The organism is Lunatimonas sp., assembly GCF_020832325.1.
GTDB lineage: Bacteria > Bacteroidota > Bacteroidia > Cytophagales > Cyclobacteriaceae > Lunatimonas.
Map to the genome: position 1 here is coordinate 1 of NZ_JAFIEU010000019.1, position 57,671 is coordinate 57,671.

Consider the following 57,671-nt stretch of genomic DNA (forward strand, 5'->3'; position numbering starts at 1 on the left):
GGCACTGTTCGAACCGATATCACTGGCACAAAACGAACCGTTAAAGGCTCAAGACGCCCAAGCAAACTGGCACAGTTTGAACCGGAATCACTGGCACGGAAAAACCGGAATCGGTGGCACAAAACGATCCATTATATCCAGTATTCAGCCATTGATGATATAGAAGATGTGAGGGTGTTTATGCAATACCATGTTTATGCCGTTTGGGATTTTATGTCCTTGCTGAAAAGTTTGCAAACCAGCCTCACTTGTACCGAAGTACCTTGGTACCCAAAGGGGTCTGCCGATACCAGGTATTTGATCAATGAAATTGTGGTTGGGGAAGAAAGTGATTTGGACGAGGACGGAAAGCGAATGAGCCACTTTGAATTGTACCTCGAGGCAATGGAGCAATGTGGAGCGGAAACGGGAGGAATTAGGGTTTTTATTCAAAAGCTTCAAGAGTCAAGCAGCATCGAGGAAGCCTTTCAAGCTGCAGGCACTCCGGAGGCGGCCAGAAATTTTGTTCGTTTTACCTTTGAAATCATACAAGGACGCCGCGATCATCAGCAATCAGCGATTTTTACGTTTGGTCGCGAAGACCTTATTCCAGGTATGTTTTTTTCCATCATCAGTGACCTTAACTTGAAGTATCCGGAAAAGATCGCCAAATTTAACTACTACCTGAAAAGACACATAGAGGTTGACGGCGATCAACATAGCCATCTGGCCCTAGCCATGACTTCAAACTTATGTTCGCAAAACGATAGGTTTTGGGATGAAGCAGAGCAAGCTTCTATCACCTGCTTGCAGAAGCGTATTGAATTGTGGGACGGTGTTTACGAAGAGATCATCAAACACCCAAGGCAGGTTCGTTCGGCTTCCATTTTATCCTAGTGTCGATTACCCATTCCGTCTAGTTGGCAGCTATTGCTGTAGCTCCGTACAGCTAACAGTGTTTTTGGCTGTCGGTTTATTCAGCGGAACGGGTCTTGCGAGCAGGGCTGCCCTTGTACTACCTCCTGCTTTCCAAAAACCCATTCATATACCAAATGTGGGGTGCGGATATCAGTGAGACCAACACAAAAAACAGCAGGGTCAGCTCCTGTGTAGTATTGGTTGGATATAAGATAACAAGAATAATCCCCATCCCAATAATGCTAGCCGCCGTGAACGGCAACATTCGCAGGATAAATTGAGTCAATGGAACTCCGCGATAGGATTTACGCAGTGATTGGTATTCCTCTGCCATGCTAGGCAGTGCATGCCAAAATCCAAAGTAGAGGATGAAGCCTACCAACAAGGGTAAATGGAACAAAATGATGCCTACTGCAGTCATTTCTGCCAAATAGAGAAAAGATTTGGTAGGCAGATTTCTAACTAGGAGAACGGCGACTAGCGAAAAGCTAAGGACGGTCAGGGAAGGACCGAAATTAGCAATCCCCGATATATCCACTATAGAAGCCAGGATTTCAGCGGTTTTCGAAAAGTTCCCAAACAGGATAACAGCCAAATAGAAGGTTCCGGTGCCTAGGTAGGTGAGTTTTCTCCCAATCCGTAGGTTTTCGCGGATATAGTGGCTTTGACCAAAATGATAAGCAGACATGAGCAGAAAGGAAATCAAAGCGACGAGGGGTAAAGTCACCCAAACCAGCAGATAGAGTACGATGATTGCCAGGTATTTAAGGATGAAAACAGCCAAGTCCTTGCGCTGTATATGGGGGTTTACTAAGAGGTGATCTACCGCGCCATGCGGAATACCTACCGTGAGTAGCACCACAATAAATAATAACCATTCAAACATCTCATGGCTTTGAAAGAACAGGAAGTAGATGATAGCAATGGCGAAGCCCAGCGTTTTTCCCCAAATATCAATGTTTTTCATATCGGAGGAGAGACTGAATGAAAACAGGAAATTTAAGTCGTGACAGGATCTTGATGTCTTCGAAAAAACTACTTTCTTCATTCAGGAATTTAAGAACTTCCGGACCCGAGTTGGTCTGAAATAAGTTCATGAAGATAGCGGGTAATTTTTTCGGCCATTTTCTGGCGATGTTGAGTAAGATATTGTCGTAGAAAAGGTATTTTGCCTTTCGCTTCCACGTCATTTGACGAGGGAAGTTTTTTTGCTCAAGGCAGGTAACGATCCATTGGCAATGTTTTTGGATTGTGTAAAAGGTAAAGCCGGTGCTCGGTTTGCTGCACCCAGCCAAGGTCCCTAGGGGAATGATGTGTGTATACCGGTCAGGTGATAGTTCTCGGGTACTCATGGGGATACTACCCTGCTCCCGAAAGGTTATTTCATAAGCCTCTTGCCCAAGGTTATTTTTAATGAATTGATCGATATTCCTTTCCATCCCTATCAGGTCTGGTTTTTGGTCACTGAACAGGGTGTACTCTACCAAGGCCTCACAGTCCGAGTAGGGTAGAATGTAAAAGAAGTCAGTTTGCTCCTGTGTGCCTTGCAAAAAATCCATAAGGACCACGGTATTTGCGTCAAAACAGGGCGCTTGGGTTTTGATTTTCCATCCCACAAATACCTGCTTTAACATTGAATCTGTAAACCGATTCGTTGACAAATTCGGGATGGAATTAAAGACTTTTTCCGCATGAAAGATGCCGTTTTTTTCTGTTTTCACATAGGCTCCTACTTCAGTTTCCGCACATTCCAATATGCTGTCCTGCAGGAGGTGGATATTGGGGAAGTTTTTGAGCAAAGCTAGGATCTCCCGGTAAAAATCGGATGATTTGATGTGGAAGTAGCGAAGGTTTTCCAGAGATTTGACGACTCGGGAGTGTCCGTTAGAAAGGGAGATGTTTTGCCAGCTTATGATGGCATGGCCGGTAGGGTGGATGCTCAACGGCTTTTCAGCCCAGTAACACCACGTGCGGTCGTTAGCCTTTTTGGCTGCACTGTCAACGATGAGGATTTTATGGTTTTTAAATTTGCCTTGAACCAAGTAATACACCAAACTCATACCAGCACAGCCAAAGCCGCTGATAATAAAGTCATAGGTAGTTTGTCGAGGGTTCATGGGTTATTTTGGTTTGTACGGTAATGGCGGCAATATGGGGTAAAAAAGGCTACCCCTTTCGGTAGGAAAAGGATAGCCTGTTAGGATTAGGCAGCTACAGCCAGTCTGGACTTTGCAGTCTCTGCAATGGCAACGGAATAGATTACCAAGCCAAACCCAATTTTGTTAATGGCGTCAGCAAGGTTGTAAAAGAGATCGATGCTGCTTACCTCAAATGCACCGGAGAGCAAGTTGCCGGGAAGCACCATGTATCCGATTGGATAGATGGACCATCCTAGTGTGATGAAGATCTTTAAGAGGAACATCGCCTGTCCCAGCGCCGGACTGTCGGAAGATTTTGCCAGTTTGGCCACATCGCCGGCAAACACTTCGTACACAATGTAGAGGTAACCCAGGGTGGATAGGATTCCCCACAAGATGTTACTTTCAATACCGGAGGTTTCACCGATGTAGCCAGTGATCAACATGACCAATGAGGCCAAAATCAACTTGAACAGGGTGCTTCCTTTGGCGCCAAATGGTTTGGTCAGCAAGTAAAACTCGACGCACATCAGTGGAACGGTGAGTGTCCAGTCTACATACCGAAATGCGGTGGGACTTTGGCCCGTTTCGAGGTAGAAGTCTCGCATGTAGTAGTAGTGGACAGCGGCGATTCCGGTAATCAGTCCGGATACGAGCAGGGAAGTTTTCCACTTCCCATCTACGGAGCTCCGTTCTACAAAGAAGAACACTGCCGATGCAAACATAGCCATGTACCCGATAAAAAAGGTGATGGCAATTGGGTCGCTATTGATGATCTTGTCAAGACCTACCAAATCTGCGGTTAGAATGGTGTTCATAGATAATTGTTTTTTATGTGGTGTGAATTGAAGAAGAATGTATTGGTGATCACGTGATAGTATAATGAATCGGAATAAAGTTTGTTTAATAAAAAAAATAAAAAGATAAACAAATGTGTATGTGCGGCTAAAAAGTAACTATAAGGAATTCAAAATAGGTATCAGGATTTTAGAGTGAATAGACCTCTTTTTCTTTTATTCCAAAATAAAACTTCTAGACACTTTTGTCGTACAGCACTTCGGGGATGAAATCGGACAGTGGAATTTATAAAATTCCGCCAAACGTGATTCAAAAATAAATTGAACTGGATACTGAACCAGTGGGAAATTAGTGAATTCGATCTTCAAGTTAGGATATTGAGGGGTTTATAGAAGAGCGAGGTGGTTTGTGGTAAAGGGTGCTATATCGAGAATTAGGTGTTTCAAAATAGCACACTTTGTAAGTATATAACTCAGCAGCTACCTGTACTTTGGTAAAAAGAGAAAAGGATGAAGAAGGAGCGAAAGTATGGCAACTTGGCAATCGAATCAATCATTTGGGTTACCAATATTGATATCGCAGGTTTTTTAAGGCAGGCAAGTTTGAGGTTTACCGATCAGTTAGCAAGTTTAAACTATTTTTCCCATCTTCACAGGCCATTTGGGTCTTTTGCGGCTTAAGGCGGGCTTTCCCAATCTTTAGATATTTTACACGGTTTAGCTGTTTAAATAGTAGGATCATTCGATGAACAAAACTCAATCAATTTCTTTATCTGTTGCACTTTCGGCGGCTATCTTCCTGATGGCCTGCGCTAGCCCCGTGGAAAGTGAATCCCAAAGCGGCATTACGGAGCCTTTGCAGTTTAAGCAGGATGGAACCTTCAAAATCGCTCAGTTTACCGATATCCACCTGCATACGGATACGCCCGGTGAACCCGAAAAAACCCGCGAAATCATCGAATATGTGCTCAAGAGCGAAAAACCGGATCTGTCTGTGCTGACTGGCGATATCGTAAATTCCCCTGCACCGGAAGGATGGGAGTTCATTGCTGCTATTTTCGGTTCGTCGGGAATTCCCTGGGCGGTGACGTTGGGAAATCACGATGATGAGGACCAATGGAGCAGGGAGCAGATCTTTGAGTTTCTGGAAAAACAGGAGGGGTTTGTAGGGATAAGCGGCCCCGATATCTCAGGAGTAGGAAACTACCTTATACCGCTGCAATCCGCATCAACTTCCGAAACAGCGGCTCTGCTTTATTTTTTGGATTCGCATGGCTATCCGAAAAATGCCAAACGGGGAAGCTATGACTGGGTGAAATTCGATCAAATAAACTGGTATCGTACCCAAAGCACCAAGCTGACCCAGACAAACCATAATACGCCGTATCCGGCCCTTGCATTTTTTCACATACCTGTTCCAGAATTTTTGGAAGTTGTGGGCAATGAAACCTATATGGGGATTAAGGAAGAAGGGGTGGCGTCGCCAGAGATCAATACTGGGCTGTTTGCTGCTTTTGTAGAAATGCAGGATGTGATGGGTGCATTCGTTGGTCATGACCATTATAACAACTACATTGGTATTTTACAGGATGTAGCACTGGCTTTTGGGCAAACATCCGGCTATGGAGGTTATGGGGATTTTGCAAAAGGTGCGCGCATCATCGAACTGAGGGAAGGAGAATACGCTTTCAATACGTGGATCACTACCCAAGAGGGGATTTCGTTTGAGTACAACTATCCATCGGGGATGGCTTTCAACGTAGAGTTAAGCAATGCACGTGTCCCTGTAAGCCCAAGTGGAGAATTAAAACAGGGCCTTCAATACCGCTATTTTGAAGGTAAGTTCAAAAGCACTTCAGATATGTTAGCTACAACGCCTAAACGAACGGGTACCATTTCCAATTTTGATATCAGCGGAGCGGACGTCAAAGATCATTTTGGCTTTGAGTTTACCGGATATATTAAGATACCCAGGTCAGGATATTACAGGTTTTATACGTTTTCAGACGATGGGTCCGTATGTTACATAGGCGATTCATTGGTGGTAGACAACGATGGTTCGCATAGTTTGCGTCGCAGGGAAGCCACCATTGCGTTGACCGAAGGCTTTCACCCTATCCGTGTGGTCTATTTTGAGGATTATATGGGGGAAAAGCTCGAAGTGGGTATCTCAGGACTCACGATCAAAGAAACCCCTATTCGTGATGAGATGGTTTTTCATGAGATGGATTGACTGCCGTCAGTCTTCTGGGCTATCCCAAACCCATGATGGGTAGCTTGACGCACGAAGAAAATGGAAAAAAATAGCATTACCTATTAGCTGAACCAAAGATCTTTGCAAATTCGGTTACGTTGGGGTACATATTGTCAGCCGCAAGCACTTCCTCTGCGGTAAAAAATGATATCTCTACACATTCGGGAGTGGGGGTGAAATGCAGGTGTTCAAAAGTAGCCAAGTAGACGACGTTGGCAATAAATACTCCTTTTGGATTGATGGTGGTGAAAAAATAGCTGGGGTGCTCGGCAATAAATGTCGTATGGATACCCATCTCTTCGGATACTTCCCTTTTCAAGCCCTGCTGGGGAGTTTCGCCAAAATCGAGCCCTCCACCCGGTAGCTCCCATAGGCCGTTATCTTCGCGGACAAGGAGAAACCGATCATCTCCCTCCAGCACGAGGGCTTTTACACTCACACGGTAAAAACATTCTGGTAGTTGCATATAGCAGGTATGGTTAGTTTTTTGAGATCCAAGCTACTTTTTGTTCTGATCTGTGGGGTTGGGAGAGGATATCACCGTATAATTCCGGTCTGCGGGCATTTTTATACCGGTATCCTCCTGCCTGTGTGAGCTTTTCCGGAGTAAGGGTAGCAACCACAAGGTCATTGTCCAATGCTCGGCATTCTGCTAGGATATCCCCAAATGGATCCAATATCATGCTGCATCCATTTTTTAACTGGTCATCATCCATCCCGATAGGGTTGGAAAAAACGACGTACATGCCGTTGTCATAGGCCCTGGCTGGGAGCCATTTCATCAGCCATGCCCGACCCTTCAGTCCGTCAAATTCGGCCCGTAAGCTAGTAGGGTCCGCCTCCCTGTTTTCCCAAAGCAGGGGATCTACAAATCCGGCACCTGGGCGTGACGAAGGCGTGCACATGGTGACATGCGGCATGAACAGGATATCGGCACCAAGGAAATTGGTAGCCCGGACATGTTCGATGATGTTGTTATCGTAACAGATAAGGATCCCACACCTCCATCCATTTAGTTTAAATACACAATAAGCGTCTCCTGGCTCGATGTGGGGGTTGATAAAGGGGTGGAGTTTGCGAAACTTGGCGATTACTCCGGTCTTGTCCACGCAGACGTAGGCCTTGTAGATGCGATCTCCTTCCCTTTCGAAAAGTCCCGCAAGCAGGGCCAAGTTGTGTTCCTGAGCGATGGACTGCAATTTCTGTATGCTGGGCCCATTTGGTATGGGTTCAGCTATTGACAGTAGGTCTTCTTTGGACAGGTGACGGGCAAAGGTATACCCGGTGATTGAGCACTCATGAAAGGCAACCGCCTCCGCACCTTTTTTTGCGGCTTCTGCCGCAAATTGCTCGATAACCTGTAGATTATAGGCTTTGTCGCCACTTTTGTTTTCAAATTGTACCGTTGCGATTTTGATCGGGTCCATGGGGTTGGGGTTAGATGCTGCGATCGATTACCTCGTTCGAAGATAACATCAAAACCAGCAGGACGCAAGCCTCTCACCCTATCTAGGGCACTTATCTGATCAGATTTTGCTCATGGAAAAACCATCCCCGAGAAAAAAATAAGATGGTGAACAAAAAAGCGAGACATACATTCAGAAAAAAAAATCCACTCCCGGAATGGGAATGGATTTTTAGTATTGGCTTCTGCGCAAATTGCCTTCCAATTGGACCGAACGACTTCTAGGATTACGTTAGTCAAAATCTTTATCGATTCTTGCAGAGGGGTCCGGTAACACCAGATAAAAGGTTTTTTCCGAATACCTCGAATCGTCTTCCACCCGCAGGTTACCTTTGGATTCGAAAGCGGGTAACCGGGGATCATCCGGTACAATTAGTTTTTTTAGCGTCATATTCAAATAATTCCCCATAGGCGGCACGGCGATAGGCATCCGAATCGGGTCTGCAAGTTTGAGTTCGGTCATCGTCACCACGTCGCTAAACGTGTCGTCCAGCTGGTAAGCGTCATGCTCCTGATAAATAGATCCTGGCCTTTCAGGGTTATTGTCCATGTTGATCACGTCCTGTCCAAAGGCTGAAAAACTCAAGGCGAATAAGAAAACATAAACCAGCTTTTTCATAAATAACGGGGTTTGGGTTTATTTTATGTTTCTCAATATATGGGCTTCCGTTCGTAAATCATAATTATCTGCTAAGAAATTTCGAAATAAATCGGAAAAATAACCTGAGGAGCGGCGATATGCCTGTTTTATCGGTGAAAAAAATCAAGGTCCGCTGCTTTGGATCGCCAGTTGGATACGGGCCAATAGGGACCGTTCACCGGCGTGATCACCATTCAGGTGCCAGATCATTACCCCGCCGGCACCTTGTTCGACGGCAAATCGGACTTTCTTTGTAATGGTGGCCTCGCCATTATAATAGATGGTACCACCCTCGATCACCTTAATCTCGTCCGATTCATGTGCCTCCGGGAAGAGTTCCAGCAGGCGTTTATAGGTGAGGCTTACCGGTGCACCCTCACCAAAGCCATAACCATAAAAGGGAAGGCCAATGGTCAACTTGTGGGAGGGAACGCCCCGTTCTTGGTGGAAGTACAGAAAGTCTCTTTCGGCCATTTCAAATGGAGCGTGAGGCCCCACCTTTGCAAGGTTCCAAGGGCCGGTTTGGTCGTATGACATGATGTGGATTCTATCGTAATCCGCCAGTGTGCCGTCTGCAATACGGTTTGCATTCCAGCTCGCAAGAGCGGCGGTCATTTCTTTACCCTTTGCTTTCAATGCGACTCCCAACGCGGAGACCAATGGACCATATTGATCGTTAATGAGGTCGTTTTCCAAATCCACATCCACACCATCGAATCCCATCCTTACGGCAAATTCCACCGTTTGTTCCACAAAATCAACGTGTCGATCGGGTGTTAAAAACGTGTGCAAATGATCGGGAGGGCTACCTCCTCCCAAGGAGAGGAACACCTTCTTTCCATGTTTTTTAGCGAGGGCAATGGCTTCGGTCATACGGTTCTCTGCCCGGTAGGTTCCGTCTTTCTGGATATTGATAAACGCGAAATTGATGTCGGTTACCCGATCCAGGTTTACCTGTTCCAATCCGTCCATCCAGTCCCGGGGGCTAAACAAGTAACCCACCACCCTAAAAACGTTTTCTTCTTGTGATGCTTGCGGTTTACAGGCAAACCATGAAATCAGGCACAGGGTGCAGCAGGCAAATCGGAGAAGTAGCGACATATTAACGGGTATAGGATAGTTTTGGAATAAACTTACTGATTTTTATCAGTTTTTTTGCTGGAGCTCATCATATTGTTTGGTTTTATATTCCTGTACCTTTAGGTTTCTGGTCAGGCGTTGGACATAGATAGCCCTGTACCGAACGTAGTAGAATCTTTGCTAACCAAAAATAGTTTTTATCATGGAATTAAAAGGAAAAATTGCCGTCATCACAGGAGGGGCAGGAGGGATTGGCCTTGCAACTGCACAGTTGTTTTTGGAACAGGGAGCGGCGGGGGTTGCCGTTGTAGATTTCAGTCAGGAATACTTGAATACTGGACAAAGGCAGCTTTCCGATAGCCGAGTTATTTGGATTCAGGCAGATGTCGCTACGGCTGCCGGGGTGCAGAAGTATATGGGGGAAGTAGAAAACGTCTATGGCAGGCTAGACGTCCTTTTTTTGAATGCAGGAGTGGAAGGTGTCGTGAAGCCGATAATTGACTATCCCGAGGAAGTATTTGACCATGTGATGGCTGTAAACGTCAAGGGCGTATGGCTTGGTATGAAGTATGGGTTTCCCTTGCTAAAAAAGAGTGGTGGAGGCAGTGTTATCATTACCTCATCGGTGGCGGGATTGGGCGGAACACCCTCTGTGAGTGCTTATGTAGCCAGCAAACATGCCACGATCGGATTGATGAGAACGGGCGCACTGGAGGGAGCACCGGACCAAATCCGTGTGAACACCATACACCCCTCTCCGGTAGACAACCGAATGATGAGGTCACTGGAGGATGGCTTCGCACCGGGGCAGGGTGATGCCGTCAAGGAAAACTTCACGAAGATGATTCCATTGGGAAGATATGGTACCAACGAAGATATTGCACAGTTGGCTTTGTTTCTGGCGTCAGATCGCAGTTCCTTTATCACGGGTGCCACCTATGTGATCGACGGCGGAATGAAGGCCTGATTTTAATTTCCTTTTTATCGAAGAAAATCGCAGTTTTGCAGAAAGTATTTTTAATATGAAAAAAATATTTCAGGCACTGCGCCTTATTTCCGATAACAGCATTCTCCCACCCGCCGATTATTTATTTGATGGTCAGGTTATACAAGAACTCCCTCAGGGAGCGGAATATCCATCAGATGCAGAACTGCTGCCTTGTGAAGGGCTTTTGGCGTCTAGAGGTTGGATTGATTTGCGGTGTTTCGTGGGGGAACCCGGATTGGAGTCAAGGGAAACGTTCGAGAGTCTTGGGGCAGGCTTGCAGCTGGGAGGCTTCTGCGAGGCGGTCATTCTTCCCAACACTCATCCAGCAATTCAATCGGTCAACGAGGTTGCTTTCGTGCAGCAGCGCGCCAAAGAGCTGTTTTCCACGATCCACGTTCAGGCGGCCGTGACAAAAGACACTTTTGGAGAGGACTTTACGGAAATGATGGACCTGAACCATCAGGGTGTTCGGATCTTCGGTGAGGGCCTGCAGTCGCTATCGAATGGAGATCGCATGATGAAAGCCCTGCAATACTTGAAAAGATTTGGAGGAGTGCTGTTTGACCATTCTTATGACCCTCTGTTGGCATTATTTGGCCAAATGCACGAAGGGACTACCTCGACGGTACTTGGACTTAAGGGTATTCCCAGGCTTGCTGAGGAAACCGCCATTGATAAAAACCTTGCTATTTTAGAATATACTGGTGGGCGCATGCATTTTCAGGCGCTAAGTACGGCCGGTGGAGTGGACAAGATCAGAAAAGCCAAGAGAAAGGGGTTGCAAGTCACTGCTGATACATCTATTTATCAGTTGATATTCGATGCGGAAGATTTGATGGACTTTGATACCTCCTACAAGGTGCTTCCACCCTTTCGGGACGAGGCAGATAGACTGGCATTGATCGATGGGTTAAAGGACGGAACCATCGATGCCTTGGTCAGCAACCACATTCCCCAGGATGTGGATGCGAAGTTTATGGAGTTTGACTTGGCCCCCTTTGGCATGATCGGCTTGCAGACGTTTTTGCCGGCGATGGTGTACTTGGAGGAGGTATTGGGCTGGCCTTTGCTAATCCAAAAACTCACGTCGGGTCCAGCTTCGGTGTTGGGGCTGCCGGTAGACCGATTTGATACGCTGACGGTATTCGACCCATCGGCTATCTGGGAATATGATTTGAGAAATAACGCGTCCGTGAGTCAAAACTCACCCTGGCTGGGAAAATCGCTGAAAGGCAGGGTGGAATTTATGGTGAATAAAGGTAAGTTTTTGAAAGTCTATGAATAAATTTATGCACGCTGCTCTGCCTTTTGGGATAGCGGGAGGCTTTCTGTTGGTTCTTGGCTTTTTGTTGTTGTATTTTCTCGGCACCGAGCCTGTCGGGATGGTGCTCAATTTCGGGTATGTAGCCACTCCGCTATTTGTATTTGCCGGCATCAAGCAATTTAGAGATAAACACAATGGAGGCGAGCTGTATTTTAGTCAGGGGATGAGCGTGGGTTTTTTTGTGTATACCTTGATGGCGTTGATTTCAGCCTTTTTTATATGGGTCTTTATGGTGTTTCAGCCGGAGGTTTTTGAGGTTTTTAAGGCATCCAATATAGCGTTATTGGAGCAAAAAAGAGCACTTTTGACCGAGCAACTTGGGGAGCAAAGTTTTGAGGAGACCTATGTGAACATACAGGCGATGTCGGTTTTTGACGTAGCACTCAATGATTTCCTACGAAAAATAATCCCTGGATTATTTTTTACAATAATAATTTCCATAATTTTAAAGAGGACTTTAACCCCATAAAATGTAATCACTATGGAAAATAACATGACTACTTCTCCCTCGCAAGCTGCGCTCAAATCTGGCCTTTACCTCGGTTTGACCATGTTTATCCTGACACTATTGGCCTATTTTATCGATTATACCATTCTGGTGTCCTTTTGGTTTGGTATCGTGATTTTGGCCTTGTTTTTTGGGCTGATCGTATATTTTGGCTTCCAATACAGAAAGGAAGTAGGCGGTTTCCTAGAATATGGCCCGGCTTTTATGTTTTCCTTTGTCACGTTGTTGGTGAGCGGTCTGATTGGGTTGGTCGGTAATTTGATCTTGTACCAGGTCATAGACCCTCAGCTTCCTACCATGCTGGTAGATGCCCAATTGGAAAACATGTTGAACATGATGGACCGGTTCGGGGCCGGAGATAGTATCTCCGGTGATCAATTGGATGAAATACGGGACGGTGTTCAAGCAAACTTTACAGTTTTTGGGCAGATTAAATCATTTGGAATTGGATTGATTGTCTACGCAATTATGGCGCTTATCTTAGCAGCAATAATCAAGAAGCGGGATAAGTCATTGGACTATTAAAGCATTTAGATGTTGCAAATATCGGTTGTCATACCTGTTTTTAACGAAGAAGAGTCATTGCCTGAGCTGGTTTCCTGGATCCACCATGTGTTGAAAAAGCAGGGGTTTACCTACGAGATTCTCTTGGTAGATGACGGCAGCACAGATGGATCTTGGGAGGTAATCCGAAGATTGGCAGGCAGAGACAGCGTGGTGAAGGGCATTGGTTTCAACCGGAATTATGGCAAGTCTGCTGCCTTGGACATCGGCTTCTCCAAAGCGAAGGGGGACGTGGTGGTTACCATGGATGCGGATATGCAGGATTCTCCGGACGAGATCGCCGGACTATACCGAATGATCAAGGAGGAGGGTTACCATTTGGTGTCCGGTTGGAAAAAAGAGCGCCATGATCCCATTACCAAAACGATCCCTTCCAAGTTTTTCAATGCGGTGACACGCCTTATTTCGGGCATCAAGCTTCATGATTTTAATTGTGGGCTAAAAGCCTATCAGAACAAGGTAGTGAAGAATATCCACATCTACGGGGAAATGCATCGCTATATCCCTCTGATAGCAAATTGGCAGGGATATGGAAAAATAGGGGAAAAGGTGGTATCTCATCAGCCCAGAAAGTACGGAACGACCAAGTTTGGGATCGAGCGGTTTATCAATGGATTTCTGGATTTGATTTCGGTTTCCTTTGTCAATCGGTACCGTAAAAACCCCATGCATTTTTTTGGTACCCTAGGTACCATTTCATTTCTCTCCGGCTTTATCATTACATTCAAGTTGGTGTACGAAAAAATTCAGGGATTGCGCCATGGACTATCTGTTCGAGAAATTACAGATCAACCGCTTTTTTTTCTGGCTTTGGTGGCCTTGATAGTGGGAGTGCAGCTATTTTTGACCGGATTTCTGGCCGAGATGATGACCTCTAATAATTCCAGGCGATCCGATTATACCATTTCGGAGGAGATTAACTTAGAGGATTGATGCTGTTTTCAGTTATCATTCCCGTATTTAACCGTCCAAAGGAGCTCATGGCCCTTCTAGACAGCCTTTCAGGGCAATGCTATAGGGATTTTGAAGTCATCGTGGTGGACGACGGGTCGGATATTACCTGTGAGGCGGAAGTTCTTTCCCTGCAGGACTCCATGAATCTAACGTACGTGTACCAGCAAAATTCCGGGCAGGGGTTTGCTCGTAACAAAGGAATGCATCAAGCGAACGGGAATTTTTTTATTTTTTTGGATTCGGATTGCATACTACCGACAGACTACCTAAGTAAAGTGGCTGAAGCCGTTAACGTGAAAGGTTTAGATGCCTTTGGGGGTCCCGACCGCGCGCGGGATGACTTCAATCCGTTACAGCAAGCCATGAACTATAGCATGACCTCCTTCTGGACAACGGGAGGCATACGTGGAAAGATGAAAGATCCCGCTAAATACCAGGCAAGAGGATACAATATGGGGTTTTCGAGGGAGGTTTTCGAGGAAGTCGGAGGCTTTCGAGATGCAAATCGGGCAGAGGATATAGAAATCAGTCTACGCATCAAAAAGGCTGGGTTTAGGCTGGAACTGGTTCAGGAAGCATGGGTCTACCATCATCGGAAGAGCACACTCTGGGGCTTTGCCAAACAAAGCCATCAATTTGGGAGAAATAGAATACACGTAAACCGACTACATCCTGGGGCAATGCAGTTGGTTCACCTGCTGCCCTTGTTTTTTTTGATCGGGATGTTGATGCTACCGGTACTTTATGGCTTTTTTCCGGGGCTTTTTGCTGTAGGTGCTACACTTTTTGGTTGTTGGGTATTGGCCATTTTGGTGTCAGCATCCTTCGAGACAGGCTCTCTCAGAGTGGGTCTCTTGGCTGTCCTTACGTCCTGTATTCAGCTTGCGTGCTATGGGGCTGGGATTGCGTACGGGCCCTTCCAGTCAAAATGAGCTTGGCAGCACCACTCTGGAAGTGTTTCGCCTTTCCCGAAGGTTAGATGCTACGTGCCTTTTGTGCAAAAGAAAAGGATTTCCTTTGGCGGGAGCGCGTGCCGAATGATAGTCTCTTCCGGCAAGGTTTTGACGAATGTATTTTCCTGTACGTGTAGGCCCGATTTACTGAGCCGGGAGGCATAGTCTCTGCCGTATTTTCGTACGTGATCCCGCTGCCCAAAAAGCCTTTCACGCTCAGAAGGGTCGGTGACAGTAGCATCCTCCAGCGTGGTGTCCATCTCGTATACCGGGGATTGTATGATACCCCAGCCAGTATTTTTCAGTACCCGATTGATTTCCCGGCAGGCTTGTATATCGTCCTGTACATGCTCCAGCACGTGGTTGCAAAAAACCACGTCAAAACTATCGTCGGCAAAGGGGATTTGATGTATGTCCATTTTAACTTGGGCAAGGGGAGACTCCAAGTCTCCGGTGATGTACTCCAAATTGGAGAGTTTGGCAAAACGATCGATAAAGCAATGTTCCGGAGCGACGTGAAGCACCTTGAGTTCTTGGGTGAAAAAGGTAGTTTTGTCTTTCAAAAATAACCACATTAACCGGTGTCTTTCCAGAGCTAAACAATTTGGACATAGGGCGTTTTCTCGGGCTTTTCGGCCATAGGGAAGGAACTTCCGAAACGATTTCCCGCACACATTGCAGGTGACATTTTTGCCGGAATAGAATAAAACACTTACTTTTAAAAAACTATGGCTGAATAATTGAAGGTATTTTCTTGGAACATAACGGATTACCCAGCTTATTAATGTTTTTGTCATAACGTGGTTTTGTAGAAACAGCCGTGCAAGATAATCAATCTGATTTGATTGCCTTTTCGAAAAACAGAGAAACTGAACGATTTGAAAATTATGTCAGTGGTGATATAAGTGGGTTACTGGGTTCGTTTCTAACATTGAAAAGTTTAAATTTGTAGATGTAAATTGCAATTTGATGAATAAGAACTTAATATATGTGGCCATCGGCAGTATCGTAGTGATTACCATCCTGTACTTTTCGCTGGGGTCAAACCGCGTAGGGAGTGGCAATGAACTAACGGCTACGGTCCGGATGGGCAAGTTTAAAGTGGAAATTACGACAACAGGTGAGCTCGAAGCGTTGCGCTCTGTACAGGTATTTGGGCCATCAGATGCCCGACGCTTTCGAATAGGAAGTTTTACTATTGATAAGATGGTGGACGAGGGAACGGTGGTGAAGCAGGGAGATTTTATCTGTTCGATCGATAAGACAGAGTTGTTCGGGCGGCTGGAAGACAAGCGGCTGGAGCTGGACCAAACAAGGGCGCAGTACGAACAAATACAATTGGATACCTCGCTCAATCTTCGGCAGGAGCGGGATAATATACTCAACATGGAGTATATCGTTCAAGAGCAGGAATTGATTTTGGAGCAGTCTCAATATGAGCCACCGGCTATCATCAAGCAGAACCAGTACAATATGGAAAAAGCCAAGCGGGAGCTCAGCCAGGCAAGGGAACGCTACCGTATAAAAACGCTGCAAGAAAGGGCCCGAATGGTAGAGATTGGTGCAAAGCTACGCGAGGTTCAGACGGAGGTGGATCAGATGATTGAGGTCTTGGATAAATTTGTGGTAAAAGCACCGCAAGATGGCATGGTGATCTATGTAACCAACCGTGGTACCAAGGTTCGGGAAGGGTCTCAAATCAGTTCTTGGAATCCTGTAGTGGCGACCTTACCCGATCTGACCACCATGCAGAGTATCACCTACGTGAATGAAGTGGATATTCGCCGTGTCAAGATCGGACAGGAGGTAGAGATAGGCTTGGATGCATTTCCCGATAAGCGGTTTAGTGGAAAGGTAACTAAAGTAGCCAATGTGGGACAGCAGCGTCCAAATTCCGATGCAAAAGTGTTTGAGGTAATCATTCGGATTCATGAAAGTGATGACCTGTTGAGACCTTCGATGACTACCAGTAATGCCATCATAGCCGACCAGCTAGACAATGTGCTGTACGTGCCATTGGAGGCGATCAATGTGGAGAATGATTCGATCAATTATGTGTACCTAAAGAGTGGGGTGAAGCAAGAGGTAATGATGGGCTTGACCAATGCCAACGACGTGGTGATTGAAAAGGGATTAAATCAAGGTGACAAAGTGTATCTTTCCACTCCCAATTGGGGAGAAAACTTAGCGGTTAAATTATTGGACGAGCTGAATGGAAAGCGAAGTTTGGATCGTGACGAACCGAGAGTTACCGCAGATCGAGCCCAGGGATTTGTTCCTTAGCCTTTGGTCAGACTACCCATTTTCCGTACGGCAACCAAAACACGAAGTATGATTAATGAACGGCTTTTAGCTAATTTTTATATTGCCTTTGAGGCTGTTTTGGCCAACAAAATACGCTCCTTGTTGACAGCGTTGGGAATTATTTTTGGAGTGGCAGCGGTGATTGCTATGCTGGCGATTGGTACAGGTGCGCAACAGGAAATCATGGAGCAGATTAAGCTGGTGGGGGTAAACAACATTGTGATCCAACCGGTAGTGCAACAGGTGGAAGAGCAGGTCGATGAAAACAGCCTGTTAGAGATGGAAAGAGCAAAGTTTTCACCTGGACTCAAGCTTCAGGATGTGGAAGCGATAAAAGCTACGATTCCCGGAATCAAAAAAATCAGCCCCGAAATTGTCTTTGATACCCATATTGTCAAAAGTGGGCTGAGGCGATCTGCGAAGTTGGTGGGAGTGACGCCGGCCTACTTTGATGTGCTGGATTTCCGGCTAAAGGAAGGACGGATGTTTAGCGAAAAAAACCTCGTAAAGGGTGATGCGGTCTGTATTATCGGGCGTAGTGTGCAATCCAGGTTTTTCCCAAAGGAAAACCCCATAGGAAAGCGGATCAAAAGCGGAAACCAATGGTTGGAGGTGATTGGTGTGTTGGAAGAGCGGGTCGTTTCCGAATCCAGTATATCGAAGCTAGGGATCCGGGATTTCAACATGGATGTGTATATTCCGGTTCAAACCATGCTGATACGGTTCAGAAACCGGGATTTGGTCACCCAGTCGGCCCTGATGGGGTCTGAATCCGGAACTTCCCGTGCTAATTATCACCAACTGGACAAATTGGTGGTGCAAGTAGAGGAAAGCGAGATGTTGACACCCACTGCCGAGGTGCTTTCCAAGATTTTGGAGCGCAGGCATTTTAATGTGGTAGACTTTGAAATCACCATTCCGGAGCTGTTATTGAAGCAGCAGCAGCGTACACAGAATATCTTTAACATCGTACTGGGGGCGATCGCCGGCATTTCACTTTTGGTCGGGGGGATAGGGATTATGAACATTATGTTGGCCTCGGTGATGGAAAGAATAAAAGAAATCGGACTAAGACTTTCGTTGGGAGCAAAAAAATCCGATATTGTAAATCAGTTTCTTTTCGAGGCAGTGATGATCAGTATTTCAGGCGGAATCATAGGCGTTATTTTGGGAGTGGTGTTGGCCCACATGGTTTCTACCTTTGCGGAATTTCCGACGGTTATCACGATGCCTTCGATTATTTTATCGTTTGGAGTGGCTGCCACGGTGGGGTTGGTCTTTGGGATCATGCCAGCCAGAAGAGCCGCGAGTCAGGACCCTATAACTTCCCTTCGTTATGAGTAAAAATTACGGCATTCTTTTCCTTGCCTTTTCGTGTTTTTTGGCGGTTTCGTCAGCTTTTGCCCAGGAGGTCACACAGTTTACATTGGATGAAATCATTGCCAGGGCAAAGGCCCAGTCTCCCGCAGCGCTTCAGGCGGAGACCCGGCGAGAAAACCTCTACTGGAGTTACCGACTATTCCGCTCCAATTATAACCCACAGCTTTTCCTCTCAGGTACCCTGCCTCGTTACAGCCAGGAGTTTGCCAGCGTAACCCAGCCGGACGGTACGGTGGAATTTAGAGAGGTACGCCAGAATCTGATGGACGTGGAGCTTGGGCTTCGGCAGGAAATTGCAGCTACAGGAGGCACTATTTCCGTCAATAGCAGCACCAACCGGTTTGATAACTTCATGGCATCCAATTTTGACCCTCAGACGCGTTGGAGTGGGGTGCCGGTCAATATCAGGTTACAGCAGCCAATTTTTGCTTTTAACCGGCTAAAGTGGGATAAGCAGATAGAGCCGCTTAGGTACGAGGAAAGTAAGCGGGGCTACGTCGAAGAGATGGAGAATATCGCCCAACGGGTTTCGGCCATGTTTTTTGATTTCCTGGTTGCCCAAGTGGATCTGGAGATCGCCTCTAAAAATTTAGCGAACTCCGAAGCCATTCTTCAAATTGAACGGGGACGGTACAATATTGGAACGACCTACGAGGACAAGTTACTACAGGTAGAACTGCAAGTATTGCAAGCCAAACAGGATTTGGCTAGAGCAAGGCTTCAGATGGAGACAAGTTCACTGGCACTAAAGTCCTATGTGGGATTAAACGAAGCATTAACTATTAATCTCATATTGCCGGCTGACATTCCGTCTTTCGGGATAGATGTCCAAGAGGCGATCGACCGGGCGTTTCAAAATCGTTCCGATGCCGTTTCGTTTGAAAGGGAAAGGATAGAAGCAGAAAGCATTGTGGCTGCGGCGAGAGGACAACGCTTTCAGATGAACCTGAACGCTAGCTACGGGTATAATAATGCTGCGTTGGATTTTCGGGAAATTTACACCAATCCTAACACGCAGGCTTTGGTGAGTTTGGGAGTAGGCGTCCCAATTTTGGACTGGGGCAGAAACAAGGCCCGTATGAGTCAGGCCAAGGCCAACCAAAAACTGATAAACTACACCCTTGATCAGGAAATCATCAACTTTGAGCAGGAGATATTTACCAAAGTAAAAAACTTTGAAATGCTCCGCGATCGAATCGCGATTACAGAGCTTTCCGACCAAGTGGCGGATAAGCGGTACGAAATCTCCTTTAAGCGTTACCAAAATGGCAACGTCACCATCACCGACCTTGGGATAGCGCAGTTGGACAAGGACCAAAACAGGCGAGCCTATATCGAGTCACTTCGGGAGTTTTGGACTGCCTATTATGAGATGAGGTCGTTGACCTTGTTTGATTTTGAAAAAGGCGAGCTTTTGTATAATCCCACTTTGGAATAGTACTGGATTTCCGTTGATTGATAGCTCATTCGATACATGATTGAAGTTACCTGCGCAGTGATTTGTCAGGGTGGCCTTGTCCTGAGTGTCAGGCGATCCATGCATAAGCCTCGCCCTGGAAAGTGGGAGTTTCCAGGAGGTAAAGTGAAGGCAGGAGAATCGGAAGCCGATTCGCTGAAACGTGAGATTTTGGAGGAGCTGAATGTGGATATAGTTATCGGCGTGAAGCTGATTCCTGTTGACCATTGCTACCCGGACATTCAGATACGACTCATTCCTTTTTTGGCAGAGATCAAGAGCGGGAATATTCGGCTGGTAGACCATTCCGAGATGGTATGGTTACCGCTGGAAAAGCTGCACGAATTGGATTGGTCGGAGGCAGACTTGGGTGTACTTTCTCAAGTGAAAGCAACTAGTGTCAGTAGAAGTCTTGCCAAAGGGAGAGATTCAGAAATAATCTAAGTGCGAATAAACAAACAAGCCCAGCAGAAATAGTTTCCGCTAGGCTTGATTAGGTATTAAATATTAGTTGGTTTGGTATTGTACTATCTAAATACGTATTTCAATCCGATTCCAGCCCTGAAATAATTTCCGGAATGTCTCGGAAAAATGGGGCTGGCCTCCATCATGAAGCCGAAGTGCCGATTGGCAGTGAATGGCTTTATAAATAATCCTAACGGTATTCCCAGATAAAGGTTTTCCCTAGGCTCATTTCCGAGGTGAAATCCCGAGTAAAAGTTTACATCCTCCCGTTGCACGAAGTTATAACCGAAGGTTCCTTCTATGCCGACCCTCCTTCCAGTAGATACTCGTGCTTCTCCGAAAATTTTTTGATCCGGATCGGTACCGATGCTGGCAAACGTACTAGAACTAAGTCGATACACACCGGCGCTGATCTGTGCGTTGGCAGTCGCTATCCAGCCGAAAAAAAGTAGGGAAGTGATCAAAAGAATCTTGTTCATATCAGTTGATTTGTTGTTGTAACGAGGAAAATCAAATTTCTTGCCAAATTCTAGTGATGTCCCGTGGGTTAGGGAAGGTTTTAGGCCTACAAAATGGGCAGTAATGGCTACAGCAATGGCAAATGATCCGAACGGTTAATAAGACTTATTGTCACAGAACGGCGGGGTTTTAGTCTGTTGACAGGTGCAAATTGCGAATTCTCCGGTGTGGGTGGGGAAAAATTTCAACGGTTTCATTTCTGATTTTCGATGAGAGCCATCACAAAAAGGTGAATTGGTACTATGGCCACAGGTGCACCAAGCCGCTCGCAGGGTGGCCTTAAGATGTATTCGCAGAGGCTTGCAGGGGTTATGGGAGTCATTTGAGGCACTCATTGGCAGATAGAAAAAAAGGCAGCCAATCTTCTTGGCTGCCTTTTGTAGTTTAGGGGATCTTCACTTAATGTGCAGCTGCTACACCCACGGGTGCTTTTACATTTTTCTGCCAGAAGAAGAAAATGATGAAAAGGACCACCAGAATACCGGGGAAAGCAACCATGTTAAGGAGGGTTGCCTGCCCGGCTGCCAATTCCAGTTCTTCGCCTGTTAGGCCTTGCGCAGATTTTGAGGCCATATTACCATCAATCCAACCACCAATAATGGGCTGGAAGATAGCTGTAGAGAACATACCCACGCCACCGATGATGGACATACCCAGCGCGCCGCTCAGTGGCACGCGCTGCGCCACTGCTCCGATCATAACCGGCCAGAAATAGCACACACCTAAAGCGAAGATGATCGCTGCAAAGTAGGCAACACCTCCGGTCACTACACTAAAGAGGTAGATTCCGATGGTAGCTAAGATTGCCCCAGATAGAAGGACACCTGTTTGGCCCAATTTGGCTACAACTGGTCCAGCAAAGAACCGACCCACGGCCATGATGCCGGTAGTCAACGCAAGGATCAACATCGCGTTTGCACCGCTTTTGCTCAATACGATATTTACCCACTGTTGTGGTCCGAATTCAGTGATGGCGGTAAGTGCCATGGTGAAAAACAAAAACAAGAAAACGGGGCTGATCATCGCCTTGAAGTTTTCTGCCAAAGAAGTTACTCCTTCCACTTTTGGCTTGGGGAATGCTTTTCCGTAGAATAGGACTGCGTAGATCACGGTAGGAATCATCAATACCCACATTTGGGTCTGCCAAGCACCCATCACACCACCCATGGATGTCATAATGTTGGAAATGATCGCTCCTAGCATGATGCCTCCAGGGAACCACATGTGGAACCTGTTCAACATTTTGTTCATTTTGTCGCCGGAGTACATGTCTGCAATCATGGGGTTACATGCAGCCTCAGTACACCCGTTTCCGAACCCGATAAAAAGGGTGGAGATCAATAGCGTGGTGTATCCGCCAGCGTAGATGGTGAGCAGGATACCAAGCGTGTGGGCAACAAACGCGACCCGCATAATATTGGCAGGTCCGAAGGTGTGATAAACCAACCCTCCGATGATCATGGAAATCGGGAATCCCAAAAACCACATGGAATTGATAAAGCCCAACTGCTCGGCACTGAGGCCAAACTGCTCTCCAAGTTGGGGAAGAATCCCTGCCCGAATAGCGAACGTAAAGGCGGTGGTGATCAAGGCAAAGCAGCTTCCGTTAAAAAGCGCGCTTCGGTTAATGTTTTCGTTCATTGACTTTGGGTTTTGAATGAGTTAGAAAATGTTTTTAGGTTGATTAACTGATTTGTTGCGACAATATAAAAAAAATTGAACTTACCATCGAAAATAACTATCAAATATTCCCGAAAAATTTGATGGACAAAGTATTTAAATGGTTAAACGCATTGGTAGCCATATTTTTAAACTTTTCGGTATACAGATATGCCCCTGATTGGGAATATTTATTCTTTTTGATGCCTTAAACGTTTGTAAATTTATGACAACGTTTAATAAACTATAAGATTAGGTTATAATAAAATAGATTAAAATGTATTTTAAATATATAAAAAAACACTTGGTGTTTTAATACAAATATAAAAAAAAAATTAAATAAAAAAAAATCAATTAAAATAATATCTATTTTGATTATTTATGTGTAATAAAAAAGTATAATAATTATAAAAAAATAGTAATTTTGAAAAATGACGTTAAATAATTTTTTTATGTCTACGCAGTTTCCTAGCTTTACCCTAATTTATTTTTCTTAGTGGCAGAACAGTTAGATATGGAGACAGGAAGAATCAATTTGTTTGTCCACGAAATGGTGGAACACATGGTTGGGGAGTGGAGTGAGCATGAGGCAGTAGTTTTTCGATCGGAATCACTCACCTACCAGCAATTAGATGCTAAAGCAAATGGTTTTAGTGGGGAGATATTACGGAGGTTTCCAAGCGAACAGCTAATTGGACTGAGTACCACACGGAATGTGGGCTTAATTGCAGGTATGTTAGGTATTTTAAAGGCAGGAAAGGCCTATGTTCCGCTGGATCCTAGCTACCCCCAAGCTCGAATTGAACAGATACTGGGCAATGCAAGCCTAAAAACTGTATTATGTTTGCCAGAGGAAGCTGATTTCTTCAGGTCTTTGGGACTTGATGCCATCCCTTTGACATTGGATCGTTTTGTTTCCCATAGAAATACCACGCCTGAGTTTTCCCAGCCCAACGCCTGTATACTGTATACCTCTGGATCCACGGGAATTCCAAAGGGAGTCTGTGTACCACATGCGGGCTTAGTGAATTTTCTGGAGCACCACATTCAAACCTCAGAGGCTAAAATTGGTTCGAAGTCGGCGCAATTTTGCCATATAGGCTTTGATGTTTCCATGGATGAAATCTTTGTACCACTGGTCACAGGAGGCACTGTCCATTTACTTTCCGATGAACTTCGTCTGGACTCAAAGGCACTTTTGGATTACATCGTGAAAGAAGAGATAAATCGACTATACCTGCCATTTGTTGAGCTACAGTATTTTGCAGAGGAGGCGGTTAGGTCCTCAATCTTTCCGTCCACTTTACAAGAAATCACGACTGCCGGAGAGGCGTTAAAGATCTCTCCCCCTATAAGGAAGCTTTTTACAAATTTAGAAGGGTGCCGGTTTAACAATAAATACGGGCCTACCGAGACTTGTATTTATGCTACCGAGTACCGGTTGCCCGCAGACCCTGCTACCTGGGATGAACTGCCCTGTATAGGAAAGCCACTATCCGGTGTGAAAATCCATATGTTGGATGAGAAATTGCAGGAGGTCCCTTTGGGTCATACCGGCGAAATATGCGTAAGTGGTGTTTCGGTTGCAAATGGCTACCTCAACAATCCGGACCTAACGGCTATGTCGTTTCTCTCTTGGACCGATAGCGATGGCCAAACCACCAAACTGTATCGCACGGGAGATTTGGGCCATTGGCTGCCAGACGGGAACATACAGTTTGAGGGAAGGCGGGATCAGCAGGTCAAAATCAGAGGAAATCGCATCGAGGTATCCGAGATTGAAATTTGTCTTATGCAAATGCCATCGGTAAGGCAGGCCGTTGTTGTTGCTAGGGAAGAGATAATTGGGAATAAGTATTTGGCGGCTTATCTGGTAATGGATGAAGGGGACTTGGAAATAGAGGCCGTGCAGGCGCACCTGAACCGTTCCCTTCCTACTTACATGATCCCCTCCTTTTTTATTCAGTTGGATGAACTTCCCAAGACTAGTAGTGGGAAAATCGACCGAAAGCAGTTGCCTGTTCCGGTTCATAAGCGGCCCGCTTTAAAGACACTATTTCGCAGGCCAAAAACAACGCTGGAAACGCAATTGTCGGAGATTGTTCGCACCGTATTTGGCTTTGATCAGATTGGTGCAGACGATCATTTTTTTGAACTGGGGGGCAACTCCCTGCTGGCCCAAAAGGTAGTGGCCGAGATTTATCATCAATTGGGGCGCCGCTTGCCTATCACCAAGCTATACCAGGCTCCAACAGTGGGAGGAATGGCTGCTTATTTTGAACCACCGTCTCAACAAATAAGTAGCAGGAAAAAGGGACATGCAGCGGGAGATTCTCCCAAAGGTATTGCCATCATCGGCATGGCCGGTCGTTTTCCGGGGGCGGATACTGTGGAAGATTTCTGGAGGGTATTGACGAATGGGGAAGAAAGCATTACTTTTTTTGAAGATTCGGAACTGGACCCTTCGGTTACCGAGCAGCTTAGGAAAGATCCCTCCTATGTGAAGGCTAGGGGAGTGATCAATGGGGTTGAGTATTTCGATCCGGGATTTTTTGGCATAAATGCGAAACTGGCTTCTCTGATGGACCCGCAGCAGCGGGTATTTTTACAGGTTGCTTGGGAAGCATTGGAGGACGGAGGCTATTTTCCGCAATATGGCCAGGATCAAATCGGTGTTTTTGCTGGCTGTTACACCAATAATTATTACATCAATCATGTAATCCATCACCCTGAACTGATTCAGCAGGTTGGGGCTTTTCAGGTAGCCACGGTTAACGAAAAAGACTATATCTCTTCCCGAGTGGCCTATCACTTGGATTTGAAGGGTCCTGCGGTAAGTGTATTTTCAGCCTGTTCCACTTCTCTTTTGGCCATAGCCCAGGCGGTGGAAGCGATACGTTCGCGAAAATGCACCATGGCCCTTGCCGGAGGCGTATCCGTCAGCGCGCCCTATAAAGTTGGCCACCGCTACGAGGAAGGTTCCATGCTCAGTGCTGACGGGCATTGTAAGCCGTTTCAGAAGGGCTCCACTGGCACGTTGTTCAATGATGGGGCAGGGGTGGTTTTGTTGAAGGATTTGGAAGACGCTGTCCAAGATGGCGATTTTATCTATGGAGTGATCAAAGGGATCGGTATCAATAACGACGGTGGAGAGAAGGGGAGCTTTACGGCACCCAGTGCAACCGGGCAGGCAGGCGCTATCCGCATGGCACTGGACGATGCGGAGGTCGACCCTCGGCAGATTCAGTATGTGGAAGCCCATGGTACGGGCACGCCCATAGGAGACCCGATAGAGGTAGAAGGGCTAAAACTCGCTTTTGGCGTCGATGATCAATTTCAGTATTGTGCGCTAGGCTCAGTTAAAAGCAATATCGGCCACCTGACTGCAGCAGCAGGAGTAGCAGGTACCATAAAAACTGCCTTGGCACTCAGCAAGAAGTTTATTCCCCGTTCCATAGGTTACGACACACCAAATCCTGCAATTGACTTTGTACAAACGCCATTTTTTGTGAACACCAAATACATCCCTTGGCCATATAATGACAATCGTTTGGCCGGGGTTAGTTCTTTTGGGGTAGGAGGCACCAATGTTCACTTGGTGCTTGAAGGCTTTGATAATCCAGAGGTGAGTGATTCACCTCTCCGAAATTCTCAGTTAATTTGTTGGAGTGCCAAGTCAAACGGGAGTCTTGAGAAATACCGGGAGCGGCTATTGGCGTTTTTGCAAGCACACCCGGACACACCACTTGATAGGATTGCTGCGACCCTCCATACCAAACGGGCAGGGTTTAACCACAGGAGTTTCGTGGTGGCCGATTCCGTAAGCAGCTTGATCTCCCAATTGAAAAATACATCGGGGGAAGCGATGCAATCCGGGGTATTGACCCACATGCCTGGAGATATCGTGTTTACGTTCCCTGGACAGGGTGCCCAATTTCCCAACATGGGCAAAGGCCTTTATTTGGCGGAGCCTGTATACCGCCAGGCAGTGGATACCTGTGCGGAGCTACTCGAGGTGCATTTGAAGGAGGATATCCGTCAGGTGCTGTATCCAGCCTTGGGAGCCCGGTTGGATGAAGAAAAGATTCATAATACAAAATATACCCAACCTGCGATTTTTATTACCAGCTATGCGTTGGCAAAACTCTGGATGCATTGGGGCGTGCGGCCGTCCACGATGTGCGGGCATAGCATTGGAGAGTTTGTAGCGGCCCATCTCTCGGGGGTGCTGAGTCTAGAGGATGCGTTGTATTTGGTCGCTGTCCGGGGCAGTATGGTGTCTGAACTTCCAAAAGGCAGCATGCTTTCTGTACGGCTGGAGCCCGATCAGCTAAAGGTCAGCTTACCAGGTGGCCTATCCATAGCAGCGATCAACAGCCCCAATGCCGTGGTTGTCTCAGGCGAAGACGATCTTATTTCGGAGTTCTCAAAGACATTGGACCGGCAGGAGATTCCGAACCGGGTATTGGCCACTAGTCATGCATTTCATTCCCATATGATGGATCCCATTGTGCCGGATTTTTTGGCCGTGGTCCAACAGGTTACCCTTTCTAAACCAACCATACCCTTCGTATCGACCGTAACTGGAACTTGGATCAAGGATGCAGAGGCGATGGATCCCACTTATTGGGCCAATCACCTCCGGCAAACGGTACGTTTCAGTGATGCATTGGCCACAGTTGCCATGATGGAGAGCCCTTTGGTGTTGGAGGTAGGCCCGGGTACAGTTACCAGTGCGCTTGCCAGGCAACAAATAGGCCGAAACGTGGGCGGGATTTTTCATTCCATGGACCGCAGTGGTGCTGCAGACTCCAGCTCTTTGCTTCAGGTTTTGGGGCAACTGTGGCTTGAAGGACACCTACCCGATTGGAAGGCATTTTATGGCAGCAATAAGCCGGCAACCTGTAAATTGCCGCATTATGCATTTGAGCAAATCCGTTGTTGGGTAGAGCCAGGCAGATTCAGGGTAGATTCCGAACCAGCGAAAACCCACTCAGCCATTCCGGTGGGAACCAAGGTTCCAGAGGAAAAAACAGTGTCCGCGCCCCACGGACACTTGGATCCCATCAAAGGGAAATTGATGGAAATATTGGAAAATGCCTCTGGATTGCCCGCGGTTAGTATTCAAATGGATGGGTCATTTGTCCAGCAAGGATTTGACTCCTTGCTGCTAACGCAATTGGCCTTTACACTTAAAAAAGCCTTTCAGGTACCTGTTTCATTCAGGCAACTCAGCGAACAGTTTTCTTCTCCCGGCCAGTTATTGGCCTATCTAAGGGAAACCACCCGGTCAGAGACCGTAGCCGAAAAAAATACCGATGTACAGCCTGCATCTACCTCTTTTGATTCAAGTTGCCCTCCCGTGCCCAACGCCAAGCTGGGCCTCGACCAAAGCGGCAACCCAGCTTGGTTTTTGGAAGATGAAAAAAATCCGGGGAATTACTTACAGTTAACTTAATTTTTTCGTGATGAACGAATCAGCGCAAGCAAAACCCATAGGTTTCAACCCATTTGAGGGCAATCCCATCGAACGGATAATCCCAGTGATCCCACCACAACGGGAAATCTGGCTAGCCTGCAAGGTGGGCGGTGAAGAGGCAAACTTGGCCTACAATCAGGCCATTACCGTTCAGCTAAAGGGAAGCCTGAGAATCGACCTATTAAGGCAAGGTCTTTCCGTGCTGCTACAGGGGCATCAGTTGCTACGCAGCAAGATCAGTGGTAATGGGGAAAACATCATCGTCAGTCAAAAGGGTGACTTGGTGGTTGAGGAGTTGGATTTCAGTGTGTTGCAACCAGAAGTAACGGAAAAGGAGATAGCGGATTTTTACCAGCGCAATGCGTTGCGTGCCTTCGATCTCCAGCAGGGGCCATTGGTTCGCTTCACGGTCATAAAAAGGGAACCAGAGGATTTTCTGCTCAATATTACGGCTCATCATATCATTTGCGACGGCTGGTCATTGAATGTGATCGTTGAGGAGTTGGCCCGTAACTATTCCCTGCTATCGCAAGGTAAAAACCCTTTGGTAAACAGCGAGCCGGATTTTTCCGACTATGCGAAGAGCTTGCTGCAATTCGAGCGATCGGAGGAAGGTAAAGAAACCCAGCGCTATTGGGAGGAAAAATTTGGCGGGTATACCACCGACCTACCTTTGCCCCTGGATTTTTCACGTCCTTCATTGAGAACCTACCGTGCTGCAAGGGAAATCTATCGATTAGAGGCACGTCTAGCTGCCAGCCTACGTAGGATTGTGCAGGAAAATGGATGCAGCTTTGTAAACTTACTTTTGGCCGGTATGGAGGTGTCTCTGGCCAGTGTGTGCGGTAGAGCTGATGTGGTGATCGGATTGCCCGCAGCCGGCCAGGTGGTAAATGGGGATTTTGGCTTGGTAGGGCATTGCGTGAACCTATTGCCTATCAGGAGCATTGTTCCCAAGGAGGTTTCTTTTTTGAGCTATTTGCAGGAACGCAGGAAGGCGCTGCTCGATGATTTGGATCATCAGAATTTCACTTTCAGCAAACTCCTTGGTGGTATGCAGCGCTTCCGGGATTTTTCGAGGGTACCGCTTGTCCCGTTTGTATTGAATGTTGATTTGGAGTCGGGCGAAGGTCTTTCATTTGGAGGACTTAGCTCAAGCATGTCAAATGACCTCCGGGCGTACGAAAACTTTGAAATATTCTTAAATGTAGTAGGTTCGCCTACCGGTTTTTCATTTGAGTGGACGTATAACTCGGATTTGTTTTTGCCCAGCACCATCAATCGGTTGATGGAAAGTTTACTGGTTATTTTTGAATCGGTAAATGCTAATACAGCGGTCATGATTAGAGATATTCCGATAGGGGGTGCAATGCGTGAGGAGAAGACGATGTTTGCCGTTGCCAATCCGCGTAGCTACTCCATGGAGCGACCTTTTCAGCAGCTTTTTCACGAAACCGCTCAAAGGTATCCGGAATATCCAGCAGCTGCATTTGGCAACCATGACATGGATTACCGAGGATTGGATCGTGTTTCCAACCAATTGGCCAACTATCTTATACGTCGAGGTGCGGGACCTGATTCGGTGATAGGATTGGCGGTGGACCGCTCACTGGATATGCTGGTTGCCGTTATCGCCATTTTAAAGACTGGGGCCACCTATTTGCCGTTGGATCCGGAGTTTCCGTCGGAGCGCCTCTCTTACATGGTGGAAAACGCAAACGCCCAGTTAGTATTTGTCAATAAAGGGGGGAGCCACCTCTCCTTGTCAAACTCTGCTGAAATGATTGTGCTGGAGGAAGCAGTTCAGATGCTTCCCTCGGAAGATCCTTCCTTCCCCGTCATGACGGTAGGCCCTGATCAAGTGGCCTATATTCTTTATACCTCCGGTTCCACTGGACGTCCCAAGGGGGTGATGGTCACCCACAAAAACCTAACAAACCTACTGTTGAGCCTTAGGGAAGAGCTGGTTTTGACTCTGTCGGATAAATGGCTGGCCGTTTCAACTATCTCTTTTGACATTTCTATTAATGAGCTGCTGTTTCCATTGGTTTCGGGCGCTTCTGTCGTCATTGCAGATAGCAAGTTGGCTAAGGATGGGCAGCGCTTGGTATCAGCCGTACAGGAAAATGGCATCACCGTGTTACAGGCAACGCCGCCCACTTGGAGATTGATGCTGCAAGAGGGTTGGGGTTTTCAGTCCAGCTTGCGGGCAATTTCCACTGGAGAGGCCTTGGCAAAGGATTTGGCAGAGAAGCTTTTGCCAAGAGTTAAGGAATTATGGAATGGTTATGGCCCAACGGAGACCACGGTTTGGTCGTCCCTAAAGAAGATCAGCCTATCTGAGAATGGAGTCAACATTGGAAAGCCGATTGGCAACACGGTATTTTATTTGTTGGATGCGGTAGGAGGGCCGGTCAACAATGGGGAGCCAGGAGAGCTTTTCATAGGTGGCGCAGGGGTTGCTTTAGGTTACCTAAATCTTCCCGAATTGACCGCCGAGCGCTTTTTGATGGATCCATTTTCGGAAGCTTTAGGCAGCCGTATGTACAAAACCGGAGACCTTGCAGTATTGCTTCCTAACGGTGACTTTCAATGCTTGGGCAGACTGGACAATCAGGTGAAAATCCGGGGATATCGGATCGAGTTGGAAGAAATTGAGTACGCTTTGCAGAAGCTTGAAGGTATTAAGCAGGCCGTTGTGGGCGTACGAAGTTACGGACCGGGGGATGACAGGCTCGTGGCCTTTGTCAAACCGCTTACCCTGGATCAGCAGCTTTTCGAAGCCTATCAAAATGTCTGGAGAAACCAACTAAAAGCGGTGCTACCTCCCTATATGGTCCCAGTCGGATGGGTGATGATGGAAGATTTTCCATTGACGCCTAATAAAAAAATAGACAGGGCAGCACTTCCCAACCCTAACGAGATTGTGCAGTTGGGGCAGGAGTTTGATGACACGCTTAACGATGAGGAAGGTAAAATAGCCTCCATCTGGGCAGAGACCCTGGGCCTTCCACAGGTAAAGAAGCAAGACAATTTTTTTGACATGGGAGGTCATTCCCTTACCGCGGTAAAAATGATAGCCAAGCTGGAGCAGCTCCAGTCGAGGAAAATTCCCGTCATCACTGTTTTTCAATATCCTGTTTTCGGAGATTTCTGCTCCCATGTTTTGCCTTTACAGGAGGTTATTCCGGAAAATCCAGTGGAGGATTTCATTACCCCCGTCGAGATGCCGGAGATGGCCGATCTTACCTTTGAGGCCACGGAACCTCAGGCGGAAATATTTGCTGCCTGTTTGCTGGGAGGCGAAGACGCGAACAGGGCTTATAATCTATCTTTTTCGTTGGAGCTGAAAGGTCATTTAAATGTTCCGGCATTTGAGCAAGCACTGGCTTACCTTCAACGGCACGAGTTACTTCGGGCCACCTTTTCGGATGATGGCATGCAGATCCATGTAAGCGCAAAGCCATCAAACCCATATGAATACCGGGATATTTCTGCATATTCCCCTACCGAAATCCAATACTTTCTCGACCGTTTCAAGCAGGAGGGTGTGAATCAGGTTTTTGATCTGCAAAATGGCCCCTTGACTAAATTTTCGCTCATCAAGTTGTCGGGAAATACCCATTTGTTCACCATCATGGTGCATCACATCGTATGTGACGGTTGGTCTATTGACAATTTATTTAGGGAGCTCGGTGACCATTACCGTAGGCTTATCAAAGGAGAGGCGTTGTCACAAACGTTTCCGCCTGCTTTCAGTAGGTTTGCAACGGAAAAGCAAGCATACTACCATACAGAGGAGTATCGGGCCACCGGGGCTTATTGGAAGTCCAAATTTCAGGATGGCCTTCCTGTTTTGGAGTTGCCAACGGATCGTGAGCGCCTTCCCACCCGTAGTTTCGCCAGCAAACGAACGGATTTCTTCGTTTCCTTTGCAGAATCTTCCCATTTGACAAACAGTTCCAAGCACCTAGGTGCAAACACTGCGACGTTTCTCCGGGTGGTTCTTGAGGTTTTGTTGTATCGAGTATGCCGTCAGTCCGAGGTGGTGACGGGCATGCCTGTAGCGGGCCATTTGGAGCAAGTCGCGTACCACGACATGGTGGGCCACTGCGTAAATATGTTGCCCATAAGAGCGGAACTTAGCGGTGAACTCTCTTTTCGGGACTACCTCGATAAGAGAAAGCAGGAAATTTTAGCTGATTTTCAGCATCAGTCCTATACCTACGGTAGTATATTAAAGGATTTTAACGTCAGAAGAGATACGGGACGAGCTCCTTTGATATCATTTGTGCTGAATTACGAAAAGGCAGAGGATTTAAATTCTCTCTATCCGGGTATGGATGTTCGTTTGATTAGCAATCCACGGAGCTTTGAAAATTTTGAGATAGTACTGAATGTAAGCGAGGATGCACAGGGTCTTTGGTTCAACTGGGGTTTTCAAACCGCATTGTTTTCAGACAGCACGATCGCAAGGTGGCACAGGAACTTCTTGAAAATAGCCGAGACTATAGTCGCTGATCCGCATATTCGGCTGGACGATATGCCGCTATTGTATGACCAAGGGTTTCGCCCGGCTAGAATAGCTGGCGCATCAACGGCGTTGGAATCCGGCTTTTTGGAGCGATTTGCGCAAATCGCAAAAACCGCTGAAAACCAAGTGGCAATGGTCTTGGACCAAGTTTCCCTGACCTATGAGGAGTTGGATAAACGTTCCAACCAGTTTGCCAGATTCCTGATTTCCAGCCAAATTCAGCCAAATGACCGGATTGGATTGTACCTAGATCGAACTCCAGAGCAACTGCTGGCACTTTTGGGTATTTTAAAAGCGGGAGCTACCTATGTTCCGTTGGATGTTACCTATCCGCTAGATCGCGTGCAGACGATTATAGACCATGCCGACCTGAAGTTGATCCTTTCGAAGCGGGACAGAAGCTGGGTCTTTGATGATAAAAAGGTTGTTTACGACGTGGATATTTCGTCTAAAATTGCTCATTACGATACCAGTGCCCTAGGAAGACCAGCCGATGACTCCCAAATTGTCTATGTGCTTCATACCTCCGGTTCCACAGGCAGTCCCAAAGGCGTATGTATGGGGTACAGAGCATTGTCAAACTTGATACATTGGCAATTAGGGGCCTCTGTGGCAGGTAGGGAATGGAAGACAGTACAGTTTTCCCCGATTACGTTTGACGTGTCCTTTCAGGAAATATTCGCTACTTGGTGCAGTGGAGGCACGTTGGTGTTGATTTCAGACGAAGACCGCTTGGATGCAAATCGGCTATTGGATAAATTGGTGGATCAAGCAGTCAATCGCCTGTTTCAGCCATTTGTAGCACTGCAGGCGCTGTGTGAGGCAGCAGTTAACAGGGGTTTGTTTCCCGTGTCTCTGCGGGAGGTGATGACGGCAGGAGAGCAATTGCAAGTTACCCCGCAAGTAGTGGCTTTCTTTAAGCAGCTTCCAGGTGCGGTCTTGTTTAATCAATATGGTCCTACTGAAACCCACGTGGTGACCGAGCTACGGTTAGACGGGGATCCCAGTGCTTGGCCATCCCTACCTGGGATAGGAAGACCTATTAACAATACCACCATTTGCATATTGGGTCCGGGATCAGAGGAAGTTGGATTGGGCCAGGTTGGGGAACTTTGCGTGGCTGGATTTCCGCTCGCTGACCATTACCTTGGTTCCGAAGAGCTTACCCGGGAAAAGTTTTGTAATTGGGTCGATTTTCAAGGTCATACTTTTAGGATTTACAGGACCGGTGACCTGGCTAAGTTGACTTGGGACGGTAACCTAGACTTCTTGGGACGCGGAGACCATCAGGTGAAGATCCGTGGCTTTAGAGTGGAGCTGGGAGAGATAGAAACGGTGATAAATTCCCTCCCCTTTGTGGTTCAATCTGTGGTAAAAGTCCAAACGAACGGGATCGGTCAACAGGAACTGGTTGGCTATATACAAACCGCATCTTTGGGCAAACAGTCTATGAAACAATTGGGCAAGGACACTCAACCAATATCGGAAGCGGTTATTTCGGACCTATCAACTACGGAAGCTGGGCTAATTCTGAGCGAATTAAAGGGCAGCTTGCCCGCCTACATGCATCCCAAGATATTGGTAGCCATTTCCGCCTTTCCAAAAACTTCCAGTGGAAAGATAGACCGCAAGAGACTTCCCCAGGTTGAGGCATCCGATTATGTCTTTGGAAGCGAGGACTACATTCCCCCAAAGACGACAAACGAGCGATTGCTTTGCGAAATTTGGGCAAGATGGCTTAATCAGAAAGTGATAAGCGTCAGGGATAATTTCTTTGAACTAGGGGGCTATTCCTTGATAGGTATCAAGGTGATGGCTGAGATAGAAAAGGAGACCGGTATCCGCTTACCATTGATTACACTTTTCAATTATCCGACGGTAGAGCAGCTCGCTGGTCAGCTGGGGGCAAACAAAGAGTCCATCAAATGGGATTCACTGGTAGCCATCAAGCCGGAAGGGACGAAAAAGCCCATTTATATCGTTCATGGTGGCGGACTGAATGTGACACCTTTTTACAAATTAGTGGGTAAATTGGATCTAGATCAGCCCATCTACGGCATACAGGCAAGGGGCTTGAATGGGGTAGACGAGCCCTTCGAGACGATCGAGGAGATGGCTGCATATTACTTATCCGAAATATTGGACCAGAATCCATACGGCCCCTATATTTTGGCCGGGTATTCTTTTGGGGGAGTCATCGCTTTTGAAATGGCACAGCAGCTGACCCGTATGGGAAAGCAAGTTGACAAGCTGATTCTTTTTGATACCTACGCGAATCAGCATAAAAAACCCACCACTTTTAAGGAGCGGGCTTGGGTGGCCATACGGGACGAGATCGGCAAACGTGCCATTGAATTGAATTTGTTATTGAGGCACCCCAGGGTTTTCAAAAACAAAAAGGTAAGCTCCTACCGAAAAAAGAAGGCTGCGTTAATGAAGTTACTGGGCAGGACGCAAGCAGTAGACAAGGAAGGAATTATGGCTACTCAGGAACGAATCATCGCGATAAATAAGCGTGCAGCCTACAATTATCAAGCCCGTAAATACGACGGGGAAGTGTATTTCTTTCGCGCAGGAATTTGGGATTTCTATGAAACCGATCTGAAGTATTTGGGGTGGAAGCCTTTTGCAGACCGAATACAGGTTGTGCAAGCAGCCGGAGAGCATGTAGCCATGTTTGAAGACGGAAACGTGGAGTTGCTTGCAGAGAACCTACGACGCATACTCAAGGATTGAATGGCTGCGGAGTTTCGATTTGCGGACCATGGGGAATTTCCTGCCACGCTCGGGTCAGGCGATACCCCAGGGGTTAAGCTTTTTATGGTGGATACCGAAGTGGTGCCGCTTCCGATCAACTACCTGGATGTGGTTTCTGTTGAGGAACGGAAGAAGGCAAATTCCTATGCATTTGACTGGCTGGTAAAGCGGCATTTGATGGGGAGATTTTTTCTTCGTCAAGTGCTAGGTGCCGCACTTAACTTGGATCCGGGCAGCTTGTGTTTTGAAAGAGATCATCACGGAAAGCTAGGTTTGTGCGGAAACCAACGGGTAAACTTTAATCTTAGTTATTCGGGAAGAGTCGTATTAATAGCATTGGCTGATTTCCCCATAGGGGTAGATATAGAGCGAATTAATCCCACGTTCGCCTATCAGGATATTGTTGGGCATTATTTTTCGCCGGAGGAATCCCGCTATATTTCCAATGCCCGGGATTCGGCGGACGCTTTCTTTTTGCTGTGGACGAGGAAGGAGGCGGTTTTGAAAGCGGTGGGTATTGGATTGGTAGATGACTTGCATACGGTTCCTTCCATACGTACCAGCCATGTACGCGATATGGGTTCGAAACGCCTGTCATCGGGTACTTGGCAAGTCAACAGCTATACCTTTGCTGGACGTTTTCGGATAAGTATTGCTTGTCCAACGGCCTGCTATGGGGTGGATTTTTCATTTTTGGGAGATTGAACCGATTTTTTCTGGGGTGATTTTGACAGTAATTGATTGGTTTTATGTATATTCCTGCCTAATACATAAGGAATTATTCTCACAACCACGCCAACAAGTAAGCATGAAGCCAATTAAGAAAGAAGACGTAAGCCAAGAAGTATTTGATATTTACGACGAGTATGTTCACAGCAAGATAGATCGGAGGGATTTTGTCAGCCGTCTTTCCGCGTATGCGGTAGGAGGTATTACTGTGTCGGCATTGCTGGAGTTTTTGATGCCAAATTACGCGCAAGCAAGGCGTTTTGATCAGCGGGATCCCCGATTGATTTCCGAGTATGTCACCTATGATTCACCAAAGGGAGCTGGAACCATGAAGGGATTGCTCACCAGACCAGCAAATGCAACCGGAAAGCTGCCAGGAGTTTTGGTCGTTCACGAAAACCGTGGACTAAATCCGTACATAGAAGACACCGCTCACCAGGCGGCATTGGATGGTTTTGTGGCCTTTGCGCCCGATGCACTGACACCCTTTGGCGGATATCCCGGTACAGATGACGAAGGACGTACCATGCAGGCAAAGCGGGACAGAGAAGACATGTTGCAGGATTTTATTGCTGGCTATGAATTCCTAAAAACACAACCCCAGTGTATCGGCAAAGTTGGCGTAGTGGGCTTTTGTTTTGGAGGTTGGATTTCCAATATGATGGCTGCCAGAATCCCGGATTTGGGTGCAGCGGTGCCCTATTATGGAGGGCAGGCAACTGCTGAAGATGCAGCCCACATTAAGGCGCCGCTACAATTGCATTATGCAGAATTGGATACACGAGTGAACGAGGGCTGGCCTGCGTATGAGGAGGCGCTTAAGGCGAATGGGGTTGGTTACGAAGTTCATTTTTATCCTGCGGTAAACCACGGCTTTCACAACCATTCCACTCCGAGGTACGATAAAGAAGCGGCGGAACTTGCTTGGGGTAGGACTGTGGCGTTCTTTCGGCAGCATTTAGGCTAAAATGAGCTAAATAGTGTAAATATTTCATCAACCCTTAACCGTAGTTGCCATGAATTTGAACGAAAAAGGTATCGCGCTGATGCACGAGTTCGAGGGGCTGAGACTACAGGCCTATCTGTGTCCAGCCAAAATCCCTACCATTGGCTGGGGCAATACAAAGTATGAAAACGGTCAGCCTGTAAAAATGGGGGATGCCATCACCAAGGAAAGGGCCGATGAGCTTTTTCTGAATATCGCGAACGACTTTGCCAAGGGGGTCCGTAGGGTGGTTACCGCTCAACTGACGGATAACCAATACAGTGCCCTTGTCTGTTTTGCGTATAACCTAGGGCTGGGAAGTCTGCAGCGTTCTACGCTGTTGAAAAAGGTAAATGCAAACCCGGGTGACCCAACTATTCGGGACGAGTTTTTAAAGTGGACGAGAGCTGGAGGGCAGGTGCTACAAGGGTTGGTTAGGAGACGAGAGGCAGAGGCCAACCTGTATTTTTCCAGCTAATCCCAACTATCATCGTTTGGTCCTTGCATCCGAATCAAAGAGGGAAGCCATGTTAAAATAACGCTCAAAAAGCAGTGCGATTTCTTCTTTTCGCCTTGTGACACCAATGTGGATTCAGGGTGAGATCTCCGCGTGAAAATGAATGTAAATCAAGTAAAAAATTGAGGATGAGTGATAACCATGTGGATTTGGATGGACTATTTGTCCGTTTTCTGGACAAAGGCACGGAAACCCCCTTGTATTTCGCTGAGAAGCTGGCCAAAATCGGTACGGATGAAGTGAAAGAAAGGCTTTTGGAGATAGTTGGAGGAGAGGATATGGAAAATGCTTATTTGGCAGTCAAAGCACTTTCTTTGATGGAAAATCGGGAGGATGTACTGGATTCAGTGTTTGCTGCCATTCATCGTCCTGCAAATAGAGATAAAAATGGTGGACTGGTGTCCTTGTTGGAGGATTTTGACCTTAGCGAACATTTTGTGGATGTTTTTCGGGTTTTTCTCTTTGGAAATTTTAAGGCGTCAACACTTGCAGGTAGCTATTTGGACTACATGGAATTTGACATTACTCCCCGAACACTAAAAAAGGCCGAAAAGCACTGGAATCATTTTCTCAACAATGCATCAAGCGACGAGGCTTTTGAACTAAAAAGGACGGAGGGCGAAGAAATTCTTCGCGAGATTAAAGCGTTGCTCGATGATTAATCGCCACCCAGGAAGATCCAACGAAGATTTAAACGTAAACCCATGATAAAAAATATTCGCCTGTATGCCATTGCCGCAGTGGTTTCCCTGCTGGCAGTTACTACTACTGCCAAAGGGCAACAGTCTTGGAAGAATATTCAATCCATATCCGAGCTTTTTGATGCCTATCCCGCATTGGTCCAGGAGGTCTTTGAACCGTTTGACTTGGATTATCCTGGTTTGGAAAGTGTCAAAATGGCCTATGAAAAAGGGGATTGGGTCATTGCGGCCGAGGCCCTACTTCGTTACTATAGGGTATCCGAAAATGCGAGGGAATTAGCGCGGGATATCCCCACCCCATCGGCCGTTATGGACGCAGAAGCAGACACCTTGTTGAATTATGTTTTCACTATTCAAAATGTACGGGGTGCGGTTCCTTTGGGTGCCGATGGCCACCGCGATTGGTATTACAAAGGTCCAAATAACGATCGGGAATGGGCTTGGCTATCCAATCGCCACACTCAGTTGGCACGCGTGATGAACGTATATTTTGAAACAGGTAATGTCAAATATGCACGGTTTGTAGACGAGTTTCTCAAGGACTTCATTCTAAAAAGCATGCCTTACCCCGCCGAGAAGGGTAACGAGTCGATTTGGAGAGGATTGGAGGTAGCCGCGAGGGCCAAAGTTTGGACGCGGGTATTTTACGGAATGAGTAACAGTACTCACCTTTCTGATGCCACCCGCCTGCTCATTTTAAGGAGTTTGCCGGATCATGCCCACTATAATCGGAGTTTTCATGGGGGAAACAACTGGTTGACGATGGAGATTTCGGCTTTGTCTACGATAGCGGCCTATTTTCCGGAGTTACAGGATTCGGGTGCGTGGTTGGATTATTCCATCGATGCCATGGTAGCAAGTATGCGCGACCAGGTGTATCCAGATGGTGTTCAGACGGAGCTGGCATCCCATTACCACAACGTCTCCCTGCATAATTTTGAGTTGTTTAAGGAGATTTGTGAAAAGGCCGGTCGCTCCTTACCTGCCTATTTCGAAAACACCATCCGTGATATGTATCGGTATATTGCGCATGCAGTAAGACCGGATGGGCATCGCATACTCAACAATGATGGCGATCGAGGCAGCGACCGAGAATTGATTTTGGCAGGGGCCCGGAAATACCAAGCGGCGGATTGGGAATATATCGCCACCAATGGATTGCGCGGATCGATTCCTGCTGGGGGGCCATCGTTCTTTTTCCCCTGGGCAGGTCAGTTGATCTCCAGAAACGGATATGGTCCCCATGCCCATTGGTCTTTTTTTGATGTGGGTCCTTGGGGCAGCGGACACCAACATAATGACAAGTTACACCTCTCAATAGCGGCCTATGGCAGGGACCTGTTGGTGGATGCTGGCCGATTTGCTTATACAGGGGCAGTGGCAGAGAAATTTCGACCCTATGCACTAAGTAGTGCAGGGCATAACCTATTGCTACTAGATGGTAAGGGACAGGGAAGGGGACCTACCCATGCACAAAACCCCCTAACGGAAGAGGATGTAGTCATTACCGAGGACTTTGATTTCGCCTATGGCATGTTCGATAGTTTTTTGGACTTAGAGGGTGAAGCTTCCCATGCCCGATCCATGATGTATGTAAGGGATCATTTCTGGGTGGTGGTAGACCGGGTGTTTACAGATAGACCACGCACTGTAGAGGCATTGTGGCATTGGCACCCCGATTGCGATCCCCTGATTGATGGAAACAGGATCCAAACCAATAATTCATTCGGTAATCTAACTATTGTGCCAGTGGGACCAAGTGGATGGCGCATTGACCAAGTACGAGGTCAGGAAGATCCGGTCATTCAGGGTTGGTATAGTCCAGAATACAATGTATATGGTCCCAATACTACGTCAATTTACCAAATGCCTATTTCGGAAAACTCACAGTTTGTTTGGGTATTGGTGCCATCCGAAAAGCCTGGAGTTGCGGCAAGCGCAGCCATATCGGAATCAACGGAGGAGGCCATTAAATTGGAGGTGGAGGTAGCTGGAGACAGATGGGTGTTAACCATTCCGCAGAAAGGTACAGATGGGGTTGGGATACTGCGTCGCTAAATTAATTGCATCGAATCTACCTAATGGAGGTAAATTGGCATTTTCTTCCGTTCCGTGAATCGGAGCAGGTTACACCTTCACAACATGAAAAACAATGGCCGATCGTAATTAACTAAATTGCCGCGGCCTATAGGTTTTTGATGATATCTATCAACTTTTCTTTGTGAATGGGTTTGATAATAAATTCAGAGACTTGAGAGATGGATTTCGCCAGGGCAATATCTTCGGGTGAGATGGAGGAAGAACATATGTAGATGGTGATTTTTTTGGGAAGCAGATGATATAATTTTTGAAACTCATCCAAAAATTGCCATCCATCCATAATGGGCATACTCAAATCCAAAAACATTACTTCTGGGAGTACCTCTGCATTTCCTTTGTTTTCTTTCAGGAAATTAATGGCGTCAAGGCCATTGCCAAACACTTTAACAAGATCCACCAAGTTCGTTTGCTTGATGGTTTTTTTTGTCAGGTAGACAAACACATCATCGTCATCTACCAGCGTCAAGTTTTTGATTCGCTCCATAATACTAGGGGGTTATTTCAATAAAAAAAGTACTTCCCCGGTCGGGAGCACTTTCTACCCAAATACTTCCTCCCATCGCCTCGATTTGAGTTTTGGTCATAAATAGCCCAAACCCCTTGGCGTCCTTGTGTGGGTGAAAAGTCTTTCTAATCTTAAATAGGTTTTTTCTATGTAGCTTGGTATCTATCCCTAGCCCGTTGTCGGCGACGGAAAGTAGAAATTTTCCACTTTTGGTGGTGGATTGAATTCGAATGACCGGTTTTCTGGTTGGGGATTTGTACTTGAGGGAATTGCTGATCAGGTTTGCCAGCGCGCTATCCAGGTATTTTTGCGGAAACAGTACCTTAGGAGCTTCCTCAAAATCCATTTCGATGGTTGCTTGGGATTATTCGATTTGAGTCGAGAAGCCTGTAAGCACTTTTTCTACCGCTTCTTTGAGCACGATCTCCTGTTTGCTGATTTCTGTGTCCTGTTGCACTTGGATTGATTCCACCAGCTCGTTGAATACTTCCATCAGATGGTTTATCACGGGCTTGATTTTGCCAAGCAACTCATCCTTCTCTTCCTCATCTTCTGCGTTTTCCATAAAATCCACCAACATCGAAATATTTACCAAAGGGGCTCGTAAGTTGTGGGATACGATATTGCAGAAGTCTACCAATTGTTTGTTTTTGTTTTCCAGTTCCTTTACGTAACCTATCGCTTTTTCATTGCTGATTCGGAGATCCTCCTCTGCTATTTTTCGTTCGGTGATGTCGGATCGAATGGCAACATATTGGTAGGGTTTACCGTCTGGATTCAAAAAAGGAACGATCGTTGTGTCCACCCAATAGTAAGATCCGTCTTTGGCTTGGTTTCGTATTTCCCCTTTCCAAACTTTTCCGTTTCCGATGGTTTTCCACAAGTTCCGGATGAATTCCTTGGGATGGTATTGGGAGTTGATAATCCGGTGATCTTGTCCAATCAGCTCTTCAGGGCTATATTTGGAAATCCTACAAAAATTTTCATTCACGTGCTTGATGATGCCCTTATGGTCCGTAATCGCGACGATCGCTGATTCGTCCAGGGCATATTTGTAATCGGAAACTTCTTTTAGCGTTTTTTGCAGACGTTCTTCGTTGATTTTTCGGTCGGTAATGTCAAATCGAATGGCAAGATATTGGTAGGGCTTGCCCTGCTCATTCAAAAATGGGATGATCGTAGTATCTACCCAATAGTAGTTTCCATTTTTCGCCTTGTTCCTTATTTCCCCTTTCCAATCTTTGCCCGAACCGATTGTTCTCCAAAGATCGCGGATAAATTCCTTGCTATGGTATCCAGAATTGATGATTCGGTGGTCTTGGCCAATCAATTCCTCCGAAGTATAGCCTGAAATTCTACAAAAATTTTCGTTGACATGCTTAATTGTTCCCTTTTGGTCCGTTATGGCGATGATCGCGGATTCATCCAGTGCATACTTGAAGTCTTCGATTCTTTCCATTGCTTCAAAAATTTTTTAACGGTGCAAATATTCTTTTATGCTTCAAAAAGAATTTACAGCTAAAACAGAGACAGCTACCTATTCTGATCTCCCACGCGGTTCATTTCCCTGGATTTAATGACATTAGTCATGTTTTTCCTAAATTTATGTAAAAAAACGGAGGAATTTGTCTTTAGTTGACTTTTCGTTTTAATTTAATTGCTGGAAATGAACAACAAAGATCTTATATCGGCTTCTGGGAAAAAAAGAGCATGCTATGAAACCCCCTTGAGTCCGACTATGGAGCCGATGAGCGTGGTCAGGAAAAAAATACGCCAAAAGGTTACGGGTTCCTGAAATGCAAATATCCCAAATATCACCGACCCCACTGCTCCAATTCCGGTCCAAACTGCATAGGCGGTACCGATGGGCAGTTGTTGGGTAGCTTTTACCAAAAGCACCATGCTTATGGCAAGACAGATCAAAAATCCTATGTACCAGACAGTTGCAGGTGTTCCGGTATGCAGTTTTGCCTTGCCCAGACAAAAAGCAAATGCAGCTTCGAAAATTCCCGCAATTATCAGTATAAACCAACTCATGGTACAATAATTTGTGTTTGTAGATACAGGCTAAAGATACACCCGACCTTGATTTTTTATAAGAAGCGGTTTATTTGAGTGGATCGGTATGCACAGAATAACCCTTGGGACGCTTTTGGTTAATTTTTTCGAGCATCACCTGCAATAGCTCTTTTACACGTTCCTTCAGGGAGTCCGGTTCGTAAATAGTAATCTGGTCAGCCAACATAAGAATCCAGCGAGCGATTCCTTCTATCGAAGCAGTCATAAAGGTCATTTCGACGAAGTCTTCCTTTGGTTGCTCCATTACAAAGCCATGGTTATACCGCTGCTCCTTTACGTATTTGACTGCCTGCTTATTTACCGCCAAAACCACCTTTTGAAGCTTTTCCTCTTTGGCTACCCGATCCAAGTACTCTACCAGTGAGGGGTGATTCGCCTGGAACGATTCCTCTAGTATGGAAAGGGTATGGATACGGTCTAGTCTAAACGTGCGGTAGGCATTTCTAAGCCTACACCATGCGATGAGGTACCACTGCTCGTAGGCATGGTACACGCCCACGGGTTCCAGGGTACGCTGCGTACTGTTTTCGTCGACAAAGCTGGTGTAGGTAATTTGGACGGTCCGGCGGTCCGAGAGCGCGATCAACAGGGATTGCAGTGTTTGGTTGCTTCTTTTTCTAGGTTGATGTATTACGGCGATTTGACTGGAAAGATGCTCTACGGTATCTTTTTCCTGTGGTTTTAGTAAGGCTTTGATCTTATACATGGCGGCATGAAAGTGTCGACTGCTTTCCCGGTCAGAGACTTTCTCGATGATTTTTTCAGCAACCAAACAGGCCACAGCTTCCTCTTTGGTAAACTGTACAGGAGGCAGCCGATAGCCCTCTACAAAGGAATAACCAACCCCAGCCTCTCCCAAAAGTGGAACCCCAGCCTCTTCCAATGAACGGATATCCCGATACACGGTGCGAAGACTGATACCAAACCTGTCCGCTATCTCTTGGGCCTTCACGGACCTCTTTGACTGCAGTTGGGTCAATATAGCTGTAAGCCGGTCAATTCTGTTCATTTTTTCACCATTGTCCTGCCAAATTACGGTTTTTTAAGAGGCCCTACAATATACCCTGTGTCAGTTATCATAGGAGGAGTCTGAGGGACATAAAATCTTTTAAAAAAATTCAAGGCTGTTGACATAGGGCTGTCACCCGGCAGGCTTTACTTTGTCCATAGACGAACGTAATATTAACCTAAACGTAAAAAAATCGGATTATGGAAACACGAGAGAAATTACCCAAAATGAGCACTGCCCAAATCATTGATTCGGAGCAGTTACTGAATCATTGGCAAGGACATCGCAGTCTTACCCGTAGACTGATCGACCTGTATCCGGAGGACAAGCTGTTCACCTTTAGCCTTGGAGGGATGAGGCCCTTCGGGGGACTTGTCAAGGAGCTCCTGGCCATCGCTGGCCCGGGCATTCAGGGCCTAGCGACCAATGAATGGAAAGAGTTGGACGAAGATCTGGCTTCATTGGATTCCAAAGAGAAGCTATTGGAGGCATGGGATCGTACAACAGCAGAAATCGACACTTGGTGGCCGCGGATACCGGTAGAGCGGTTTCAGGAGCGTATTACCGCATTTGGGCAATACGAAGATACGGGGTACTGCACCCTCCTGTATTTTGTTGATAATGAGATTCACCACCGGGGCCAAGCCTATGTGTATCTCCGTGAGTTGGGCATCGCTCCCCCCAATTTTTGGGAGCGGTAGTACCTCGCAAAACCAAAGGGTTACTTCTCCCGCTTCCTCCTGTCTCCACAGGTCGAAGCGGGAGCCTTTGTATGGCGGTTTGTTTATCACTGGGATTTCCTCCTGACCGGGGTCATTAGCAATTCTTTTGGTTGATGTACTTTTACCCAAATAGGTATTTAGTTAGATTTGGGCGATGAAGACGTTAACCACGCAGGTGCTCATTTTTCTTCGGAATAAGCCGGACAGAAAGAACTTGTTGCTTTTGTTCCGGTTTTTAGTATTGTTGTTGTTGATCATCCTGGTTTATACGGTGATATTTAGGTATCTGATGGGGCTGGAGGGGCAGTCATATTCTTTGGTAACCGGATTTTATTGGACACTCACCGTGATGTCTACGCTTGGATTTGGAGACATCACCTTCCAAGGCGATGCAGGCAGGTTATTTTCGGTGATCGTTTTGGTATCTGGCATGCTTTTTCTCCTCATTCTCTTTCCCTTTACCTTTATCAATTTTTTTTACTCTCCCTGGATGAAGGCCCAAGAGCTGGCGAAGGTTCCAAGGGAACTGCCCGAAGGAATTTCCGGTCATGTGATTTTAACTAAATATGGCCCCATTGCAGAAGTGCTGATCAAAAAGCTCAAACAGTTCAACTACGAGTATGTGGTGTTGGTGGCAGATATACAAGAGGGGCTGAGGTTGCGGGACTTAGGCGTTCAGGTGATGCTGGGGGATTTGGGCGATCCGGAAACCTATCGGATGGCGAGAGTTGGTAGGGCAGCTTTGGTCGCCACTACGGAGTCCGATGTCATTAACACGAACGTTGCATTTACGGTAAGGGGTATTAGCAAAGACGTTCAGATCATCGCTACCTGCAGTTACGCAGCCTCCGATGATATACTCAAATTGGCTGGCTGTAATCATGTGCTGCATCTGGGAGAAATAATGGGCTTGTTTTTGTCGAGGAGAGCAAACGGTGGTGACGCCGGTGCCCACCTAATCGGGGAGTTTGATGAATTGAAGATTGCCGAAGCGCTGGTTACCGGGTCGAGTTTGGTTGGACTTAAATTAAAGGAAACGAGGCTACGCCAGGATATTGGGGTGAGTGTGGTAGGAGTCTGGGAGCGGGGTAAATTCCAAGCGGCCGAGCCAGACACACTGATTTCGTCCAGTACAGTGTTGGTGTTGGCAGGGACTGCCCAGCAGATAGAATCGTACAATCAAACCTTTTGCGTGAAGGCCGTGATGGCGGCGCCCGTTTTGATCATAGGGGGAGGGCGCGTGGGGCGTGCTACGGGTCGTAACCTGATTGCCAGAGGATTGGATTACCGAATTGTCGAGAAGGATCCTGAAAGGGCGAGGGGAAAGGAGCGAGTGGTGTTGGGAGATGCTGCCGAGTTGGAAGTGCTCAAGGAAGCCGGCATTGACGAAACCCACTGTGTCATCATCACATCCCATGACGATGATGTCAACGTTTACCTGACCATCTATTGCAGGCTTTTGCGCCCGGATGTGCAGGTGATCACACGGTCAAATTTGGAGCGGAATATTGGAATCATGCATAGGGCAGGTTCCGATTTTGTCATGTCCTATGCCTCCATGGGCGCTAACACGATCTTTAACCTCTTGGAGCGAAGTGGCATTCTGATGGTGGCCGAGGGATTGGACCTCATCGAAGTGGCCGTTCCGGAGTCGTTGGAGGGAAGAAGCATAGCTGCATCCTGTATACGGAAGGAAACCGGTTGTACGGTGATCGCAGTCAAGGCGAAGGGCATCACCCATGTTAACCCTGAGCCTAACATGATCTTGCAAAAAGATGCCGAGATCATCCTGATTGGAACGGTAGAGGCTGAAAAGAAGTTTTTCGAACGGTACGGTTCAACTTAAATACAGGCTTTCAAGCCTTCTTCAATAGGGGTAGGCTTGAGTCCATAAGCCTTTTCAATTTTGGAGGAATCAAAACAATAGTCGTTTTCAAGCTGATAACTCAGTTCTTTCGCCTCTGAAAGTACGGGGATGAATGGTGAGAGGAGGGTCATCATCCACGGAGGTAGACTCCGAATCGTAGCCTCCATGCCCAGGTATCCGCTTAAAATGTCCGCCACATCTTCTGCTGAGGGGTACCGGTGGTCGGTCGGTAAGTGCCAGACTTGGTTGTATGCAGCATCTTGTTGGGCTAAAAAAGCTGTAGCGCTTGCGGCATCTGGAATATAGGTGAAGGAGTGTTTTTTATTGGTTTGGTAGAGCCATTGTGCAGACTTGCCGGATTTCATGCGGTTGATCACCGATTCGTTTAACATGCAAAACCGGGCATTCTTCCCATAAAAATCAGCTGCACGAACGATCATTCCCTTAAGTCTGCCGGAACGGATTTCATCCAGCATCTCTTGGGCGATTTTGGCGCGGACTATTCCTTTTCTACTGGACGGTTTGATGGGACTGGATTCCGTGAGTTTTCCTACATGTGCGGGGTCATACGCATACATGTTGTCAAAAAACACCAACTTGGTGCCGTGGGCAATGCAGGCGTCCAAGACATTTCGCATGACGACGGGCCACTGTTTTTCCCAAATGTTGGTTTTGTAGGCTATTCCCACTACTAAGTAAGCCGTATCTGAACCAGCTACAGCGCGATCAGTTGCTTCCGCATCCAATAAATTGGCGGTGAATACCTCATCGCTCGGGTTGACCTTCGAAGGGTTTCTACTGACCAATCGTAGGGGGAGTGCATTTTTCGCAAGTTCTTTTGCTAGTGCCTGTCCGATATTTCCGGTTGACCCTAGGATGGTGTGATAGAGGGGTTGGCTCATGGCTGTTGCGGAGACGAGTGAGTGGAAAAGAACGAATAGGTGGTGGTCCAAGATTGGCTTTCGCCGGGCATTACGTGTACATCCATGTATGGTTCTGGACATAGCGTAGTGTGTATTCCCCAAAAGGGTAAGAAAACGATGGGGTGATCATTGGTGATTCGTACTCCATAGCCGCTCTTTCGGTTGGTTAGGGTGATGTCGTAATCCGAAGCTTCTTCCGAGTAGCCTCCCAACACAAAATAGATGCTTTCTCCAGGTGGGATAGCCTCCTTAAATACCACTTTATTGCCGGAAATCTCGGTGACTGTGCCCATGCCCCGGGTATTTGAAATCAGCGTAGGCTGAAAAGGGAAAGAGACCTCGTAAGCGGGGCCTATGGGCTTATTGTCCAACATAAAAAAATTGTGATTGTATACGCGGGTTTTGATGGGATTTTTGCCGGTATTTTCCAGTCGGTGCACCAACTTCATTTCCGGCTGACCTTTTGCCAGTTCTACTGTCTTGGTATATTGGTAGCCATAGCCGTTTTTTTTCGAAAGGTGCTGCCTAAAGCTGACACTGTTTTTTGTTTTCTTTACACGCCATTTCCCGTGGTCGGTGATTTCAAAGGGAGCGGTAAACCGATAAGGTTCTTCGTCTATTTTCCGAATCCGCCCAATGCCGATTTTTAGAAACTCTTCTCCAGCCTTGGCTTCCTCGTATCCGATCGGGTCAAAAGCTTCTACAGGTCCAATGATTGCATCGTGAAGATAGGGATCGTATCTGGGAAACCACTGCCCAAAGTACGTGTGTCCCTGATAGGTGAGTTGGGACACCACGCCTGACCAATCAAATCGGGAGCCTCTATAGTATCCTTTTGTGGCATCGGGGAGATAAAGATTTACATGGAGGTCATCGCTTTTTATCACCGCGGAGGGGACGTCCTGGGCAGTTGCATCAGTTAGGCTAAAGGTTAATACCAGTAAAAATGCATACCAGCAGCGCCGCACAGATAAAGGAGGAAAATGGATCATACTTAGCTGAAAATAAAGCAGTAAGATATGGGTTCTTACCCGAAAAGCAAAATGGTTTTATTTTCGGTAGGTCATGTCATTCCACTGGATTTCCTTTTGGAAATCCCTAATCTGGGTGTCCTTATCTATAACAAGGGCTTCCATCCCGGCAATTTCGGCAAAATCCATCAATACTTCGGAGCTTAGGTTGGTACTAAAACATGTGTGGTGTGCTCCGCCGGCCAATATCCAGGCCTTACAAGCGGTATGCATATCGGGCAGTGGTTGCCAAAGCACCCGAGCTACCGGTAGCTTTGGGAGTTCATGGGGTGGGTCTACCGCCACTACTTCGTTGATCACCATTCGGAAGCGGTTGCCCATATCCACTATGGAGGCGTTCAGCCCCTGCCCTCCTGCTACGTTAAATACCAGTCGAACCGGATCTTCCTTACCACCGATCCCCAAGGGGTGTATTTCCAACGATGGTTTGTGAGAGGCCAAGCTTTCGTCCACCTCCAGCATATGGGAACCCAAAACAAGGCTGTTGTCCGGATCAAAGTGGTACGTGTAATCTTCCATGAACGCATTGGCACCAGCTAATCCAGATCCCATTACCTTCATGGCCCTTACCAATGCAGCCGTTTTCCAATCCCCCTCTCCGGCATATCCAAAGCCTTTGGCCATCAGACGCTGCACCGCTATGCCGGGGAGTTGCTTCATACCGTGGAGATCTTCGAAGGTGTTGGTAAACGCTTTGAAATGGCCGGATACCAAAAACGTTTCCAACCCCCGCTCAATTCGTGCGGCCTCTTCCAGCGATGGCCTGCGGGCGCCTCCTTTTTTTAGTTCCGGAGCTACATGGTACTTTTCTTCGTATTCTGCAAGCAACTCGGCTATTTCTGCTGGTGTCACCTGTCTTATGGATTCCACCAAGTCGCCTACGGCGTACGTATTTACTGAAAAGCCGAAACGTATCTCGGCTTCTACTTTATCGCCTTCTGTAACGGCTACCTGGCGCATATTGTCACCAAATCGTACAATTTTAGCGTCCTGCCAGTCGCTCCATCCGGCACATGCCCTGGCCCAATGGTCGATTTCCTTATGTACCTGCGCGGAGGTCCAGTATCCAACCACCACCTTACGAGGAAGCCTCATTCGCGAAGTGATAAACCCAAACTCTCTGTCGCCATGTGCACTTTGGTTTAGATTCATGAAATCCATGTCTATACTGCTCCAGGGAATGTCTCTGTTGAATTGGGTATGCAGGTGTAGTAAAGGTTTCTGGAGGGTTTTAAGCCCATTGATCCACATTTTTGCCGGTGAAAAAGTATGCATCCACACGATCACCCCTATACAGGTGGATGACTGATTTGCCTGAGAAAGCACTTGCCGAATATCCGGTGTATCTGTGACCACCGCAATAAAACGAATTTTTATGGAAAGATGGGGAGATGCATCGAGGCCTTCGGCGATTTGGGAACTATGTTCGCGGACTTGTTCCAACGTTTTTTCGCCGTAGAGGTACTGGCTTCCGGCTATAAACCAAATTTCAGGTTGGGTTTTAGGTTTCATTCTTGTGTTTTTGACACTTTTTAGCATACACTATGCCAATCAGGCATAGGCAGCTGTGATTGGCTCGAAAGTTAGGGTAAAATGGCTAATTATCCAGCAATGCTACAGGCTCTTTTTGATCCGCTTCCACACTCAGTGGGATTTCATTTTTAGGTATGAAATTTAGAACCCGCTGAAATTGTGCTTGATAGTTTGCTTTGTTCAGGGTGTAGTAAAACGCGCCTTTTTTGGATTTCGATTTGTCTTTTTCCTCTTCTTTGGTGATGATTCCGGTAGAAAGGACTTTTCGGGAAAAATTTCTTTTGTCAATACTGATATCGTATAGCCCTTCATACAGAATCTGCAGTTGGGGTAAAGTAAATTTTTCAGGAAGCAATTCAAACAAAATAGGGTGCATTGCGGCTTTATACCGAAGTTGTTTTAGGGACAGATTGACCATTTCCTGGTGATCAAAGATCAAGTTGGGCAGGGAATTCATAGTGAACCATTTGGGCTGATAGAGATCGCTGAGTTGCCGTGCATACTGGTTGATGTCGATCAGGGCGTAATAGGTCACACCGATGACGCGTTCCACAGGGTCTCTGTGGGGCTGACTAAAGGCGTGGAGTTGCTCCATATAAATATTTCGCAAACCGGTGAGTTTGGTTAGAATCCGTTGTGCTGCTTCATCGAGGGATTCATTGGGCTGGAGAAATCCACCCATCAGGCTCCATTTGTCCTTTTCCGGTTCGAAGCCACGCTGGATGAGCAATAGTTTGTAATCTTCGCCGTCAAACCCAAAAACAACGCAGTCCACTGAAACCAACATGCGGGTTTGATTTGAATACTTAATCATAATTGATGTTAATATTAGTTTAAAGGAATACGCTTTAAGGTTCCGTTTAACAGGTTTGGCGATAGGTTGACAAAGGGATTGGTGAAATTCGAAATCAAATTTAAACTTTTATGCGAAGGAAACAAGGCGAAAATTTATTTTACACAGATTACCAGCTTTGCCCGATTCATCTTTCTATTCTGAAAACGGCAATATAACTTTGTCTACCGTTAACCTAGCGAGTGGGCAATCGGCACGTAGGTGTTCGTGTCCGGTTTTTTGTTGGGATCTGGTTTTAGTCTATTTTCTTCTAGGTGTACTAGGTATACTGGTTCAGGGAGATTATGTACTAATCGGGTCCTTACATTTTATTGACGGAGGGTTTGCCCGAAGGGCATTTTGAAGCTTTACTGAATGAATTTATTCTCAAAAACAACGAAAGATGACATCGTACAAAGACCTCAAGGAATCGTGCTATGAAGCGAATATGGAATTGCCCAAACTGGGTTTGGTAGTCTACACTTTTGGCAACGTTAGTTCGGTGGACCGGGATCGGGGGGTATTTGCCATTAAGCCCAGTGGTGTTCCCTACGAAAAACTCAAACCTGCCGATATGGTCGTTGTTGATTTTGAAAATAAGGTGATAGAGGGAACCATGCGTCCCTCATCGGATACCAAAACCCATGCATTTCTTTACAAGCACTGGGAGGAGATAGGAGGCATCTGCCATACCCACAGTACCTATTCGGTCGCATGGGCCCAATCCCAATTGGATATTCCCTTGTTTGGTACTACCCATGCAGACCATAATACGAGTGATATTCCCTGTGCACCCCCTATGGCTGACGAGTTGATTGAGGGTGACTACGAACATAATACCGGACAGCAAATAGTGGATTGTTTTGCTGCGAAAAACATCTCCTACCGAGAAGTGGAAATGATCCTTATCGGAAATCACGGTCCATTTACCTGGGGAAAGGACGCGGCAAAAGCAGTATACAACAGCCGGGTGCTTGAGGAAATCGCGAAGATGGCCTTTCTTACTATGCAGATCAATCCCAAAGCTCCTAGGTTAAAAGATTCACTTATAAAAAAACATTACGATCGAAAGCATGGGGATGGGGCTTATTATGGTCAAGGGTGTTGATAGTTAATAATCGTTAGAATATTGTCATTTTTGTAGACAACTGTTGGTTAGAAAGGTATGAGGGCGTTTTGTTGTATTCATGTTTTTGTTAATTGTATGAAATAGATGCTTATATAATTGTCTAATTTCGATTTAAAATAATATTTTTTTTTCAAAAAATTTATTTTTTTTTGATTCGACTGAGTGATTTAGTGCAAGGGTAGTAAATTGGTTTATCGGTTTATTTTTGTGTTTATCGGTCTATGTGTGACTCAAAGGGGATGGTGAGTTTTGCTCACAGAATTTTGTTTGACTTTTTTTATATATACAAAAATAAATTTCAAATATTCGTTTTTTTTAAATTTCCTAAAAAAAAACTTACCCCTTTGTTTTTATATTTTCCAATTTTTTTTCACATTTCGACGTGTATATAAGAGATATAAAATTATGGCTTACGTAGTGAGCCATAATTAATCATTATTTGTGCAATCGATTGCTCATTGAGCAGTGATTTGTAAGTACAACACCTGTTTTTGTTTGTTTAACTATCAATATAAATGCCTATGAGACAAAATCGGCATACTTGGAGAGGTATGTCAAAATCATTATGAATATCTCCAAAAGTTTGATTAACTTATTTAAAACCCAAAATGTATGAAAAGAATAGTACGTGTATTTCGAGAAATTCCCAGATGGGGTACAAGCGCATCCGCATTGCTCCTATGTTTGGGACTATCTCATTCGCCAGCTGCTGCGGATAGCCTAAAGGCATCCAACGAGATGGCATTTTCGGAAATGGCAGACTTTGCTAGGATCACCGGAACGGTTAAGGATTCAAATGGTGAACCTATTCCTGGCGCGACGGTAGTCGTGGAGGGCACTGGAGCAGGAACTGCCACCGATATCGATGGTAAATTCACATTAGATGTTCCAGAGGGAAGTACTATTGTGATTTCCTTTATTGGATATAAGCCTACCCGGATGACTATCGGCAATCAAACTACCGTTAACATCGTGCTGGAGGAAGACATGTCCTCCCTTCAAGAAGTAATCGTGGTAGGTTACGGTACTCAGGAAAAACGAAATATTACCGGAGCCATTGCGTCTCTTGACGAGCGTTCCATCCGTGAAATCCCCGTGGCTTCTGCCGTGGAGGCTATCCAAGGTCAGGTAGCTGGTGTGGATGTCGTTTCCGGTGGGGGACGTCCTGGTCAGGCACCTCAGATCCTTATTCGGGGAAGAAGATCAATTTCCGCATCCAACGAGCCGCTTTACGTAATTGACGGAATTCCTCAGACCAGTGCAGGGTCTGCCATCTTTGATATCAACCCACAGGATATTACTTCCATGGAGGTATTGAAAGATGCCGCAGCCACCGCCATTTATGGGTCCAGGGGTGCAAACGGTGTGGTGATCATCACCACCAAGCGGGGTAGCACCGATAAAACCACCGTTTCGTACGATGGGTATTATGGTCTTTCCAATACCACTTCCCGTGTACGCATGATGAATGGAGAGGAATTTGCCGCGATGAAGCGCGAATCCAGAAGGTGGGACCCAAACACCCGTGCGGCGGCGTGGAATGGAGTAATTCCGGACGATGAGTTTGTGTTTTTGGATCCCGTTGAATTGGAGTCGTTGGCGTTGGGCCGTTCTACCGATTGGTTGGATCTGATCCTGAAAACCGGATACCAGACCAACCATCAATTCAGTGTAAACGGTGGTAATCAGAATACGCAGTTTAATATCTCTTTGGGGTATTTTGACGAAGAAGGTATTGTGGATAATATGGATTACCAGCGGGTAACTGCTAGGATAAACCTAGACCATAAGATCAGCAAGATATTCAAGGTAGGAACTTCCTTTACTGCTTCCTCAGTGATTCAAAACTGGGGATCTGGATCAGCCCTCGGAGAAGCCGTAGCTAATAATCCACTGGGCGTACCCTTTAACGAGGATGGCAGCATTCGTTTCCTTCCTACCAATGATGGAATACGTACCAACCCACTCTCAGAATTGGTGCCCGGCGCATTTATGGATGAGAGACGATTCACCCGAATTTTTGCTCCTTTTTACATGGAGGCAACGATTACGGAGGGGTTGAAGTTTACTACAAACGCCGGCCCAGATATACGTTTTAGAAGGGTTGGAAACTTTAGGGCTAGACAAACCAATGCAAACAGAGGTGGGCCAGCGAGTGCGTCACTAGAGAATGAGCTTGATATGGGATATACGGTAGAGAATATCCTCAATTATTCCAAATCGTTCGGTATTCATAGCCTGCAAGCAACTGCCTTGCAGAGTATACAAGGTCTGAGGTCAGAGAGACATCTGACCCAGGTGTCCAACCTGCCTTACGAAACCCAATTGTTTTATGACTTGGGGTCTGCTGAGGTTAGAAATAATGTGGCTAGCCACTTGAGAGAATGGACGCTGGCTTCCTACATGGGTAGAGTAAACTACGAATTGGCTGGTAAATACCTTTTCCAAGCTACTTTGCGCGCCGATGGTTCGTCACGTTTAGCACCCGGAAGACAGTGGGCTTATTTCCCAGGTGCATCTGTAGGATGGAGGATGATAGACGAAGATTTTATGAAGGGCCAAAACGCGATTACCGAATTTAAACTAAGAGCTTCATATGGTAGGGTAGGAAATACCTCCGTGGATCCGTATCAGACCTTAGGTAGACTTCGTCGCACAGTCTATGCATTTGGCGAAACCCAAGCCCTTGGATTTGGTCTGAATGAAATCCCCAATCCGGATTTGGGATGGGAGATATCTTCTACCGTAAACGGTGGAGTGGACTTTGGTTTGTTTAATAACCAACTTTCCGGTTCGTTTGAATATTTTGTTACTAATACGACTGATATTCTACTCGCTCGAAATCTTCCTTTCACTTCCGGTTACAACAATATCCTACAGAATATTGGAGCAACCCGCTCCAAAGGCGTTGAGTTGAGTATTAACGCAACTCCAACGGACACACCCAAATTCCGATGGGATATCCAATTCAATATTTCGCGATGGAGGGAGGAAATCGTGGACTTGGTGTTCAAGGACGAGAATGGCAACTCCATGTCCGACGTGGGTAACCAATGGTTTATTGGACAGCCTATCCGGGTGTTCTTTGATTATGAAAAGATCGGTATCTGGCAAGCTAACGAGGAAGACTTAGCACGTCAAATGGATCAGAAAGTACCTGGAGAGATAAAGCTGAAAGACCAAGACGGAGACGGCAGAATAACGCCAAACGACCGGATTGTGCTCGGTACAGACGTGCCCGATTTCGTGGGTGGTATCACCAACCGTTTTCAGGTGGGCAACTTTGATTTGAGCGTATTCTTTTTTTACAGGGTCGGACACATGGTAAGGAGCCGCTTCCACGATAGCAATAGCGGATTGTTTGGTCGCTATAACAACCTGCTGGTGGACTATTGGACGATAGACAATCCCACTAACGAAAACCCTCGTCCCAATGTAAATCAGGAGTTTCCGAGAGATGGATCTACCCGGTCTTACTTTGACGGCAGCTTTGTGAAGTTACGAAATGTCACCCTTGGGTACAACTTGCCTGCACCTATTGCGAACAAGTTGTTTATGAGCCGAGCCAGGATTTATGCGACTGCGCAAAACCCCTTGTTTTGGGCAAATTTCGATACCTGGGATCCAGAAATTGCGGGCGAGCTCAATGCAGGAGTTGTGCCTTCGGCTAGGCAGTTCCTAATGGGTATTAACATTTCATTTTAACATTAGAAATCAATGAAGAAATATATAAGTACCATAGCACTAGCAGCAGTCGCTATATTGGGTAGCTCCTGCGAGGAGTACCTAAGCGAACAGTTGGTAACTGGCGTTTCCGCAGGGTCGTTTTATACCACTGCGGCTGGATTCGAGTCAGCGGTTAATGCAACCTATTCAGAGACCAAGTTCTTCTACGGACCGGAGCGGGGATTTTCGATGACGGTATTCGGTACCGATGTTCACACCAATGGGGCCGACGGTAGCCACAAGATGCTCAACTTGTACGACGGCGGATTGAATCCGGCCCAGGCATTTGTTCGAGATACTTGGAGGGATTTTTACCGAGGTATCAATCAGGCCAATGCGACGATCAATCGTTCCCAGGATATCCCGGGTCTGTCAGAGCAGCACAAGAATTTGCGCTTGGCAGAAGTTAGATTTCTTCGGGCGCTCTATTACTTCAATCTCGTACGGTTCTACGGTGATGTACACCTTTCGCTTGAGGAAACTCAAGGGGTAGAAATTACCGCCAATCGCACGCCCGCCGGTCAGATTTATTCGGAAGCAATCATCCCCGATCTCCAATTTGCGATAGCCAACCTACCCAATTCCCAATCAGATTACGGTAGGGCAACAAAGCCCGCTGCGGAATTTCTGCTGGCAAAAGTATACATGACCAGAGCGTATCAGAGCTATGGTCAGGGAAATGGAGATGCGCAAGAGGCAGAGCGGCTAATGAGCAATGTAATTAATAATTATAATTTTAGTTTGTTGACTGATGTAGCTGCACTCTGGGATATCAATAACCAACGAAATGCGGAAATCATCTGGAGTATTCAAAACAACAAATCACAGGTGGATGAGGGTATAGATGGACAAGGCCATCGGGGACACCTCTACTTCCTGATGGAATACGATGTGTTGCCTGGCATGGCGAGGGATACAGAGAATGGTAGACCTTGGAAGCGTTTCCGACCTACACCCTTCCACCTTGGGTTATGGAACCGGGCCATCGATTCCCGCTATGATAAGACCTATAAGCATGCTTGGATATCGAATAACGAAGGGAATATCCCGCGTTGGACTGCCCAGGATGCCGCAGCAGGTCATATTCCTTCCAACCTAGTCGGCGAAAGGAAGTTTGCAGTAGGTGATACCGCTGTCTTTATTCCAGGTCCAGGCAAGGATGCAGAGTGGACCGCTGCCAGAAAAGCAAGAACCCGCTATTTGGTCATCACCGATGATGTGTATGACGAGCGGTGGTACCCATCCCTCAATAAGTGGATAGATCCTACGCGTCCCAATAGACAGCATGAAATGGGGCAGCGGGACCATCCCCTAATGCGCTTGGCTGACGCTTACTTGATCCGTGCCGAAGCACGTATTATGCTAGGCAACACAACCGGGGCCGCAGAGGATATCAATGTGATACGTAGAAGGGCTGCTTGGCCTGGAATGGAATCTCAGATGGAAATCACCCCTGCTCAGGCTACCTTAGACTACCTACTAGATGAGAGAGGCAGAGAGCTGGATGGCGAAGGTCACAGGTGGTTTGACCTGGCAAGGACCAAAAAGCTAATTGAGAGAGTCCGCCTTCACAATGTAGAAGCTGGGCCCAATATCCAGGAATTCCATATCTTAAGGCCTATTCCGCTGGAACAGATTGACCGATCAGATGGAGGCTACCCTCAAAACTGCGGTTATCCAGGAGCAAATTGTTAAACTGATTTATATGCATTCGAAACCCCCGGGTCCTTGGCCAGGGGGTTTTTCGTTGTTACCCTGGCATGGTACACAAATCGCTCAATAATATGTACTTTTTGGATCTTGATTTTTGTAACTTTAGCGTTCTTGTTATTTTGAACCCCAAAAGCTATTACCCCATGCGCGCTTCTATTTTCTTGACAAATATGCTGATTTTTGCACTCTTTGTTGCTTGCTCCAACTCTCACTCCCAAAAGCAACCAGTACGTCAAGGCCCACCCAACGTAGTTATCATATTTGCGGATGATTTAGGTTATGGGGATCTTTCGAGCTACGGCCACCCAAGTATAAAGACACCCCACTTGGACCGAATGGTGGCTGAGGGGCAAAAATGGACAAATTTTTATTCCGCGGCAAACGTTTGCACACCCTCTAGGGCCGCTTTGCTGACAGGTCGGTATCCGATACGCAATGGCATGTGCAGCGATGTG

45 protein-coding genes (1 of these 45 running past the window's edge) are annotated in these 57,671 nt (G+C 46.6%); 25 read left to right on the forward strand and 20 right to left on the reverse strand.

From position 1 onward, the window contains the following. The first annotated feature begins 126 nt into the window (after positions 1-126). Complete coding sequence (locus tag JJU34_RS07185; protein WP_366512682.1) at positions 127-876, forward strand: DUF3050 domain-containing protein; 750 nt, start codon at positions 127-129, stop codon at positions 874-876. Positions 877-994: 118 nt separating this feature from the next. Here the strand turns inward: JJU34_RS07185 and JJU34_RS07190 are convergent, their stop codons facing one another. The 3 genes from JJU34_RS07190 to JJU34_RS07200 form a co-directional block, all read right to left on the reverse strand. Continuing rightward, positions 995-1,864 carry a Brp/Blh family beta-carotene 15,15'-dioxygenase gene (locus JJU34_RS07190; protein WP_228691656.1) on the reverse strand — a complete coding sequence of 290 codons (870 nt, stop codon included), beginning with the start codon at positions 1,862-1,864 and terminating at the stop codon, positions 995-997. Beyond that, positions 1,851-3,014, reverse strand: a complete 1,164-nt coding sequence (locus JJU34_RS07195; protein WP_228691657.1) for a lycopene cyclase family protein — start codon at positions 3,012-3,014, stop codon at positions 1,851-1,853. The genes JJU34_RS07190 and JJU34_RS07195 overlap by 14 nt, the downstream gene beginning before the upstream one ends. A gap of 86 nt (positions 3,015-3,100) precedes the next feature. Further along, positions 3,101-3,853, reverse strand: coding sequence for a bacteriorhodopsin (locus tag JJU34_RS07200; protein WP_228691658.1), 753 nt, complete (start codon positions 3,851-3,853; stop codon positions 3,101-3,103). Between the two features lie 724 nt (positions 3,854-4,577). Between JJU34_RS07200 and JJU34_RS07205 the strand changes: the two genes are divergently transcribed. Then, on the forward strand, positions 4,578-6,065 hold the full coding sequence (locus JJU34_RS07205) for a PA14 domain-containing protein (protein WP_228691659.1): 1,488 nt from the start codon (positions 4,578-4,580) through the stop codon (positions 6,063-6,065). 76 nt (positions 6,066-6,141) lie between these two features. On the opposite strand, the gene JJU34_RS07210 is transcribed toward JJU34_RS07205, so the two are convergent. The 4 genes from JJU34_RS07210 to JJU34_RS07225 all read right to left on the reverse strand — a co-directional run bounded on the left by JJU34_RS07210 (position 6,142) and on the right by JJU34_RS07225 (position 9,292). Beyond that, a complete protein-coding gene (locus JJU34_RS07210; RefSeq protein ID WP_228691660.1) occupies positions 6,142-6,552 on the reverse strand; it encodes an NUDIX hydrolase in 411 nt (136 codons plus the stop codon). Between the two features lie 13 nt (positions 6,553-6,565). Further along, positions 6,566-7,513, reverse strand: coding sequence for a nitrilase family protein (locus JJU34_RS07215; protein ID WP_228691661.1), 948 nt, complete (start codon positions 7,511-7,513; stop codon positions 6,566-6,568). A gap of 270 nt (positions 7,514-7,783) precedes the next feature. After that, positions 7,784-8,170 (reverse strand): hypothetical protein, encoded by a 387-nt coding sequence (locus JJU34_RS07220; protein ID WP_228691662.1) that lies wholly within the window; start codon positions 8,168-8,170, stop codon positions 7,784-7,786. A gap of 144 nt (positions 8,171-8,314) precedes the next feature. Next, entirely contained in the window at positions 8,315-9,292 is a 978-nt protein-coding gene (locus JJU34_RS07225; RefSeq protein WP_228691663.1) for a glycosyl hydrolase family 18 protein, read from the reverse strand. A gap of 181 nt (positions 9,293-9,473) precedes the next feature. On the opposite strand from JJU34_RS07225, the gene JJU34_RS07230 reads away from it, so the two are divergent. From JJU34_RS07230 to JJU34_RS07255, 6 genes are read left to right on the forward strand one after another with little or no spacing between them, the layout of a single operon-like run. Continuing rightward, a complete protein-coding gene (locus JJU34_RS07230; protein ID WP_228691664.1) occupies positions 9,474-10,238 on the forward strand; it encodes an SDR family NAD(P)-dependent oxidoreductase in 765 nt (254 codons plus the stop codon). A gap of 55 nt (positions 10,239-10,293) precedes the next feature. Beyond that, positions 10,294-11,544, forward strand: coding sequence for a dihydroorotase (locus JJU34_RS07235; protein WP_228691665.1), 1,251 nt, complete (start codon positions 10,294-10,296; stop codon positions 11,542-11,544). After that, entirely contained in the window at positions 11,537-12,052 is a 516-nt protein-coding gene (locus tag JJU34_RS07240; protein WP_228691666.1) for a DUF4199 domain-containing protein, read from the forward strand. Before JJU34_RS07235 ends, JJU34_RS07240 begins: the two co-directional genes overlap by 8 nt. 12 nt (positions 12,053-12,064) lie before the next feature. Continuing rightward, positions 12,065-12,616 carry a DUF4199 domain-containing protein gene (locus JJU34_RS07245; protein WP_228691667.1) on the forward strand — a complete coding sequence of 184 codons (552 nt, stop codon included), beginning with the start codon at positions 12,065-12,067 and terminating at the stop codon, positions 12,614-12,616. Between the two features lie 9 nt (positions 12,617-12,625). After that, on the forward strand, positions 12,626-13,588 hold the full coding sequence (locus JJU34_RS07250; RefSeq protein WP_228691668.1) for a glycosyltransferase family 2 protein: 963 nt from the start codon (positions 12,626-12,628) through the stop codon (positions 13,586-13,588). Then, entirely contained in the window at positions 13,588-14,541 is a 954-nt protein-coding gene (locus JJU34_RS07255; protein ID WP_228691669.1) for a glycosyltransferase, read from the forward strand. Before JJU34_RS07250 ends, JJU34_RS07255 begins: the two co-directional genes overlap by 1 nt. A gap of 50 nt (positions 14,542-14,591) precedes the next feature. Here the strand turns inward: JJU34_RS07255 and JJU34_RS07260 are convergent, their stop codons facing one another. Beyond that, positions 14,592-15,359 (reverse strand): class I SAM-dependent methyltransferase, encoded by a 768-nt coding sequence (locus JJU34_RS07260; RefSeq protein ID WP_228691670.1) that lies wholly within the window; start codon positions 15,357-15,359, stop codon positions 14,592-14,594. A gap of 172 nt (positions 15,360-15,531) precedes the next feature. Here JJU34_RS07260 and JJU34_RS07265 point away from each other — a divergent pair, with 172 nt between their 5' ends. The 4 genes from JJU34_RS07265 to JJU34_RS07280 are packed head-to-tail and all read left to right on the forward strand — an operon-like array spanning position 15,532 to position 20,146. After that, positions 15,532-16,845, forward strand: coding sequence for an efflux RND transporter periplasmic adaptor subunit (locus JJU34_RS07265; RefSeq protein ID WP_228691671.1), 1,314 nt, complete (start codon positions 15,532-15,534; stop codon positions 16,843-16,845). A gap of 48 nt (positions 16,846-16,893) precedes the next feature. After that, positions 16,894-18,210 (forward strand): ABC transporter permease, encoded by a 1,317-nt coding sequence (locus JJU34_RS07270; protein ID WP_228691672.1) that lies wholly within the window; start codon positions 16,894-16,896, stop codon positions 18,208-18,210. Then, entirely contained in the window at positions 18,203-19,684 is a 1,482-nt protein-coding gene (locus JJU34_RS07275) for a TolC family protein (protein ID WP_228691673.1), read from the forward strand. The genes JJU34_RS07270 and JJU34_RS07275 overlap by 8 nt, the downstream gene beginning before the upstream one ends. Before the next feature lie 36 nt (positions 19,685-19,720). After that, positions 19,721-20,146 (forward strand): (deoxy)nucleoside triphosphate pyrophosphohydrolase, encoded by a 426-nt coding sequence (locus JJU34_RS07280; RefSeq protein WP_228691674.1) that lies wholly within the window; start codon positions 19,721-19,723, stop codon positions 20,144-20,146. Positions 20,147-20,229: 83 nt separating this feature from the next. On the opposite strand, the gene JJU34_RS07285 is transcribed toward JJU34_RS07280, so the two are convergent. From JJU34_RS07285 to JJU34_RS07290, 3 genes are all read right to left on the reverse strand, one after another. Beyond that, positions 20,230-20,646: an outer membrane insertion C- signal gene (locus tag JJU34_RS07285; RefSeq protein ID WP_228691675.1), complete on the reverse strand. Its 417-nt coding sequence runs from the start codon at positions 20,644-20,646 to the stop codon at positions 20,230-20,232. A 135-nt stretch (positions 20,647-20,781) separates the two neighbouring features. After that, positions 20,782-21,021: a CDGSH iron-sulfur domain-containing protein gene (locus JJU34_RS21780; protein WP_366512681.1), complete on the reverse strand. Its 240-nt coding sequence runs from the start codon at positions 21,019-21,021 to the stop codon at positions 20,782-20,784. Between the two features lie 64 nt (positions 21,022-21,085). Next, positions 21,086-22,327, reverse strand: coding sequence for an MFS transporter (locus JJU34_RS07290; protein WP_228691676.1), 1,242 nt, complete (start codon positions 22,325-22,327; stop codon positions 21,086-21,088). A 514-nt stretch (positions 22,328-22,841) separates the two neighbouring features. On the opposite strand from JJU34_RS07290, the gene JJU34_RS07295 reads away from it, so the two are divergent. The 7 genes from JJU34_RS07295 (at position 22,842) to JJU34_RS07325 (ending at position 40,105) form a co-directional block, all read left to right on the forward strand. Beyond that, positions 22,842-27,803 (forward strand): polyketide synthase, encoded by a 4,962-nt coding sequence (locus tag JJU34_RS07295; protein ID WP_228691677.1) that lies wholly within the window; start codon positions 22,842-22,844, stop codon positions 27,801-27,803. 10 nt (positions 27,804-27,813) lie between these two features. Continuing rightward, positions 27,814-35,094, forward strand: coding sequence for a non-ribosomal peptide synthetase (locus JJU34_RS07300; protein WP_228691678.1), 7,281 nt, complete (start codon positions 27,814-27,816; stop codon positions 35,092-35,094). Beyond that, a complete protein-coding gene (locus JJU34_RS07305; RefSeq protein WP_228691679.1) occupies positions 35,095-35,820 on the forward strand; it encodes a 4'-phosphopantetheinyl transferase superfamily protein in 726 nt (241 codons plus the stop codon). Positions 35,821-35,923: 103 nt separating this feature from the next. Beyond that, positions 35,924-36,811, forward strand: a complete 888-nt coding sequence (locus tag JJU34_RS07310; protein ID WP_228691680.1) for a dienelactone hydrolase family protein — start codon at positions 35,924-35,926, stop codon at positions 36,809-36,811. A gap of 49 nt (positions 36,812-36,860) precedes the next feature. Beyond that, a complete protein-coding gene (locus tag JJU34_RS07315) occupies positions 36,861-37,307 on the forward strand; it encodes a lysozyme (protein WP_228691681.1) in 447 nt (148 codons plus the stop codon). A 167-nt stretch (positions 37,308-37,474) separates the two neighbouring features. Beyond that, a complete protein-coding gene (locus JJU34_RS07320) occupies positions 37,475-38,008 on the forward strand; it encodes a HEAT repeat domain-containing protein (RefSeq protein WP_228691682.1) in 534 nt (177 codons plus the stop codon). A gap of 42 nt (positions 38,009-38,050) precedes the next feature. After that, positions 38,051-40,105 carry an alginate lyase family protein gene (locus JJU34_RS07325; RefSeq protein WP_228691683.1) on the forward strand — a complete coding sequence of 685 codons (2,055 nt, stop codon included), beginning with the start codon at positions 38,051-38,053 and terminating at the stop codon, positions 40,103-40,105. A 127-nt stretch (positions 40,106-40,232) separates the two neighbouring features. On the opposite strand, the gene JJU34_RS07330 is transcribed toward JJU34_RS07325, so the two are convergent. The 5 genes from JJU34_RS07330 to JJU34_RS07350 all read right to left on the reverse strand — a co-directional run bounded on the left by JJU34_RS07330 (position 40,233) and on the right by JJU34_RS07350 (position 43,740). Then, a complete protein-coding gene (locus JJU34_RS07330; RefSeq protein ID WP_228691684.1) occupies positions 40,233-40,631 on the reverse strand; it encodes a response regulator in 399 nt (132 codons plus the stop codon). Positions 40,632-40,635: 4 nt separating this feature from the next. Then, positions 40,636-40,998 (reverse strand): ATP-binding protein, encoded by a 363-nt coding sequence (locus JJU34_RS07335; RefSeq protein ID WP_228691685.1) that lies wholly within the window; start codon positions 40,996-40,998, stop codon positions 40,636-40,638. Positions 40,999-41,016: 18 nt separating this feature from the next. Then, a complete protein-coding gene (locus tag JJU34_RS07340) occupies positions 41,017-42,111 on the reverse strand; it encodes a PAS domain-containing sensor histidine kinase (RefSeq protein ID WP_228691686.1) in 1,095 nt (364 codons plus the stop codon). Between the two features lie 254 nt (positions 42,112-42,365). Then, positions 42,366-42,689 (reverse strand): multidrug efflux SMR transporter, encoded by a 324-nt coding sequence (locus JJU34_RS07345; protein WP_228691687.1) that lies wholly within the window; start codon positions 42,687-42,689, stop codon positions 42,366-42,368. 70 nt (positions 42,690-42,759) lie between these two features. Then, the gene (locus tag JJU34_RS07350; protein ID WP_228691688.1) at positions 42,760-43,740 is read right to left on the reverse strand and encodes a YafY family protein; all 981 of its coding nucleotides are present in this window, start codon (positions 43,738-43,740) and stop codon (positions 42,760-42,762) included. A 200-nt stretch (positions 43,741-43,940) separates the two neighbouring features. On the opposite strand from JJU34_RS07350, the gene JJU34_RS07355 reads away from it, so the two are divergent. Continuing rightward, positions 43,941-44,441 (forward strand): DinB family protein, encoded by a 501-nt coding sequence (locus JJU34_RS07355; RefSeq protein ID WP_228691689.1) that lies wholly within the window; start codon positions 43,941-43,943, stop codon positions 44,439-44,441. Between the two features lie 175 nt (positions 44,442-44,616). Next, complete coding sequence (locus JJU34_RS07360) at positions 44,617-46,308, forward strand: NAD-binding protein (RefSeq protein ID WP_228691690.1); 1,692 nt, start codon at positions 44,617-44,619, stop codon at positions 46,306-46,308. Here the strand turns inward: JJU34_RS07360 and JJU34_RS07365 are convergent. The 4 genes from JJU34_RS07365 to JJU34_RS07380 all read right to left on the reverse strand — a co-directional run bounded on the left by JJU34_RS07365 (position 46,305) and on the right by JJU34_RS07380 (position 50,630). Further along, positions 46,305-47,231 carry an NAD-dependent epimerase/dehydratase family protein gene (locus JJU34_RS07365; RefSeq protein ID WP_228691691.1) on the reverse strand — a complete coding sequence of 309 codons (927 nt, stop codon included), beginning with the start codon at positions 47,229-47,231 and terminating at the stop codon, positions 46,305-46,307. The genes JJU34_RS07360 and JJU34_RS07365 overlap by 4 nt on opposite strands. After that, a complete protein-coding gene (locus JJU34_RS07370; RefSeq protein WP_228691692.1) occupies positions 47,228-48,244 on the reverse strand; it encodes a hypothetical protein in 1,017 nt (338 codons plus the stop codon). Before JJU34_RS07370 ends, JJU34_RS07365 begins: the two co-directional genes overlap by 4 nt. 57 nt (positions 48,245-48,301) lie before the next feature. Then, positions 48,302-49,795 (reverse strand): L-arabinose isomerase, encoded by a 1,494-nt coding sequence (araA, locus tag JJU34_RS07375; RefSeq protein WP_228691693.1) that lies wholly within the window; start codon positions 49,793-49,795, stop codon positions 48,302-48,304. Positions 49,796-49,880: 85 nt separating this feature from the next. Then, the gene (locus JJU34_RS07380; RefSeq protein ID WP_228691694.1) at positions 49,881-50,630 is read right to left on the reverse strand and encodes an NUDIX domain-containing protein; all 750 of its coding nucleotides are present in this window, start codon (positions 50,628-50,630) and stop codon (positions 49,881-49,883) included. A gap of 421 nt (positions 50,631-51,051) precedes the next feature. Here JJU34_RS07380 and JJU34_RS07385 point away from each other — a divergent pair, with 421 nt between their 5' ends. The 4 genes from JJU34_RS07385 to JJU34_RS07400 all read left to right on the forward strand — a co-directional run. Beyond that, positions 51,052-51,756: an L-ribulose-5-phosphate 4-epimerase gene (locus JJU34_RS07385; RefSeq protein ID WP_228691695.1), complete on the forward strand. Its 705-nt coding sequence runs from the start codon at positions 51,052-51,054 to the stop codon at positions 51,754-51,756. Positions 51,757-52,389: 633 nt separating this feature from the next. Beyond that, positions 52,390-55,482: a TonB-dependent receptor gene (locus tag JJU34_RS07390; protein ID WP_228691696.1), complete on the forward strand. Its 3,093-nt coding sequence runs from the start codon at positions 52,390-52,392 to the stop codon at positions 55,480-55,482. A 12-nt stretch (positions 55,483-55,494) separates the two neighbouring features. Next, positions 55,495-57,198 carry a RagB/SusD family nutrient uptake outer membrane protein gene (locus JJU34_RS07395; RefSeq protein WP_228691697.1) on the forward strand — a complete coding sequence of 568 codons (1,704 nt, stop codon included), beginning with the start codon at positions 55,495-55,497 and terminating at the stop codon, positions 57,196-57,198. Positions 57,199-57,359: 161 nt separating this feature from the next. Further along, a protein-coding gene (locus tag JJU34_RS07400; RefSeq protein ID WP_228691698.1) for a sulfatase crosses the window boundary here: on the forward strand, positions 57,360-57,671 show its start. The gene runs 1,104 nt beyond the window's last position; 312 of the gene's 1,416 nt are visible here — the first part of the coding sequence; the start codon lies at positions 57,360-57,362; its stop codon lies off the right edge, out of view.

Coding starts and splice junctions, on each gene's coding strand:
- JJU34_RS07190 (WP_228691656.1), bottom strand. CDS start 1,864: ATGAAAAACATTGATATTTGGGGAAAAACGCTGGGCTTCGCCATTGCT.
- JJU34_RS07355 (WP_228691689.1), top strand. CDS start 43,941: ATGGAAACACGAGAGAAATTACCCAAAATGAGCACTGCCCAAATCATT.
- JJU34_RS07395 (WP_228691697.1), top strand. CDS start 55,495: ATGAAGAAATATATAAGTACCATAGCACTAGCAGCAGTCGCTATATTG.
- JJU34_RS07230 (WP_228691664.1), top strand. CDS start 9,474: ATGGAATTAAAAGGAAAAATTGCCGTCATCACAGGAGGGGCAGGAGGG.
- araA (WP_228691693.1), bottom strand. CDS start 49,795: ATGAAACCTAAAACCCAACCTGAAATTTGGTTTATAGCCGGAAGCCAG.
- JJU34_RS07320 (WP_228691682.1), top strand. CDS start 37,475: ATGAGTGATAACCATGTGGATTTGGATGGACTATTTGTCCGTTTTCTG.
- JJU34_RS07280 (WP_228691674.1), top strand. CDS start 19,721: ATGATTGAAGTTACCTGCGCAGTGATTTGTCAGGGTGGCCTTGTCCTG.
- JJU34_RS07325 (WP_228691683.1), top strand. CDS start 38,051: ATGATAAAAAATATTCGCCTGTATGCCATTGCCGCAGTGGTTTCCCTG.
- JJU34_RS07270 (WP_228691672.1), top strand. CDS start 16,894: ATGATTAATGAACGGCTTTTAGCTAATTTTTATATTGCCTTTGAGGCT.
- JJU34_RS21780 (WP_366512681.1), bottom strand. CDS start 21,021: ATGAGTGCCTCAAATGACTCCCATAACCCCTGCAAGCCTCTGCGAATA.
- JJU34_RS07225 (WP_228691663.1), bottom strand. CDS start 9,292: ATGTCGCTACTTCTCCGATTTGCCTGCTGCACCCTGTGCCTGATTTCA.
- JJU34_RS07210 (WP_228691660.1), bottom strand. CDS start 6,552: ATGCAACTACCAGAATGTTTTTACCGTGTGAGTGTAAAAGCCCTCGTG.
- JJU34_RS07385 (WP_228691695.1), top strand. CDS start 51,052: ATGACATCGTACAAAGACCTCAAGGAATCGTGCTATGAAGCGAATATG.
- JJU34_RS07370 (WP_228691692.1), bottom strand. CDS start 48,244: ATGATCCATTTTCCTCCTTTATCTGTGCGGCGCTGCTGGTATGCATTT.
- JJU34_RS07305 (WP_228691679.1), top strand. CDS start 35,095: ATGGCTGCGGAGTTTCGATTTGCGGACCATGGGGAATTTCCTGCCACG.
- JJU34_RS07250 (WP_228691668.1), top strand. CDS start 12,626: ATGTTGCAAATATCGGTTGTCATACCTGTTTTTAACGAAGAAGAGTCA.
- JJU34_RS07390 (WP_228691696.1), top strand. CDS start 52,390: ATGAAAAGAATAGTACGTGTATTTCGAGAAATTCCCAGATGGGGTACA.
- JJU34_RS07240 (WP_228691666.1), top strand. CDS start 11,537: ATGAATAAATTTATGCACGCTGCTCTGCCTTTTGGGATAGCGGGAGGC.
- JJU34_RS07365 (WP_228691691.1), bottom strand. CDS start 47,231: ATGAGCCAACCCCTCTATCACACCATCCTAGGGTCAACCGGAAATATC.
- JJU34_RS07260 (WP_228691670.1), bottom strand. CDS start 15,359: ATGACAAAAACATTAATAAGCTGGGTAATCCGTTATGTTCCAAGAAAA.
- JJU34_RS07315 (WP_228691681.1), top strand. CDS start 36,861: ATGAATTTGAACGAAAAAGGTATCGCGCTGATGCACGAGTTCGAGGGG.
- JJU34_RS07275 (WP_228691673.1), top strand. CDS start 18,203: ATGAGTAAAAATTACGGCATTCTTTTCCTTGCCTTTTCGTGTTTTTTG.
- JJU34_RS07345 (WP_228691687.1), bottom strand. CDS start 42,689: ATGAGTTGGTTTATACTGATAATTGCGGGAATTTTCGAAGCTGCATTT.
- JJU34_RS07215 (WP_228691661.1), bottom strand. CDS start 7,513: ATGGACCCGATCAAAATCGCAACGGTACAATTTGAAAACAAAAGTGGC.
- JJU34_RS07245 (WP_228691667.1), top strand. CDS start 12,065: ATGGAAAATAACATGACTACTTCTCCCTCGCAAGCTGCGCTCAAATCT.
- JJU34_RS07340 (WP_228691686.1), bottom strand. CDS start 42,111: ATGGAAAGAATCGAAGACTTCAAGTATGCACTGGATGAATCCGCGATC.
- JJU34_RS07235 (WP_228691665.1), top strand. CDS start 10,294: ATGAAAAAAATATTTCAGGCACTGCGCCTTATTTCCGATAACAGCATT.
- JJU34_RS07255 (WP_228691669.1), top strand. CDS start 13,588: ATGCTGTTTTCAGTTATCATTCCCGTATTTAACCGTCCAAAGGAGCTC.
- JJU34_RS07290 (WP_228691676.1), bottom strand. CDS start 22,327: ATGAACGAAAACATTAACCGAAGCGCGCTTTTTAACGGAAGCTGCTTT.
- JJU34_RS07335 (WP_228691685.1), bottom strand. CDS start 40,998: ATGGATTTTGAGGAAGCTCCTAAGGTACTGTTTCCGCAAAAATACCTG.
- JJU34_RS07350 (WP_228691688.1), bottom strand. CDS start 43,740: ATGAACAGAATTGACCGGCTTACAGCTATATTGACCCAACTGCAGTCA.
- JJU34_RS07200 (WP_228691658.1), bottom strand. CDS start 3,853: ATGAACACCATTCTAACCGCAGATTTGGTAGGTCTTGACAAGATCATC.
- JJU34_RS07310 (WP_228691680.1), top strand. CDS start 35,924: ATGAAGCCAATTAAGAAAGAAGACGTAAGCCAAGAAGTATTTGATATT.
- JJU34_RS07195 (WP_228691657.1), bottom strand. CDS start 3,014: ATGAACCCTCGACAAACTACCTATGACTTTATTATCAGCGGCTTTGGC.
- JJU34_RS07380 (WP_228691694.1), bottom strand. CDS start 50,630: ATGATTAAGTATTCAAATCAAACCCGCATGTTGGTTTCAGTGGACTGC.
- JJU34_RS07360 (WP_228691690.1), top strand. CDS start 44,617: ATGAAGACGTTAACCACGCAGGTGCTCATTTTTCTTCGGAATAAGCCG.
- JJU34_RS07285 (WP_228691675.1), bottom strand. CDS start 20,646: ATGAACAAGATTCTTTTGATCACTTCCCTACTTTTTTTCGGCTGGATA.
- JJU34_RS07265 (WP_228691671.1), top strand. CDS start 15,532: ATGAATAAGAACTTAATATATGTGGCCATCGGCAGTATCGTAGTGATT.
- JJU34_RS07300 (WP_228691678.1), top strand. CDS start 27,814: ATGAACGAATCAGCGCAAGCAAAACCCATAGGTTTCAACCCATTTGAG.
- JJU34_RS07330 (WP_228691684.1), bottom strand. CDS start 40,631: ATGGAGCGAATCAAAAACTTGACGCTGGTAGATGACGATGATGTGTTT.
- JJU34_RS07205 (WP_228691659.1), top strand. CDS start 4,578: ATGAACAAAACTCAATCAATTTCTTTATCTGTTGCACTTTCGGCGGCT.
- JJU34_RS07220 (WP_228691662.1), bottom strand. CDS start 8,170: ATGAAAAAGCTGGTTTATGTTTTCTTATTCGCCTTGAGTTTTTCAGCC.